At 39.5% G+C, this 57,671-nt stretch carries 50 protein-coding genes (1 of these 50 running past the window's edge); 29 read left to right on the forward strand and 21 right to left on the reverse strand.

Features of this window, described 5'->3' with window-relative positions:
- Positions 1-419 precede the first annotated feature (419 nt).
- The gene (gene gppA / locus H5115_RS08055) at positions 420-1,913 is read right to left on the reverse strand and encodes a guanosine-5'-triphosphate,3'-diphosphate diphosphatase (RefSeq protein WP_182754665.1); all 1,494 of its coding nucleotides are present in this window, start codon (positions 1,911-1,913) and stop codon (positions 420-422) included.
- Positions 1,914-1,956: 43 nt separating this feature from the next.
- Complete coding sequence (rhlB, locus tag H5115_RS08060; protein ID WP_002960940.1) at positions 1,957-3,234, reverse strand: ATP-dependent RNA helicase RhlB; 1,278 nt, start codon at positions 3,232-3,234, stop codon at positions 1,957-1,959.
- A 91-nt stretch (positions 3,235-3,325) separates the two neighbouring features.
- Here rhlB and trxA point away from each other — a divergent pair, with 91 nt between their 5' ends.
- Entirely contained in the window at positions 3,326-3,652 is a 327-nt protein-coding gene (trxA, locus tag H5115_RS08065) for a thioredoxin TrxA (protein WP_002960942.1), read from the forward strand.
- Between the two features lie 186 nt (positions 3,653-3,838).
- Positions 3,839-5,098, forward strand: coding sequence for a transcription termination factor Rho (gene rho / locus H5115_RS08070; protein WP_002960945.1), 1,260 nt, complete (start codon positions 3,839-3,841; stop codon positions 5,096-5,098).
- A gap of 63 nt (positions 5,099-5,161) precedes the next feature.
- Here the strand turns inward: rho and H5115_RS08075 are convergent, their stop codons facing one another.
- Positions 5,162-7,981 carry an ATP-binding protein gene (locus H5115_RS08075; protein ID WP_182754667.1) on the reverse strand — a complete coding sequence of 940 codons (2,820 nt, stop codon included), beginning with the start codon at positions 7,979-7,981 and terminating at the stop codon, positions 5,162-5,164.
- Between the two features lie 76 nt (positions 7,982-8,057).
- On the opposite strand from H5115_RS08075, the gene H5115_RS08080 reads away from it, so the two are divergent.
- Positions 8,058-8,630: a DNA-J related domain-containing protein gene (locus H5115_RS08080; RefSeq protein WP_002960947.1), complete on the forward strand. Its 573-nt coding sequence runs from the start codon at positions 8,058-8,060 to the stop codon at positions 8,628-8,630.
- 22 nt (positions 8,631-8,652) lie between these two features.
- Here the strand turns inward: H5115_RS08080 and dbpA are convergent, their stop codons facing one another.
- Positions 8,653-10,041: an ATP-dependent RNA helicase DbpA gene (gene dbpA / locus H5115_RS08085; RefSeq protein ID WP_002960948.1), complete on the reverse strand. Its 1,389-nt coding sequence runs from the start codon at positions 10,039-10,041 to the stop codon at positions 8,653-8,655.
- A 188-nt stretch (positions 10,042-10,229) separates the two neighbouring features.
- On the opposite strand from dbpA, the gene H5115_RS08090 reads away from it, so the two are divergent.
- The 3 genes from H5115_RS08090 (at position 10,230) to H5115_RS08100 (ending at position 14,916) form a co-directional block, all read left to right on the forward strand.
- A complete protein-coding gene (locus H5115_RS08090; protein WP_024594867.1) occupies positions 10,230-12,308 on the forward strand; it encodes a TonB-dependent siderophore receptor in 2,079 nt (692 codons plus the stop codon).
- Positions 12,309-12,487: 179 nt separating this feature from the next.
- A complete protein-coding gene (locus tag H5115_RS08095) occupies positions 12,488-13,888 on the forward strand; it encodes a M20/M25/M40 family metallo-hydrolase (protein WP_182754669.1) in 1,401 nt (466 codons plus the stop codon).
- Between the two features lie 86 nt (positions 13,889-13,974).
- Positions 13,975-14,916 (forward strand): tetratricopeptide repeat protein, encoded by a 942-nt coding sequence (locus H5115_RS08100; RefSeq protein WP_182754671.1) that lies wholly within the window; start codon positions 13,975-13,977, stop codon positions 14,914-14,916.
- Positions 14,917-14,949: 33 nt separating this feature from the next.
- Here H5115_RS08100 and H5115_RS08105 read toward each other — a convergent pair whose 3' ends face one another.
- Both H5115_RS08105 and H5115_RS08110 read right to left on the reverse strand, forming a co-directional pair.
- Entirely contained in the window at positions 14,950-16,914 is a 1,965-nt protein-coding gene (locus H5115_RS08105) for a S9 family peptidase (protein ID WP_240915884.1), read from the reverse strand.
- A gap of 80 nt (positions 16,915-16,994) precedes the next feature.
- Complete coding sequence (locus H5115_RS08110; protein ID WP_182672069.1) at positions 16,995-17,900, reverse strand: DUF808 domain-containing protein; 906 nt, start codon at positions 17,898-17,900, stop codon at positions 16,995-16,997.
- Between the two features lie 145 nt (positions 17,901-18,045).
- Here H5115_RS08110 and H5115_RS08115 point away from each other — a divergent pair, with 145 nt between their 5' ends.
- The 5 genes from H5115_RS08115 (at position 18,046) to H5115_RS08135 (ending at position 23,363) form a co-directional block, all read left to right on the forward strand.
- Positions 18,046-18,327 (forward strand): MliC family protein, encoded by a 282-nt coding sequence (locus H5115_RS08115; RefSeq protein WP_024595167.1) that lies wholly within the window; start codon positions 18,046-18,048, stop codon positions 18,325-18,327.
- A 66-nt stretch (positions 18,328-18,393) separates the two neighbouring features.
- Complete coding sequence (locus H5115_RS08120; RefSeq protein ID WP_182754673.1) at positions 18,394-20,424, forward strand: methyl-accepting chemotaxis protein; 2,031 nt, start codon at positions 18,394-18,396, stop codon at positions 20,422-20,424.
- Positions 20,425-20,495: 71 nt separating this feature from the next.
- Complete coding sequence (ubiD, locus tag H5115_RS08125) at positions 20,496-21,962, forward strand: 4-hydroxy-3-polyprenylbenzoate decarboxylase (protein ID WP_002960958.1); 1,467 nt, start codon at positions 20,496-20,498, stop codon at positions 21,960-21,962.
- A 109-nt stretch (positions 21,963-22,071) separates the two neighbouring features.
- Positions 22,072-22,785 carry an NAD(P)H-flavin reductase gene (fre, locus tag H5115_RS08130; RefSeq protein WP_149594663.1) on the forward strand — a complete coding sequence of 238 codons (714 nt, stop codon included), beginning with the start codon at positions 22,072-22,074 and terminating at the stop codon, positions 22,783-22,785.
- Positions 22,786-22,952: 167 nt separating this feature from the next.
- Positions 22,953-23,363: a CBS domain-containing protein gene (locus tag H5115_RS08135; RefSeq protein ID WP_024594621.1), complete on the forward strand. Its 411-nt coding sequence runs from the start codon at positions 22,953-22,955 to the stop codon at positions 23,361-23,363.
- Positions 23,364-23,417: 54 nt separating this feature from the next.
- On the opposite strand, the gene add is transcribed toward H5115_RS08135, so the two are convergent.
- The 8 genes from add to cyaY all read right to left on the reverse strand — a co-directional run bounded on the left by add (position 23,418) and on the right by cyaY (position 33,184).
- Entirely contained in the window at positions 23,418-24,419 is a 1,002-nt protein-coding gene (gene add / locus H5115_RS08140) for an adenosine deaminase (RefSeq protein ID WP_002960964.1), read from the reverse strand.
- A gap of 127 nt (positions 24,420-24,546) precedes the next feature.
- Positions 24,547-27,234, reverse strand: a complete 2,688-nt coding sequence (locus tag H5115_RS08145; protein WP_182754675.1) for a CHASE domain-containing protein — start codon at positions 27,232-27,234, stop codon at positions 24,547-24,549.
- 51 nt (positions 27,235-27,285) lie between these two features.
- A complete protein-coding gene (locus H5115_RS08150; RefSeq protein ID WP_182754677.1) occupies positions 27,286-28,395 on the reverse strand; it encodes a heme biosynthesis HemY N-terminal domain-containing protein in 1,110 nt (369 codons plus the stop codon).
- On the reverse strand, positions 28,392-30,233 hold the full coding sequence (locus H5115_RS08155) for a uroporphyrinogen-III synthase (protein ID WP_182754679.1): 1,842 nt from the start codon (positions 30,231-30,233) through the stop codon (positions 28,392-28,394). The genes H5115_RS08150 and H5115_RS08155 overlap by 4 nt, the downstream gene beginning before the upstream one ends.
- Positions 30,234-31,172 carry a hydroxymethylbilane synthase gene (hemC, locus tag H5115_RS08160; RefSeq protein WP_182754681.1) on the reverse strand — a complete coding sequence of 313 codons (939 nt, stop codon included), beginning with the start codon at positions 31,170-31,172 and terminating at the stop codon, positions 30,234-30,236. It lies immediately after the preceding gene.
- 35 nt (positions 31,173-31,207) lie between these two features.
- Positions 31,208-32,185: a DUF2914 domain-containing protein gene (locus H5115_RS08165; protein ID WP_182754683.1), complete on the reverse strand. Its 978-nt coding sequence runs from the start codon at positions 32,183-32,185 to the stop codon at positions 31,208-31,210.
- Between the two features lie 22 nt (positions 32,186-32,207).
- Positions 32,208-32,864, reverse strand: coding sequence for an alpha/beta hydrolase (locus tag H5115_RS08170; protein WP_002960978.1), 657 nt, complete (start codon positions 32,862-32,864; stop codon positions 32,208-32,210).
- The gene (gene cyaY / locus H5115_RS08175; RefSeq protein ID WP_002960979.1) at positions 32,861-33,184 is read right to left on the reverse strand and encodes an iron donor protein CyaY; all 324 of its coding nucleotides are present in this window, start codon (positions 33,182-33,184) and stop codon (positions 32,861-32,863) included. The genes H5115_RS08170 and cyaY overlap by 4 nt, the downstream gene beginning before the upstream one ends.
- A gap of 168 nt (positions 33,185-33,352) precedes the next feature.
- Here cyaY and H5115_RS08180 point away from each other — a divergent pair, with 168 nt between their 5' ends.
- The 8 genes from H5115_RS08180 to H5115_RS08215 all read left to right on the forward strand — a co-directional run bounded on the left by H5115_RS08180 (position 33,353) and on the right by H5115_RS08215 (position 39,468).
- Entirely contained in the window at positions 33,353-33,547 is a 195-nt protein-coding gene (locus H5115_RS08180) for an LPS translocon maturation chaperone LptM (RefSeq protein ID WP_182754685.1), read from the forward strand.
- The gene (gene lysA / locus H5115_RS08185) at positions 33,548-34,801 is read left to right on the forward strand and encodes a diaminopimelate decarboxylase (RefSeq protein ID WP_002960983.1); all 1,254 of its coding nucleotides are present in this window, start codon (positions 33,548-33,550) and stop codon (positions 34,799-34,801) included. It begins immediately after the preceding gene.
- A gap of 64 nt (positions 34,802-34,865) precedes the next feature.
- Positions 34,866-35,696, forward strand: coding sequence for a diaminopimelate epimerase (gene dapF, locus H5115_RS08190; RefSeq protein ID WP_002960987.1), 831 nt, complete (start codon positions 34,866-34,868; stop codon positions 35,694-35,696).
- Entirely contained in the window at positions 35,693-36,304 is a 612-nt protein-coding gene (locus H5115_RS08195; protein ID WP_182754687.1) for a DUF484 family protein, read from the forward strand. Before dapF ends, H5115_RS08195 begins: the two co-directional genes overlap by 4 nt.
- Positions 36,301-37,245 carry a tyrosine recombinase XerC gene (locus H5115_RS08200; RefSeq protein WP_182754689.1) on the forward strand — a complete coding sequence of 315 codons (945 nt, stop codon included), beginning with the start codon at positions 36,301-36,303 and terminating at the stop codon, positions 37,243-37,245. The genes H5115_RS08195 and H5115_RS08200 overlap by 4 nt, the downstream gene beginning before the upstream one ends.
- A 10-nt stretch (positions 37,246-37,255) precedes the next feature.
- A complete protein-coding gene (locus H5115_RS08205; protein WP_182672081.1) occupies positions 37,256-37,963 on the forward strand; it encodes an HAD-IA family hydrolase in 708 nt (235 codons plus the stop codon).
- A gap of 23 nt (positions 37,964-37,986) precedes the next feature.
- On the forward strand, positions 37,987-39,090 hold the full coding sequence (locus tag H5115_RS08210) for a retroviral-like aspartic protease family protein (RefSeq protein ID WP_182754691.1): 1,104 nt from the start codon (positions 37,987-37,989) through the stop codon (positions 39,088-39,090).
- A gap of 21 nt (positions 39,091-39,111) precedes the next feature.
- Positions 39,112-39,468, forward strand: coding sequence for a HopJ type III effector protein (locus H5115_RS08215; RefSeq protein WP_002960998.1), 357 nt, complete (start codon positions 39,112-39,114; stop codon positions 39,466-39,468).
- Between the two features lie 10 nt (positions 39,469-39,478).
- Here the strand turns inward: H5115_RS08215 and H5115_RS08220 are convergent, their stop codons facing one another.
- Entirely contained in the window at positions 39,479-39,886 is a 408-nt protein-coding gene (locus tag H5115_RS08220; RefSeq protein WP_182672083.1) for a GNAT family N-acetyltransferase, read from the reverse strand.
- 40 nt (positions 39,887-39,926) lie between these two features.
- Positions 39,927-40,232, reverse strand: coding sequence for a DUF6482 family protein (locus H5115_RS08225; RefSeq protein ID WP_002961002.1), 306 nt, complete (start codon positions 40,230-40,232; stop codon positions 39,927-39,929).
- 109 nt (positions 40,233-40,341) lie between these two features.
- Between H5115_RS08225 and H5115_RS08230 the strand changes: the two genes are divergently transcribed.
- From H5115_RS08230 to H5115_RS08240, 3 genes are all read left to right on the forward strand, one after another.
- Positions 40,342-41,034, forward strand: a complete 693-nt coding sequence (locus H5115_RS08230) for a pseudouridine synthase (RefSeq protein ID WP_182754693.1) — start codon at positions 40,342-40,344, stop codon at positions 41,032-41,034.
- A 102-nt stretch (positions 41,035-41,136) separates the two neighbouring features.
- On the forward strand, positions 41,137-41,511 hold the full coding sequence (locus tag H5115_RS08235; RefSeq protein WP_007377323.1) for a BlaI/MecI/CopY family transcriptional regulator: 375 nt from the start codon (positions 41,137-41,139) through the stop codon (positions 41,509-41,511).
- A 9-nt stretch (positions 41,512-41,520) separates the two neighbouring features.
- Complete coding sequence (locus H5115_RS08240; protein WP_182754695.1) at positions 41,521-42,729, forward strand: TonB family protein; 1,209 nt, start codon at positions 41,521-41,523, stop codon at positions 42,727-42,729.
- A gap of 73 nt (positions 42,730-42,802) precedes the next feature.
- Here the strand turns inward: H5115_RS08240 and H5115_RS08245 are convergent, their stop codons facing one another.
- Positions 42,803-43,186 (reverse strand): MAPEG family protein, encoded by a 384-nt coding sequence (locus H5115_RS08245; protein ID WP_002961011.1) that lies wholly within the window; start codon positions 43,184-43,186, stop codon positions 42,803-42,805.
- A 239-nt stretch (positions 43,187-43,425) separates the two neighbouring features.
- Between H5115_RS08245 and H5115_RS08250 the strand changes: the two genes are divergently transcribed.
- On the forward strand, positions 43,426-44,304 hold the full coding sequence (locus H5115_RS08250) for a DMT family transporter (RefSeq protein WP_182696179.1): 879 nt from the start codon (positions 43,426-43,428) through the stop codon (positions 44,302-44,304).
- A gap of 66 nt (positions 44,305-44,370) precedes the next feature.
- Here the strand turns inward: H5115_RS08250 and H5115_RS08255 are convergent, their stop codons facing one another.
- The 4 genes from H5115_RS08255 to H5115_RS08270 form a co-directional block, all read right to left on the reverse strand.
- Positions 44,371-44,688, reverse strand: a complete 318-nt coding sequence (locus H5115_RS08255; protein WP_002962354.1) for a multidrug efflux SMR transporter — start codon at positions 44,686-44,688, stop codon at positions 44,371-44,373.
- Positions 44,688-46,220: a bifunctional GNAT family N-acetyltransferase/carbon-nitrogen hydrolase family protein gene (locus H5115_RS08260; RefSeq protein ID WP_024595458.1), complete on the reverse strand. Its 1,533-nt coding sequence runs from the start codon at positions 46,218-46,220 to the stop codon at positions 44,688-44,690. The genes H5115_RS08255 and H5115_RS08260 overlap by 1 nt, the downstream gene beginning before the upstream one ends.
- Before the next feature lie 88 nt (positions 46,221-46,308).
- On the reverse strand, positions 46,309-47,157 hold the full coding sequence (locus H5115_RS08265; protein WP_182754697.1) for an MBL fold metallo-hydrolase: 849 nt from the start codon (positions 47,155-47,157) through the stop codon (positions 46,309-46,311).
- 58 nt (positions 47,158-47,215) lie between these two features.
- Entirely contained in the window at positions 47,216-49,501 is a 2,286-nt protein-coding gene (locus tag H5115_RS08270) for a penicillin acylase family protein (RefSeq protein WP_182754699.1), read from the reverse strand.
- 156 nt (positions 49,502-49,657) lie between these two features.
- Between H5115_RS08270 and ycaO the strand changes: the two genes are divergently transcribed.
- From ycaO to folE, 6 genes are all read left to right on the forward strand, one after another.
- A complete protein-coding gene (ycaO, locus tag H5115_RS08275; RefSeq protein ID WP_182754701.1) occupies positions 49,658-51,418 on the forward strand; it encodes a 30S ribosomal protein S12 methylthiotransferase accessory factor YcaO in 1,761 nt (586 codons plus the stop codon).
- A gap of 115 nt (positions 51,419-51,533) precedes the next feature.
- Positions 51,534-54,896 carry an ATP-binding protein gene (locus tag H5115_RS08280; RefSeq protein WP_182754703.1) on the forward strand — a complete coding sequence of 1,121 codons (3,363 nt, stop codon included), beginning with the start codon at positions 51,534-51,536 and terminating at the stop codon, positions 54,894-54,896.
- A gap of 43 nt (positions 54,897-54,939) precedes the next feature.
- On the forward strand, positions 54,940-55,569 hold the full coding sequence (locus tag H5115_RS08285) for a YceH family protein (protein ID WP_182672092.1): 630 nt from the start codon (positions 54,940-54,942) through the stop codon (positions 55,567-55,569).
- Positions 55,570-55,637: 68 nt separating this feature from the next.
- On the forward strand, positions 55,638-56,468 hold the full coding sequence (gene nadE / locus H5115_RS08290; protein WP_182754705.1) for an ammonia-dependent NAD(+) synthetase: 831 nt from the start codon (positions 55,638-55,640) through the stop codon (positions 56,466-56,468).
- Positions 56,469-56,692: 224 nt separating this feature from the next.
- Positions 56,693-57,412 (forward strand): dihydromonapterin reductase, encoded by a 720-nt coding sequence (folM, locus tag H5115_RS08295; RefSeq protein ID WP_182754707.1) that lies wholly within the window; start codon positions 56,693-56,695, stop codon positions 57,410-57,412.
- 22 nt (positions 57,413-57,434) lie between these two features.
- Positions 57,435-57,671 carry the 5' portion of a GTP cyclohydrolase I FolE gene (gene folE / locus H5115_RS08300; RefSeq protein WP_002962341.1) on the forward strand. Its footprint extends 318 nt past the window's final position, so only the first 237 of its 555 coding nucleotides appear in the window; its start codon is at positions 57,435-57,437; its stop codon lies beyond the right edge, outside the window.

Here is a 57,671-nt window from a genome sequence, read left to right on the forward strand (position 1 = left end):
ATGGTCACTCAGTTTCAATTGAGACTCTAATTTGTTTGCCTCGCTACCTAAGTAGTTTGGCTGTTAGAACTCAATCTGTACGAGTGCCCACACAGATGATTGCTTTATATTGTTAAAGAACGTTTTGAGCCGCTTTAGCGCCTCAAGGGATGCGAATAATACACCCTTTATTTTTCGAGTCAACACTTTGTTTTAAACTTTCTTTCGACAATTTAAAACCGAAGTTTTATTTAACTCTGTGAGTAGTTCGTGCCTCGCTACGCGTTGGCGTTTCCCGTCTCAGTGGGGTCGCATTATAGGGAGATCCGAAAACAGATCAACCCTTTTTTGAAGAAAACTTGAAATAATGTGCTGTTCGCACATATTTGCATCGAAATGGTTACTTTAAACACTAAAAAGGCCCTGATGGGCCTTTTTAATTAGTTTACTATGAGCTTCCACCCAAGTTTACCTTGCTGTTTAGACTCTTGTTGTAGCTCGCTGGCCATTAATGGATGATCTTTTAACCAGTTACTTTCAAACTTAAGGTCTAACACTTCATTTTTAGCAGTTAACTCAAACTTAGGCAGTACATCATCTTGTCTGCGCATTGATAAGATGACTGCTATCCGTAGTAATCTCACTATATATTGCGCTAATAGACTATTTACGCCGAGTGAATTAAAACAGGCTTTTGGAAAATCAGAACGATGCGCATCTGCTACCGCTACTATTAATTTATGCTCTGATTGTGAAAAACCAGGCATATCGGTATTTTCCAAAATATAAGCGGTGTGTTTATGGTACTGCTTATATTCTATTAGTAATCCAATCTCATGAAGCTGCGCTACCGCTTTTAATAGTGGTAACCCATTTAAACTTTCAATTGGCCAATCTTTATCAATACTTACCGCTAACTGCATAGCTAAGCTTGAAACCCGACACGCTTGTTTTTGATCAACGTGATAACGACTCATAAACCCATCAACTGTGCGCTTACGAATGTCGTTATTATGAAACTCCGGAACCATGCTATATAAAACGCCTTCACGCAGTGCTCCACCCGCCAATCCCATTTTTTCTATTTCAAGAGATTCAAATAGTGCGATTAAGATTGCGAGCCCTGATACAAATACCAGTCGACGGTCTTCACTTAATCCAGGAAGGTCTAGCGCTGCAATAGTGCTAAATGCAATTGCTTGCTCTTTTATAGTGTTGAGCTTTTCAAGCGTAAGTAAATCGTCAAGATTTTGCGCGACCATAATTTCTTGAATTGCTTGCACTGTGCCAGAAGCACCAGATGCAATTTGCCATCCCGCTGTTTTATATTCTGGAGAAATTTCATCAATGACTGTTCGAGCTGCTTTTATGGCTGCGTTAAAGTTACTCTTACTTAATTGGCAATCTTTAAAATAGCGTTCAAGATAGGTAACACACCCCATATTGAGGCTTTTGTAATGTAAGGCATCAAATGCTTTACCAATTACAACTTCGGTACTTGCACCACCAATATCAATAACAAGCTGTTTGCCAGTACAAGATGAAGTATGAGCAACACCTTTATAAATTGTACGCGCTTCTAATTCTCCGCTAATAACATTAATGTTATGACCTAGAATTTTTTCGGCATGATTTTTAAATACTTCGGCGTTAGTTGCTAAGCGTAAGGTAGCTGTTGCTACTATGGTGATGTTTTTGTCTGGGATATCTTGTAGACGCTCAGCAAAAAGGGCAAGGCATTCCCAGCCTCGCTGCATTGCTTCAGTGCTTAATACGTTTCCTTTATCAAGCCCTGCGGCTAATCGGACTTTGCGTTTAACACGTCCAATTGTTTGTAGACCGCCAGCAATTGATTTGGCAATAAGCATATGAAAGCTATTTGAGCCCAAATCAATAACTGCGTACACATTTTTTTGCGGTTTAAGTTGCCCCACCGTTCAAAAACCTCTAGTTACTACTACTTATACAAACGGTCGCTTACGACCGTCCTTTTTGGTAACTATTATTTGGGCGACGTCCGCTGTTATTACTACGGTTACGTGGACCTGTTGAATAGTTGCGCTTTCTTTGAATAATAGGCTGAGTTAAATCATCTAGCAATGCTGTTTTATCATAATGTGATAAAGGAATGCTGTGCTCTATATATTCTTCAATTTCATGCAGGTTGTATGCATATTGCTCACATGCAAAACTAATTGCGTGGCCTGATGCACCAGCGCGGCCAGTACGGCCAATACGGTGAACATAATCTTCACAATCGTCAGGTAAATCAAAGTTAAACACATGACTTACTTCTGGAATATGAAGACCACGCGCTGCAACATCGGTCGCAACTAAAAAGTCTAAATCACCTTTGCTGAATTGCGCTAATATAGTTTGGCGTTTTTTCTGGTTTACATCACCAGTAAGCATACCTACACGATGGCCGTCTGATTTAAGCCAAGCATATACTGTTTCACAACTGTGCTTGGTATTTGCAAACACGATTGCTTTCTCTGGCCATTCTTCTTCAATTAAGGTTAACAACAGCTTAATTTTATCTTCTTGCGAAGGATGAAATAGCTCTTCTTGAATACGTTTACCCGTTTTAACGTCAGGTTCAATTTGAACATGCTCTGGGTTTGTCATGTGCTCAAAAGCTAATTCTTGTACGCGGTACGATAATGTGGCAGAAAATAATAAGTTTAAACGCTTTGATGTATCTGGCATACGGTCGAACATATAGCGAATATCTTTGATAAAACCTAAATCGAACATACGATCAGCTTCATCAAGCACGACTACCTCAATTTCATTAAGGGTGTAACAGCCTTGCTTATACAGATCAATTAGGCGACCTGTAGTACCAATTAAAATATCAACGCCTTTTTCTAGTTGTGCACGTTGTTTTTCGTAATCTTCGCCACCATATACTAAACCTAAGTTAAGATTACAGTGCGGCGCTAAAATTTTAGCATCTTTGTGTATCTGAATCGCAAGCTCCCGAGTAGGGGCCATGATCAGGGCTCTTGGATGTTTACTAGGTGCTTTGCTAGATTGTAATAACCGATGGCACGTGGCAGTTAAAAACGCCAACGTTTTGCCTGTACCCGTTTGAGCTTGGCCCGCGATATCGCGTCCATCACAAATAAAAGGTAGGCATTTTGCTTGAATAGGTGTGCAATATTCAAACCCATTCTCGGTTAAACCGGCAACCACTTCCGGTGCGATAGCAAAGTCTGAAAACTTTTTATCGGTTAAATGTGTCTTAGTCATAGCGTTTAAGCATAACGTTTAAACTTGCAATAAGAAACAAGAGTGTTTAAATACGCACTAAATATTTCGCCTAACTAAATCGGAGAGCGCAATGAGCGAGAAAATAATCCAAATTACTGACGATAGCTTTGAAGCTGACGTATTACAATCAGACAAACCAGTACTAGTAGATTTCTGGGCTGAATGGTGTGGACCTTGTAAAATGATCGCCCCTATTCTTCACGAAGTTGCTGATGAATACGACAGCCGTGTGACTGTTGCTAAATTAAATATTGACCAAAATGCTGGCACACCGCCAAAGTTTGGTATTCGTGGTATCCCTACTTTACTTCTTTTTAAAGATGGCCAAGTAGCTGCAACGAAAGTAGGTGCTCTTTCAAAAACTCAACTTATCGAGTTTTTAGAAAACAACATCTAACGGTAAGCTAGAACAATAAAAAGGGCTTTTTTGCCCTTTTTTAAATTTATTTTGTATAAAGACTGGACGCTTTGCCAGTGAACTGCTAGTTTATAAAGCCAACTAATCCTTAGTTATATTCAACAAACCTCACTCAACGATCAAAGCGATTTTGAGTATGACAACTGTAATAAAGAACCCACCAATATGCATTTACGCGAATTAAAAGACAAGTCGATTAAAGAGCTTGTAGACTTAGCTGAGTCCATGGGGCTCGAAAACGTAGCCCGCTTAAGAAAGCAAGATATCATTTTTGCCATTCTTAAATCCCATGCCAAAGGCGGAGAGAATATCTTCGGCGGCGGTGTATTAGAGATTTTACAAGATGGTTTCGGCTTCTTAAGATCATCAGAAGCCTCTTACTTAGCTGGGCCAGATGACATTTATGTTTCACCTAGCCAAATTCGCCGTTTCAGCATGCGTACTGGCGATTCAATTTCAGGCCTTATTCGTCCACCTAAAGACGGTGAACGTTACTTTGCTTTACTCAAAGTAAATGAAGTTAACTTTGATAAACCTGAAAACTCTCGAACTAAAATTCTTTTTGAAAACCTTACTCCACTACATGCAAACGAACGTTTTCGCATGGAACGTGGTAACGGCAGTAAAGAAGATATTACAGCCCGTGTACTTGATTTAGCATCTCCTATTGGCCGCGGCCAACGTGGCTTGTTAGTAGCTCCGCCAAAAGCGGGTAAAACAATGCTACTTCAAAACATTGCACAATCAATTACGCATAATCACCCTGATGTAACATTAATGGTTTTACTTATTGATGAACGTCCGGAAGAAGTAACAGAGATGCAACGCCTAGTTAAAGGTGAAGTTATTGCATCAACGTTCGATGAGCCAGCTTCTCGTCACGTACAAGTTGCCGAAATGGTTATCGAAAAAGCAAAACGCCTAGTTGAACATAAAAAAGATGTTGTTATCTTATTGGATTCAATCACTCGTTTAGCACGTGCTTATAACACCGTTATTCCTTCATCAGGTAAAGTACTTACTGGTGGTGTTGACGCTAACGCATTACACAAGCCTAAGCGCTTCTTTGGTGCTGCACGTAACGTTGAGGAAGGTGGTAGCTTAACAATCATAGCTACAGCTCTTATCGATACCGGCTCTAAAATGGATGAAGTTATCTACGAAGAGTTTAAAGGTACTGGTAACATGGAACTTCACCTTAACCGTAAAATTGCGGAAAGACGTGTATTCCCTGCTATCGACTTTAATCGTTCAGGCACTCGTCGTGAAGAATTACTAACAAAACCAGATGAGCTTCAAAAGCTTTGGATTTTACGTAAAATTGTTCATGACATGTCAGAAATTGATGCGATGGAATTCTTAATCGATAAACTATCGATGAGCAAAACCAATGATGAATTTTTTGATTCGATGAGACGCCAATAAAGCGTTTTAGCTGAATAAAAAAAGCGCCTAAGGCGCTTTTTTTATGTCGGGATTAAACACAGTTTAACTTTCGTTATACTTTTTAAGTACACTCTGCAACGTATCAACGAGCGCTTTAAAGTCATTCGCACTACTTTTTTGGGTCCTGCGTAAAAGTGCTCTATCTAAACTTTGAGCCGATTGCGCAATTTCATCTAAACCAAACATTTGCGCCGCTCCTAAAATGCGATGACTATCTTTTTGTAGCGCGGCTAAATCTTCACTTATAAAATGCTGAGTAATCGTTTCACTCTCCAAAGCAAAGCTTTGCTTAAAACTTATCACAAGATCGCTCATATCAACTTCATTTTGCTTTGTAATTGGCTGATCTTCTGCATTATGTAGGTGGCTGGAAAGCGCTTTATAAAATGACTCTTTATCTATCGGTTTACCTAAGTAACCACTAAACCCTAACTCTAAATAGCCATCCACTTCATGACTCATAGCATTTGCAGTTAAAGCAAAAATAGGCCGCTCAAAACCACACTGTTTTAATAGCTGAAAAGCAGAACGCCCATCCATCACAGGCATTTGAATATCGAGTAGCACTAAATCAGGATACTCTTTTAAGCACTGCTCTACCGCTTGCTCACCGTTTTCAACGGCAATAACCTCGAGCCCCATTGAACGTAAATAGCGGCTTATTAACCTTCGATTATCAGGGTGATCTTCTGCAAGTACAACACGCCCTGCCAATTGCTTATTTACCTTTGGAGCACTTTGAGTTTCAATCAGGCTTTGCGATTTATTTACTTCTGCGCACGGTAAAAAGAACGAAAACTGACTGCCCTTTTTATATTCGCTTTGTACACTGATATAACCGCCCATCATCGCGGCTAATTGTTGCGATAAGCTAAGGCCTAACCCTGTCCCCCCAAAGCGACGGCTAATACTGTTATCAGCTTGGCTAAAGCATTCAAAAATAAGCTTTAACTGTTTAGAGCTCATACCAATACCGGTATCTTTTACAATAATCACTAGCCCTTGTTCACTCTTATTTAAAGCAATAATGATTTGGCCAGCGTGAGTAAACTTAATAGCATTAGCACATAAATTTATAAGAATTTGTTTTACGCGTATTAAATCCAGCTTAGTGTAAAACTCATTACCCACTTGATTGTCTAAAATGAGGCGTAAATTTTTTGCTTTTGCTTGAGTGATAAACATTGCATGTACGTCATTTACAAGCTCTACAATATCAAAGCACGAAATATTTAACTCTAACCTATTAGCTTCAATTTTACTTAAATCGAGTACATCATTTATTAAGCTTTTTAAATGGTCACTGTGACGCTGAATTACTCTTAATTCATCTTTAAGTGACTCAGGCTCATATAATTCATTAATTAAAGCATCTGTTTGCCCTAAAATAGCCGTTAGTGGAGTGCGGATTTCGTGGCTAATATTGGCCAAAAACTGGCTTTTAACATCGTTAGCTTCTCTTAGCTCCTGTGCTATTGCTTGTAACTCGGCAGTGCGCTGCGTAACTTGCTCTGTTAACTGCTGCTTAGCGCGTTTTTCTGCGCCACGGCGGTAAAGCGCAATACCAGTTACAACAACCAAAAGTAATAGTAAAAAAGAGAATAAAGTAAGCTGAGAACGCTGCGACATTTTTAGCTCTTGCACACGTCGATCTTGTTTAAGTTTTTCTATCTCTTGGTTTAATTGGGTTGCTTTAAATTGATGCTGAAGTACCGCTAATGCATTTATAATTGCTGTACTTCTGAGTTTTCGCAGCTCACTAATATATTCTTGTTGCAAGGCCATTGCGCTTGAATAATCGCCTTTACTGGCTTCAAGTAGTGCTTTAGTCCCTAAACCCTCCCTAATTATTCGCTCACTGCCATATTCATGGGCAAGTGAAATAGCTCTATCTAAACTTATTTTCGCCTCTTCTAAGTTGCCTTTAACAAACTGAATTTTACCAAGCGCATGTAGCGCATTAAGCTCTAAATTATGGTTACCTATTTTAAGCGCATAATACTCACCTAATTTAGCTTGCTCGTATGCTTCATCTACTTTTTTTAACACTAAATTAGTATTTGCCAAGTTAGTATATTGCGTAGATAACTTATTGTAATCATTGGCTGAAATATAATAACGCAGCGCTAGCTGGTAATAATGAAGTGCTAAGTCAAATTGATTACTCTCCATATGAGCAACACCCATATTGTTGTATACCTGCGCAATACCGCTTTTATCATCTAACCGCTGATAAACTTTAAGTACATCTTGATAAAGACTAAATGCACTTTCGTAGCGTGATAAGCGTATATAAACGCCTGCTATATTAAGTAATATGTCGGTTTGATCTTGCTCACTACCGTGCGCTTCGTAAATAGCTTTTGCCTTTAAGTAAAACTCTAGGGTATCGCCTAGCTTATTCATATTAAAATAAGCCAAACCAATATTATTTAGTAAATTTGCTTGTTCAAGTAGTTGTTCATTTTTTTCAGCTAATACTAGGGTCCGGGTATATTCACTTATGGCCTTTTGAAATAGGCCTTGATAAAAAAGTGCTACACCTTGCATTTTTATTGCACGAAAGTGCTCGTCAGGAAAGAAAGTATCTGAAGTGTTTTTTTCTAATAATTTAAAATAGTGTAAAGATTCTTTAAAATTATCAGCCGATAACGCACTATTACCTAATGCCGAATAAACAGCGACACGCTCTTTTTTAGAAACGTTTTTATTAGCAAGTAACGTATTTGCTAATTGTAATTTAGGCTCCCACTGCACTTCGTTTTTGAATTGCTCAAATAACGAATCACTATTTTGGGCATAGCTAGGAGCTATTAGTACACAGCATATAGTAAATAAGAGGCATTTAAACTTGCCCAGCATAATTTTAATCCTTCAAACCGTTACTTATATCAGTGTAATCTTTATTGAAGATACACTAACTACTAGGGCCTAAACAATGCTTAACCCACTGATTGATGAGATTTTTGAGCTGATATTAACAAGGCAGGTTTGGCAAGTTCATACTTTAGCAGCAGAACTGACAAACCGCAGCGCAATAACAACACTCGATAAAAGCCCTGAACGTGATTTATTTAAACGTAACTTTTTAATTATGAATGCATTGTACCAACTGCAGGCACAATTACGCCCTCAAAGTTTACTCATTTCAACTCTGCATATCGAGCTTTTAGAAAAAGAAGATAATAGTTTAGTAACAACGAACGAAAATTTGCGAGATTATTATTTAGATTGGCGTAATTACGATACCGGTGAAGAGAAAATTGATGAGCTTTTGAATAGTTTTTGGCGTCAGTTTAAAACGACATCACCACAACAAGTATTAAATGACAATGAATTTAAAGCGTTGGCTTTAGAATGGAAGTTACCTGAAAATTTCACTCTTAAAAACGTTCAAAAGCGCTGGAGACAACTTGCATTACAGATGCACCCAGATAAACCAAATGGTTGTGAAGTTAAGTTTAAAAAAATAAAATTACAATACGAGCAGCTAAAGGTAGCTGCTCGCTAATTTGTTAATTTAGCTATTTAAATTAACGAGTAAGGCGACGAGCGCGTATTTTACGCCCTTTAATGTTGCCTTCGGTTAGTTTGCGAAGTGCTGGTTTTGATGAGTTACGTTCAACAGCAACAAATGCTACGTTATCAAGTACGTTAATTTTACCTACTTGACGACCTGCAACCCCATCCTTACCTGTCAGAGCACCAAGAATATCGCCTGCACGTACTTTTTGCTTTTTACCTGAATCAATCATCAAAGTAACCATTTCAGGGCGGTACGGCGGTTTATCTAATAAATTAAACGGCGGCATTTGCTCTGGAGTAATATCACGCTCGTAATGATCGCCAATTTGTGCAATTTTAAACGCTTCAGCTTCACCGTAAATAGAACAAGCAATGCCCTTTTTACCAGCACGTCCAGTTCGGCCAACACGGTGAACATGTGTTTGCGTGTCATGTGCTAAATGGTAGTTAATAACCATATCCATGTCATCAATATCTAAACCTCGTGCAGCAACATCGGTTGCAACAAGTATTGAAGCACTTTTATTTGAAAAGTGAATTAGCGTACGTTCACGATCGCGTTGCTCTAAATCACCGTGCAATGCAACAGCGCTGAAGCCTTCGTCAGCTAAATCATCACACACTTGTTGAGTTTCTACTTTGGTATTACAAAATACAACACAGCTTTGTGGTGTAAATTTAAGAAGTAATAACTTAAGCGTTGGATAGCGCTGCTTATTGTTATCCATTTTGTAGAAGTACTGCTTAATTGTGCTTTTGGCTTGCTCTTCTTCTACTTTAACCATTTCTGGATTTTTAAGTACACGCTTAGCAATTGCTTCAATAGCTCTTGGGAAAGTAGCACTAAATAACAATGTTTGACGATTTTGTGGAATACGCTCAATAATTGCATCAAGTGTGTCTTGAAAACCCATATCAAGCATTTGATCAGCTTCATCAAGCACCAATGTTTCCACATCATCTAAACGTAGAGTACCTTTACGAATATGGTCATCAACACGCCCTGGCGTGCCAACAATAATATGCGCGCCATGTTCAAGTGAACCTATTTGCGGGCCAATTGAAACACCACCACATAACGTCAATATTTTAATGTTATGAATGCCGCGCGCTAATTTACGCATTTCAACTGCAACCTGCTCGGCAAGTTCGCGAGTCGGACACAAGACTAAAGATTGAATACGAAAGCGTTTTACGTTTAATTTAGCTAACACACCCAAGCTAAACGCAGCAGTTTTACCTGAACCGGTTTTTGCCTGAGCAATGATGTCTTTACCAGCAAGTACAGGCGGCAAACTTTGCGCTTGTACAGGTGTCATGTGGGCATAGCCAAGTGTTGATAAGTTATCAACGAGTCCAGCCGGTAAAGCCAAAGATGAAAAAGCAGTTGAAGTCACAGTAAGTTCCATAGCAATAAAATAACATGGGAGAAAGCCCCACTAATATGCAGCTTATAATAGCAGAATTCGTAATTGGCAACCATTAACAAACACATTATAAAACATGTTAATGAAAGGTGTTGAAAATGATAGTAGTTTGCATTAAGATCGCGATTGTTTTTACATACCTGCGCTGGAAGCAATTAATGAAACTGAATTCTATTTACATAGCACTATTAGCAAGCATTACAACAAGCACATATGCAAACACTACCGACCTTGAACGCATAGAAGTAAAGGGAAGCTACTTTAACGATTACAAAGTAGATAACGCTAATGGCGCAATGAGAACATCAGCTTCATTACTTGAAACTGCACAATCTGTCACTGTAATAACCGACACTATTATTAGCGAGCAGCTTGCCACTACACTTGGCGAAGTACTCACAAATGACGCAAGCTTAACTGCAGGCTCACAACAACGAAATCGTGAAGTATTTAACTTACGCGGCTTTGAGCTGAGCTCATCGACAGGTTATTTACGCGACGGTCATCAGCATTGGTCGCACTATCAGCAACCAATCGAAATTTTGCAACAAGTTGAAGTAATTAAAGGCCCATCAAGCATTTTATATGGTCAGTCAGGCCCAGGTGGCTTGGTTAACATGGTAACTAAAAAGCCTACAGCACAAACATTATTTAATGCCAGTGCCGATGTAGATCAGCATGGGTCAACGCGCTTTATGGTTGATGCTGCAGGTGCCTTGACTGAATCGGAAGATTTACGTGCTCGCGGGATTTTAGTAAAGCAAGACGTTGACTACTGGCGTGAATACCAAAATGGTGAAAACCGTGAGCGTGACCGCTTTTTAGGTGCTTTAGTTGTAGATTACGATATTAGCGATAACGCATTAGTACGTGTGCATTACGACCGCACAGATGACGAAGCAGGTTTAGATACTGGCGCATGGATAGACGATAACGCCAATGTAATTGGTAGCGATAAAACAATCCGTGATATGTCTTGGGCATTTACCGACATAACCGTAGAAAACCTAGGTGTAGACCTAGAAGTATTTTTAACCGATAACTGGCAAGTAAAACTTGGCTATAACGAACAAACGTTTGAACGTCAACGCTTTGAGTCAGCACCTCGCATGCCTAGTAGCTTTGCTGAAGGTGACAGCTATGAATCTCGTCCTTACGACCGTTTTGACGATTGGCAATTTAAAACTGCATTTATTGATTTTATTGGTGAATTTAAAACAGGTAGCTTACAGCATCAGTTTTTAATTGGCGCAAACTCGCTAGATTACTACTACGGGCAACGCCGTACTTCTGCTGACTACTTTGATTTTTCTGCAGGACAAGCAGAACCATCACGCCCATCTGTAAGTTATAAAACAGATGATACAGTAAGCGAAACTGAATACGACTATTACGGTATTTACGTTCAGGACTTAATTTCGTTCTCACCACAATGGCAATTATCGCTAGGTGGCCGTTACGATAAACAAACACGAGAAGGTGCAGATAACGAGTCATTTGTACCAAAGGTAGGTGTGCTTTATCATCCAAATACTTCGGCAACTATATATGCTAGTTACTCAGAAGGTTTTGAGCCTCAAGGTAGTGAAACTCTGATTGATGAAACCGATGTAAATAATGGCATGAAGCTAGATGCCATTACCTCAGAGCAAAGAGAGATTGGTATTAAATGGCAATTATTTGATGACCGTTTACTGCTTACAGGTGCAATTTTTGATATTAGTAAAGAAGGCACACTTGTTAGCGAACAGCTTGAGACGCCTATTGGCTCATTCACAAGTGAAACAAACCAAGTGGGTGAACAACGCCATAAAGGTGTTGAAGTAAGCGCACAAGGTGCTGCTACTGACCGCTTATTTGTTATGGCATCAACTATGTATCTAGATGCTAACTTTGAACGCGATGAAGTATTGGAAGGTAAACGCCCGACCGATGCACCAAAATGGTCGGCATCACTTTGGACTCGTTATGAATTAAACGACGCCATTGCCATTAACGCTGGTGCTTTTTATGAAGGCGAGCGCTTTGCAGATAGCGATAATACAATTACTAAAGATGCATATACACGTGTTGATGTAGGCGCCACTTATAAGTTTAACTTAAGCAATACCGATATTAACTTACGCCTTAACATCGAAAACTTATTTGATAAAAGCTATTTAGGTGGTGGCGGCACGAGTAATGTAACTGTTGGCGAGGGCACAAATCTTCGTTTAGCAGCGCAATTTAGCTTTTAATTAAATGCTTAAATAACAGCTTTAAAATATAGCCCGCGTACATTTACGCGGGCTTTTTTATATCTAAACGTTTATACCTAACAGCATTAAACCTATTACAAAGCCTATTCATCTCATCTATTTTTTATCATGTTTGTTACATGTTCTAATAGCGCTAATTATTAAAAAGGCTTACCCAAATGAAAAAATTAATTACCGCACTGCTGCTTACTAGTAGTATGGCTGCAAACGCTAACAACGCCGAATTTACCCAAAAGCAATTACAACAAGTCAATGAAGTGCGCACCTCTGCTCTAAATAGTGGTTTAAGCTATAAATTACTAGAGTCATTAACAACTGAAGTAGGACCTCGCTTACCTGGTACTGAAAATGATAAAAAAGCAGTGGCATGGGCTAAAGCTAAATTTAATGAGCTTGGTTTTGATAAAGTATGGCTTGAAGAAGCGACTTTTCCTGAATGGCGCCGTTATAGCGAAAGCGGAAAAATACTAACACCAAGCGAGCAACCTCTACATTTAACTGCATTAGGTAACAGTATAAGCACGCCTAAAGATGGGATCACAGCACCAGTAGTCTTGTTCGAAACACTTGATGAGTTAATTGCAGCACCAGAAAATAGCCTAAAAGGTAAAATTGCGTATATTAATTACCGCATGAACCGCGATATAGACGGGAATGGTTACGGACCTGCTGTAAAAGCACGTGGCACAGGCGCTATAGAGGCGTCTAAAAAAGGCGCTGTTGCCTACATGATGCGCTCGGTAAGTACTGGTCATCATCGTTTTGCACACACTGGCGGTAGTTACTACAAAGAAGGTGTTACAAAAATACCTAATGTAACCATTGCTAACCCAGATGCCGATCAAATAGCACGACTCATTGCTTTAGATAAAGACGTTTCGGTAAATATTAATGTGCAAACCGAAAGCCTTGGTGAAGGCACTGGTTATAACGTTATTGGCCAATTTAATGGTACCGAAAACCCTGAGCAATATGTATTAATCGGCGGGCATTTAGATTCTTGGGACTTAGGGACTGGCGCATTAGATGACGGCGCAGGCGTTGCACTAACAATGGCAGCCGCTAAACATATTAGCGATGTAAAACGTCCTAAGCGCAGTATTCGTGTGGTACTTTTTGCAGCTGAAGAGCTAGGTCTTTGGGGTGCAAAAGCTTATTTTGCAGAGCATAAAAACGAGCTAAGCAATATTGTTGCAGCAGCTGAGTCTGATTTTGGCGCTGATGTTGTATATGCTTTTGAATCGAACGTAAGCGCAGAGTCACTTCCTGTAGTGCGTGCTATTGCAAAAGAACTTGCGCCGTTAAATATTGAGCATATTGGTAAAAACCAAGCGAATGGTGGCCCTGATCTAATTCCACTTAAAGCAGCAACCTCAGCACCTATTTTTGAACTTGCTCAAGATGGAACAGATTACTTTGATTACCACCATACAGCTGACGATACACTTGATAAAGTAACACCTGCTAAGCTTCGTCAAAATACCGCTGCATACGCTGTATTTGCTCTAATGGCTGCGGATGCAAAAACAACAATTAAGCCTAAAGCTCAAAATAAGTAATAACAGACATACTTACTTACAGTTTGTGGCTTTAACTAACACGCTTCTTGTTTTACCTTTAGGTAATTAAACAAGGAGCGTGCTTTATGTTACTTTTCAACACGAGTGAATCATTTCCACATTTTGCACAAACAACACGCTGCCCTCATTGTCAAAGCGACGCCTACCATTTAGTAAATAAAAGCCGCTATTTACGGTTTAGTATTTTACCTATGCTTGCCTTAAAATTAAGTTATAAACGCGAGTGCTATCAATGCGGAAAAAGCGAACCTGTAAAAATAACGCAACTACCGTTAATAGAAAAACTAAGCCTACCTAAATACTTTATTGGTGTATTTTTATTACTTTGGATTGTTTTATTTTTTTATCAACAGCACCTTAATAGCGAGTCTCGAAAGGAAGGTTATTTAAATACGCCTAAAATATATGATACTTACTTAGTACACGCCGACAAATTTACACACGAGCCCTGGACCCTAACCAATTTAAAAATTGCTCAAGTTTTAAATTTTGACGAACAATTTATTACCTTTCAGATAAGCAACTACAGCTATAAACGTAATAATAGTATTACTTTGGCAATGCGTACTAGCCAGCTAATTCAAGACAATTACTTTTCCACTAAAACAATCACCCTCCCTCGTTATGAAGTAGCACGCCTTTACAACGACGAAGCTATTTACGACGTTCTGCGCCCCTATGCCAACATCCTTTATGGTGGGTTTGTGATGCATCCTCCCAAACCTAAGCCACTATATAAAGGCTTAAAGCTCGATAAAAACAATCAACAAGGCATTATTTATTTTAAAGATGGTTTGTTTGTTGAAGCATTTAATAGCTTTAAACAAGCTGCTGAAGCGGGCTCTCAATGGGGGCAATTAAATTTAGCGCAAATGTATCGTGATGGTCAGGGAATAGATCAGGATCAACAGCAGGCTATTTATTGGTACAAAAAGGCTATTGAGCAAAAAAATACTAAAGCACAGTTTGAATTGGAATCTCTTTGTAAAATAGCTAGCTGTGAATAAAGCAGCAAGTATGTTACTTGCTGCTTTAATATTTTATAACTCTAAATGTTTATCTAAAAAATTAATTACTTGTTTGTAGTAAGCAGTTCTATGTTCTTCTTTGTAAAAACCATGGCCCTCATCCTCCAATAATACGTACTTATAAGGATGGTTAGCTTTTTTCAATGCAGCAATTAATGATTCGGCTTGTTCAATAGGGGCTCGTGCATCTTCACCTGCGTGAACTATGAACACAGCTGCTTTAAGCTTATCTATATTATAGCTAGGTGAAAATGCCTTCAAAAGCGTTTCATCAGTGCCTAAAACGTTTTCAAGATAGTTTTGTCCTGTACTACGCCCTGAAATATCACCTTCTTCAAACATTAGCGGTAGGTCATAAATACCAACTGTTCCAATTGCACACTTAAACATGTCTGGCTCTAAAATGGCGCTCTGCAAAGCTGAATAAGCACCAAAGCTTGATCCCATTATACAAATGTTGTTTTTGTTTACCGTTCCATTAGAAATTAAAAACTTAACACCATCAATAATATCAAACTGAATATCAGAACCCCACTTTTGGTAACCTGCTTCTTCGAAGTTTCGACCAAACCCACCTGAACCTCTAAAATTAACTCTTAGTACAGCCATTCCCCTACTTGCTAATAACTGTACCTCAGAATCATAACCCCAATAATCACGAGGGCCATGTGGACCGCCATGAGGCATTACAACTAGAGGTAAGTTTTTATCTTCAAGACCATTAGGAACAGTTAAATACCCATAAATAGTTAAACCATCCCGCGTTTTATATTGAATAGGTTTTGTCTTTGAAAGCTCATTTTCGTTAAGCCAGCCACGCGCTGAAAATAATATTCTTAGCTTATTTTGTACCCCATCGTATAAGTAATATTTACCAGGGTTGGTATCACTTGATGCGTAAATAACATTAATATCGCCATTAGAGGTGCTACTGACTAACTGCACTTGGTCGCCCTGTAATGCTTCTATCAAAGACTTTAAACGAACACTTTTATGAGAGTCTTTATCTATAAAAGCATAGTTTGGATAACCTAACTCACTTTCTATTGCAAATAATTCTTTTGAAACTTCATCAACCCACACTCTTTTTGGAGATACATATTGTTCTTGATGAACTAATTCAATTTCCTTAGTATTTAAATTTAGTTTATATAACCCTTCAGCCTCTCCACCAACAGAAGCAGTCATATAAATGTTGTCACCAGACTTATCAAAAGCTTTTAGTCTAATATCGCCATAACTAACCTCTCCTAAATTTAATTTCTCCCAGTCACCGCCATCTTTTGCCTTAGTATGTATTTTTGCATCTATATAATTATCTGTAGATACTGAAACTCGAACATTACCATCATGATCAGTTAAAAATTCAGCCATACGTGATGGAGACAAAGTAACTTGCTTCCTTTTGCCCGTATATACATCTACTTCATAGACAATAGTATGCGGTTCATTACTCGAGGTCCAAGGATAGGTAACTACTAACATTTTTCTTTTGTTAGTAACTAAGGGATCTAATACAAATGAAGTTCCGTATAAAGGAGTCTGCCTTTTAAGGCGTGTACCTGTTTGCATTTCACCATGGTAACCAATTAGATATTTACCTCTAGCTCCATTAGCATTTACGCCAAATATCTCACCATGATATTCAGGGTGGTCTTGCCACCCTTTTAAATACTCTTTAGTAACAACAACTCGTTCATTATTAACCCAATGATAATCACCAACTTGAGCATTTCCTTCAAAGGCAACTGCATGAAGCATTTTAAAGTTTTCAGTATCAAAAATAACAAGCGCATTTTTACCTGCAACTTTATTTATAACCGCTAAATACTCGCCGCCTGGAGAAATAGTAGCGTGATTAAACTCTTTATTTTTACTGAAGTACTCCACGGGGATTTGGGGCTGCTTTGAGAAGCTAAAAAAGCTTACAAATAACAGAAGTACTAACAAGTTACATCTTAAAAGAAAATTCATCATAATTCCCTGTATTAACAACAAGAAGTCATAATATATAAAGTCTTATAAAATGTAACGAAAATGATAACTAAATGTGTCTGCTATTTTTTAATTAACTTTGTATAACCTACATGTATAAGCACAACAACTAAGCCAGCAATCACGCCTAGCAAACCATCAAACAATAGAGGAGCCAATACCTCTCCTGTACCGCCAGCAACAGATTGAGCATAGTTTGTTACATCGACTTGAGTATGATGCAGTAACTCAACACCATGTACTAAAATCCCGCCACCTACTAAAAACATCGCGATGGTGCCCGCAAATGCTAAAAACTGCATCAACCTAGGCGCTGCTGCGAGTAAGCCTTTCCCAAGTAATTCTTTAAATTGATTAGCTGACACTTTAGATTGGTTGAGTAAATAAAGTCCGGCATCATCCAGTTTTACAATACCTGCCACTAAGCCATAAACACCAATAGTCATTATAATTGCGATAACACAAAGCACTAAAGCTTGATTAAGCAATGTAGCACCTGCCACAGTACCTAAAGTAATCACAATAATTTCGGCAGAAAGAATAAAGTCGGTTCTTATTGCCCCTTTTATTTTTTGTTTTTCGTACTCAACTAAATCTAACTTTTCATCTTCGTCTACCGCTTCACTGTTATGAGGCAAAAACTTAGCAAATACTTTTTCAGCTCCCTCAAAACATAAAAACAAACCACCCATCATTAAAAGCGGTGTTATTAACCAAGGCAGCCATACGCTTATTAATAAAGCAGCGGGTACGAGTATCGCTTTATTTAAAAATGAGCCCTTTGCCACAGCCCAAACAACCGGTAATTCACGCTCTGCTGCTACACCTGTAACCTGCTGTGCATTGAGCGCTAAGTCATCGCCTAATACACCTGCTGTTTTTTTTGTTGCTACCTTACTCATTGTCGCAATGTCATCAAGTAAAGTGGTTATATCATCTAATAACGTTAAAAGGTTAGTGCCTGCCATAAAGCTTCCGAGCTCAAAAAATATTGCTATAAACATAACTTAAAGCGCTACTTTCACCAACGGTTAATTTTGCTTTGTTATTCTTACATTAGATTAAAATTTTGCCCTGTGTTTTAACTAACGTTTAAAGAAGATGGGAGGAAAAATGAAAGTATATTTAGCATTAATCGCTATTTTACTAAGCTTAACCGCATGTAGTGATTTAAAAACCAGTACTGCTTACCAATGCGATGATGAGAGCGTAAAACTCAATATTATTAATAATTCTGAAGCCGAACTTATCTTTAACAATAAAGTGCATGTACTTAATCACGAAAAAAGTGCATCTGGGAATAAATATATAAGTGAAGAGGTACTGTTTTGGGGTAAGGGTAATGAAGCCATGTTAATCATTGCAGGTAAAAAAAGACAGTGCACCAAGGTTTAACATAAAAACAACCAATAAATTACAACAATGCTACAATAATTAAAGACCCATTATTGTGATGAAGTTATGCGTTCAATTGCGATCAAACATAAAATAATTTTAGCCTTTACAGCCATTGGCATATTGGTGCTAACAAGTAGTGTATTTTTTTATTGGTCATTAAACAAAATTAGCGTTAACAATACCCGAACCGAAAAATTAGCGGTTCCGGTACAACAGTTCAGCAAAGATTTAAGGCTATCATTACTGTCTATTACCAAATTTAACGCCTTAGCTTACAGCCAAGCAAACCTTGATTTACTTCAACAAAATAAAAAACATGCGCAAGTTGAGCAACTACAATTTAGCGATATGCTCAATTCGTTAAGCGCTCAACTAAATCAACAAATAACCATGCAAAATTTACTCACCAGTACCAACGCAGGCTTCGAGCAACTGACTGAAGTAAGTGTCGCAATGTTTAGCGCTAAAGAGCGTAAGTTTGTAGCGCAAAATTCCACCATAGAATTATCAGCAACGTTTAACGAGCAACTTTACAATTTAAGTTCTAACTTACTTGATATAGAACTTTTAGAAGTGCCTGTAAAACAGCAGGCGTTACTTAATGCTATGTTTGGAACAGCGACCCGTATAGACGATTTATTGTTTAACTTAAGCAATAATATAAAAAGCATTACTCAAACTGCAAGTATCAATGATTTAAATAGTCATCAGCAAGATACTCTATTTCTACTAGATAACATCCAACCTAATTTCACCTATTTAGAGCAACAAGCGCTACCTTTTAATAATGCGTTTAATGCTAAAAATTTAACGGCTAAGTTTAATCAATTAAGAGAATTGCTTAACAACGATACAGGAATTTATGCCCAACAAAATAAAGTACTCAAAAGTGCTATTGCTGCGGCTCAAAATTTTGAACACTTTCAACAGCAATTTATAACAACAGAAGGTCAGCTTATTGAACTTAATAAATTGGCTGATGAGCGCTTTAATGCCTTACAAACTAATGCAAAGGCCGCCATAAATACAGGGATTAGTTCTGTAGTAATTATTACGATTGTTTTAATTATATTGATTATCGCTATCTCTATTTTTACAACTCGCGCAATGCTAAAACCGCTTAAAAAAGTAAACCGCGACTTAGCCCGAATCGCCTCAGGTGATTTATCAAAGCGAAGCCACCCACGTAGTAAGGATGAATTTGGTACTTTGCTAAATAACATAAATAAACTCAGTGAAGACCTGACTAACCTAATTGGTGCAATTAGTAGTGACGCCCACGAGCTAGACCGCAGCGCTATTAAAACCAGTGAAAAAGGTCAGCAAATGACGGTTGTTGCACAACAGCAGTTAGAGCGAAGCGCGCAGGCAACATCGCTTGCACAAAATATGCTAATCAACTCACAAGCGGTTTATGAACAAGCAGATAAAACATCAAGTGAAATAACAAACGCATCGCAATTTGCAAATGATGTAAACGAGATTGCTAATCAAAATAGTCTAAGTATAGAAACTTTATTGCAGCGTCTTGATAAAGCAGTAGGCAGCACAGAAGAACTCGCACAGTACACCCAGCTTATTGAAGCCATTGTTGAAACAATTAGTAGCATTGCCGAGCAGACTAACTTACTTGCACTTAATGCTGCAATTGAAGCAGCGCGAGCGGGTGAAAACGGACGCGGGTTTGCTGTAGTTGCTGATGAGGTTCGATCATTAGCTGCACGCACACAAACCTCGACTAGCGAAATAAACACCATGATCCAAACATTGCAACAACACACTAAAACAACTCAAGAACACATTACTGATGGCCAACACCAAGCCAAGCAATGTGTTAAAAACAGCACTGAACTAAATAAAGCCGTAGAGCGTATTAAAAGCACATTGTTGTCTGTTAATCAGATGAGTGAGCAAATTGCTCATGCATCACATGAGCAATTGACTAACAGTGGCGACATTCAACAAATAATGGCAAAGGTGACAGAGCAAGCAACCTTGAATGCCCAAAACGCGACAACCCTAGCAAGCGAAAGTGAAGACGTAAACCAACTTGCACACTCTTTAACGAGTGCCGTAGAGCGCTTTAAGTTTTAAGTGCAAGTAATGACTTGCCTTGCATGAAATGGGTATAATACTTTAACTCTTTTGCTTAATAGCGGCCCACAATGAAATATAAAGATCTACGTGATTTTATCGATTTGCTTGAAAAAAAAGGCGAACTTAAACGTATCACCCAAGAAATCGACCCGTATCTTGAAATGACCGAAATATCTGATCGCACCTTACGTGCAAAAGGCCCTGCGTTATTATTTGAAAACCCAAAAGGCTACGATATGCCGGTGCTTACCAACTTATTTGGTACACCAAAACGCGTAGCAATGGGCATGGGCCAAACAGATGTTAGCGAGCTTCGCGAAGTGGGCAAGCTACTCGCTTTTTTAAAAGAACCTGATCCACCAAAGGGTATTAAAGAAGCTCTAGGCGCTATACCTATTTTTAAGCAAGTGCTTAATATGCCTGCAAAAGAAGTTAAAAAAGCGCCTTGCCAACAAGTAGTTTTAGAAGGTGATGATGTAGATTTAACTAAATTACCTATTCAACATTGCTGGCCAGGTGATGCAGCACCATTAATTACTTGGGGCCTTACAGTTACCAAAGGGCCTTATAAAAAGCGCCAAAATTTAGGTATTTATCGCCAACAATTATTAGGCAAAAATAAAATAATTATGCGCTGGTTGTCACATCGTGGTGGCGCGCTTGATTTTCAAGAATGGTGTAAAGAAAACCCAGGGCAACCCTACCCTGTATCGGTAGCATTAGGTGCCGATCCTGCCACTATATTAGGTGCCGTAACGCCTGTACCTGACACTCTAAGCGAATATGCATTCGCTGGCTTATTACGTGGCAGCAGAACCGAAGTTGTAAAATCTATTTCAAATGATCTACAAGTCCCTGCCAGTGCAGAAATAGTACTTGAAGGTTACATAATGCCTGGTGAAATGGCGCCAGAAGGCCCTTATGGTGACCATACCGGTTACTATAATGAAGTCGATGACTTTCCAGTAATGACGGTTACTCACTTAACGCATCGTAAAGATCCTATTTATCACAGCACATTTACTGGCCGTCCGCCTGATGAGCCTGCTATTTTAGGTGTGGCACTTAATGAAGTGTTTGTGCCGATACTACAAAAGCAATTCCCTGAAATTGTCGACTTTTACCTTCCGCCTGAAGGGTGCTCATATCGTATGGCGATTGTAACAATGAAAAAACAATATCCAGGCCATGCTAAGCGCGTGATGATGGGTGTTTGGTCGTTCTTACGTCAGTTTATGTACACCAAATTTGTAATCGTCTGCGATGACGATGTTAACGCCCGCGATTGGGAAGATGTTATTTGGGCTATAACAACCCGAATGGATCCAGCGCGTGATACAACATTAATAGAGAACACACCTATTGATTATCTCGATTTTGCATCGCCAGTCTCAGGTCTTGGTTCAAAAATGGGAATGGATGCTACCAATAAATGGCCTGGCGAAACCACCCGCGAATGGGGCGAGCCTATTGTTATGGATAAAGACACCAAAGACCGCGTAGATGATATTTGGGAAAGCCTTAATATTGTTTAAGTGTTTATATGTAAGTACATATCAGGCTATAAAATAACCCTGCAGATATGCTAGAATCTAGCTATTCGATTGCGTATCTGCTGTTACAAGCGCTGCTAAAAGGTAAAAAATGCAAACATTAAAAGCTGAAGTTGTAGCTATCAGCCCACTTACAGAATTTGTTCATAAAGTAATTTTAAAGCCACAACAACCTGTGACCTTTGAAGCTGGCCAATACATGCAACTCGTATTAGGCGAAAAAGACAAACGTGCTTTTTCTATAGCTAGTCGCCCTTCACAGTGCGATGCAATAGAACTGCATATTGGCGCCTCAGGTGCCGATTCGTATGCAATGCAATCGTTAGAGCATTTACGAAACGCCCATACCACAGGGCAGTTAGTAGACATTGAAGCTGGCTTGGGTATTTCACAGTTGCGCCTGCAATGTGAGCGCCCTATTATTTTACTCGCCGGTGGTACTGGTTTTTCATACGCAAAATCAATGGCTGATCATTTAGCTGAAATAAAATGCGACCGTCCTGTGTTGTTTTACTGGGGCGTAAAAGAAGAATCTGCTTTATACGCACACACAGAAATGCAAGCATGGGCAGATAGCCATGAGAACTTTAAGTTTATTCCTGTAGTAGAAAATCCATCTGCTAATTGGCAAGGACACACTGGCTATGTACACAAAGCAGTAATGCAAGATATTGTGTCACTAGAACCATACGATATTTATATGGCAGGTCGTTTTGACATGATAGGTATTGTCCGTGATGACTTTATTACTCATGGTGCAATTCGTGAAAACATGTACGCAGATGCATTCGCATTTATCAAATAATTGAAATTTACTTTCAGTTATGAATAAAGGCACCTAATCGGTGCCTTTATTTTTATAACAACAAATATTTAATAGTTAAAACCTATCAACTCCATCAATATAAACAATTTCCTAAATCCCTATCTATAAACCATACTTTGTATAGAACATCAGCGGGAGAGACCCAAATGCTAAATACAAAAGTAAAAGATTTTATGCAACGCAAGTTGCCAAATATCACACCAGATACAGAAATGACGACAGCCATAGCAGAACTACAAAAATTTAAACTACTTGGCGCACCAGTATTTGATAAAGATAAATGCTTAGTTGGATTTATATCAGAGCAAGAGCTGTTAAAACCACTTACGCAAAGCAGTTATTTTTGTGATGGGATGGTTAAAGTCTCGCAGCTTATGCAAACAGAGGTAGTGACCGTTAGCGGCGATACCAACATTATTGAGCTTGCACAGCAGATGCAGCCTGGTAAACCAAAAAACTACCCTGTTGTAGAGGGTGTTAAAGTAATCGGTATGATCAGCCGAGCAGACGTACTTAAAGCACTTTACGATAATTACATAAGCTGCCAAACACACTAAATTGCAGATACAGAAATGCCGCTTATATAAAGCGGCATTTTTAATGCTCTTACATTAACGTGCGCTAACGAGTGCTAAAAGTTCTTTTTTATCGCCATCGCTTAAAAATGCTATTTCTAACGCATTTTTTTGGGCTTTTTCCATATCAGCTTGAGATAAGCCTGCTTTAGGTGCAGCAACGGTATATTCATACTCAATTTCAATACCTTCAACCGCAGGATCATCAGTATTAATACACGCTAAAATACCATGATCTAAAAACTGTTTAAGTGGGTGCTTAGTTAAATCGTTTACTGTACTGGTTTGAATATTACTTGTTAAGCATGACTCAATACCAATACGGTTATCGCGTAAATAATCCATTAGTTTTGGATCTTCAATTGCTTTAACGCCATGCCCTATTCTGCTCGCACCCAACTCATTAATTGCTTGCCAAATACTTGGAGCGCCAAGTGCTTCTCCAGCATGAATAGTCGAAGCTAAATACGCATTTCGTACTTGTTTAAAGTGCTCTACAAACAACTCACCCGGGAAGCCAATTTCGTCACCGGCTAAATCAACAGCGACTAAATCATTTTTAAATGCGAGTAATGCATCAAGCTCTTTTTGACACGTTTTTACGCCATAAGTACGCGATAAAATACCAATCAAGTTAGCTTTTATATTTGCGCCCTTTGTTGCTGATTTAATACCATCAACAACTGCCTCTACAACGCCTTCTGGGTGTAAACCTTGGCTTTGTGCCATGTAGTAAGGGCTAAATCGAAGCTCCACATAATCAAGACCTTGTGCTTGTGCATCTTCAATGTTTTCAATTGCGATACGTCTACACGCATCGTAGTCGCCAAGCACAGTAACTCCCCAATCTAACTTTTGTAAAAAAGCCATGAGGTTTGGTTCAGGATCAATAACTTGAACATGAGGGATTAATGCTTCAACGTTATCTGCAGGTAGCTCTATATTAAACTGTCGACCAAGTTCTAATATGGTTTGCGCACGTACATTACCGTCTAAATGGCGGTGAATATCTAGCAAAGGTAATTTTCTATTGATCATAATAGCAACCCAGTTTAGTTAAATTTGCGCGCATGATACGCAGATACAGTTATTTTTCAAGTCTATATGATTTGCGGTAAGTTTTAGCGGTCATATGTCTGCTTTTTGTGCAAAAAAATGATACAGCTTATTTTCCTGATAAGTGATGCCAAAGAGTTTTAAAAAGCGTATTTGCATCAATAGGTTTGGTAATATAGCCATTCATTCCACAGGCTAGTGCCTTTTTAACGTCCTCGTCATGGGCGTTCGCCGATAGCCCTATTATGGGTAAATCAATTAACTCTAAATCACGACGAATTACTTTTGTTGCTTTGAGTCCATCCATTTTTGGCATTTGAATATCCATAAGAACAATGTCGTAGCTATTTTCGGCTAGCTTTTCTATGGCCTCAAAACCATCGTTAGCAATGTCGGCAATACAGCCTTTCGTTTTTAAAATAGCATTAGCAACATGCTGATTAAGTGGATTATCTTCTACTAAAAGTAATTTATAGCCTGTAAATGATAATGTACTTACGTCTATTTCGTTGTATTGCTGCTGAATTTGCTCTGCCTTTGGTAAAGGCGATATTAGCGGCAAACTAAATGTAAATGTAGAGCCTTTACCTTCATAACTAACTAAATCAATTGCACCACCCATTAACTCAACCAGTTTTTTGCAAATACTTAATCCTAAGCCTGTACCACCATATTGGCGTGAGGTTGAGCTATCAGCTTGTGCAAACGGTTTAAACAATTGTTTCTGTGCTTCGCTACTAATACCAATACCCGTATCGTTAATACTAAAATAAGTCATTTTTTTCGACTGCCAAATTTTCAGAGTGATTTCACCTTCCCCTGTAAATTTAACCGCATTATTAAGCAGGTTCAGCAGCACTTGTTTTAAGCGGATTGGATCGGTATTGATGACCAAATTTGATGTTTTATCAAAATCGAGACTTAACTTTATTGATTTAATATCAGCCTCAAATTGAAGTAAATTAAGCATTTCATCCGCTAAACTCGCTACATTAATATGCTCTTGCATTAAGTCTAGCTTGCCTGCTTCCATTTTTGAAAAGTCGAGCACATCGTTTAATACCCTCAGTAAAACACCAAGTGCCCCATCTGCTTGCTCTATGTAACTTCTAGCTTGCTGCCAATCGTTTTGCTGGAGCGCTAAATAATGCAGCCCTTTTATACCGTTAATAGGGGTGCGGACTTCGTGACTCATGTTTGCTAAAAACTGCCCCTTTATATGACTCGCTTCATCTGCTTTTTGTTTTTCTTTGCGTAATGTATGCGTTTGCTTAGCCACTTGTTCGCGAATTTGTATGTTTGTACCTGTAACTGAAATCAAAAATGTAATCAGTAACCACACAAACAACATACCTACTATTTGTGCAAGCCAATACATTAACCAAGACGTTCTAACTATTGGCTCATATAACTCAACCTGCCACATACGTTTGCCAATCAACAATTGATATTCTTTAAATAGCGCTTGCGAATTAGCGGTATCTGCAATATAAATTGCCTGCTTTTTCCCTGGTATCGTTGTATCAAAAAAACTAGCTGAAATTGAGTTGTTGTGATCAAATAATAGTGTTTGCGATAAGCGTTTCAGACTGACTATCGCTGCCACAAAGCCTTGAAAATCATCTTCGGTAGAAGACTCTCCAAAAACAGGATATAAAAAAAGCACACCGTGTTCGGCTGTATTTTGGACCAAGTTAATTGGCTCACTTAGTGCAAGTTCATTAAGCTCTTTCGCTTTGCTAAGCGCTGCACCTCTTACTTTACTAGAAGCTAAATCAAACCCTAAAACATCTTCATTACCTTTTAAGGGATATACGTACTTTACTGGAAAGTAATTACTACGCGTACCTGCTGGTTGCCAAGCTCCATCTAGTGACTTTTCTTTTATGTATAGAGGTTTGCCTGTGGCTGGATTTTCATGTGTTTCAAAATCTGCGAGTTTATTTGCTGGTACATAAGGTATCCATTCAAATGCTAAAATTTCTTGGCTGTAGCCCAACTGCTTTGAAGTAAATTGTTTAAACTCTTTAAAATTAACGTCACTACTACTAGCAAAAAATGTAGCTAACAATCCTAAGTGAGCAGTAATACCATCGAGCTTCTGGCTTATAGCATTTTGCACAGTAAGTATTTTGGCTTCTTGCTTTTGAATGTCTTTTTCTTTTTTAACACTGGCAGCGCCATAAAAACTAACGCTGATTAGTATATAAATTAATAGTGAAGGTAAAATTACCAACATACGCTGGCGTACTTGCGTGTAATTAAAGGCTGCGAGCATGAGTGGAGTAAATATAAGTACACCGATACTGTCGCCAATCCACCATGCTATAAAGCTATCAAAAATAGCATTGGTCGGAATCACATTATTCAATGCTAATAAACTAGTTCCCACACCTGCAGCAATAACACAGCATATTGGTCCTGCTACTATTAAGCTTTGAACACTGTGTTTTAAAGAAGATAAATCCAACGGCGCTTTTATAACATTCACTATAATTTGTCGGCCAATCCAAGCCTGTAAAACAGAGGCTAAAGTAATGCCTATAGCTTGTAAAAGCACAATAAAATGAAAAATATCTACGGTGCGTTCAAGGTGAATTAAGTTAGTACAAAAAGCCCCAATAATAAGGCCAATAAATGACTTACGTCCCCAAATTAAAAAGCTCGCTAAAGCAATTCCTGAGGGCGGCCAGGAGGCGACCGCATAGCCATCTACAGAAAGAAGTGAGTTGCTAAAGTATCCTGTAAAGAAGTAAGCACAAGCCAAGCTAAGGGTTAATATTAAAAACTTTCTCAAAGCTTGTGCTCCTGAACTACAAAAAATGCTAAGTAGTTATAGTGTAGTCATTTATTGATATAAAACGAGCGCCTTTTCTGCCTGTGCACTATTTTTATAACTCAACACAGCTTGTTCAGAGAACTGTTTTTTATTTTCACTATTCAGTGCTTTATCAAATATTCTAGCTGCTAAGTCATAATCACCCTTAGCATTAGCAAGGCAAGCTAGCGCAAGTAATAGTGAATTATTTGAATCATCCTTCTTAAGCCGTTCTTGAATGCTTATTTGCAACTTAGCTGCATCGGCTGCTGTTGCTTTACTTAATATATTTGCAAGCTCTAAGTGTTGCTCACTATGCTTAACCATCTTAATTAAGTCACTTTCAATAACAGCCAATTGACCTGCTTGCGCCATTTGCATTAAATATGCGGTGTGGGCATGAGCTTGCAGCTTTTTAGGCAGCTGTTTATATTTTTCACTCAGCTTGTCTGCATCTAACGCATTAAAATAAGCACTAAATAACTGCGTCCACTGTGCATCAGTAAGTGCTTTTTTGCGCAGTAAACGCGGCAAAAGGTCTTCCAGCGCACCAAAGTGTTGTTGCTGTACTAATACTTCTGCATAAAGTTTTAACTCAAGTGCGGTGGCTTTTTTAGCTTCTGCGCTAATACGCATTTGTGATTCAATCGCGCCACTGTCACCACTTGCCAACCATAGCTTTGCTACTTTTAATTGATGCTCTGGGCTGATTTCAAATAAACGCTCAAGTGCTTTATCTGTTTGATTATTAGCAAGCGCTGCTTTTGCAAGTAATGCTAAGCGAATATCCTCAAACTTATTTGGTACGCTATTACCCGATAAAGCCTGTTCTACGTGCTCGTAATCATCATTAATGGCACTCCACAGAGCCTGCTCAATAGCTGCTTGTTTGCGCTCTTGGCTACGTGCAAAAAAGCCATGCTTAGTATTATGATAAATCGATAATAAATAACGAATTAACTTATATGTTAAATATAAAACAACAGCGGTAATGACTGCCATTATACAAAACGATACTATCGTGCCTTCTATCGTCGTATTGTTAAATGAAATAAGTACATAACCTTTTTCATCTAGAACGAATGGAGTAACCGCTAGTACAACAACAATAGCTACAATTAAAATAATTAGCCCTATCATTGCGCCCACTCCTTAACCTTTTGTGTACTGTTTAAGGTTACTTTTGGATTAAAGTTAAGCTGCTCTTTTTCAAGTTTAGACAACGCTTTAAGTACCGTTTTAGTTGTATCATCGTCTTGCTTAAAGTACTCACCAACTAAACGTTTTGCTTCACTTAAGGCGCTAAAGAAAATACTCGCCTGCTTACTCATAAGTGCATCTTGTGCCTGAGTTATATTAAGCTTGATTCGTTGATTTATTAAATGACGCTCTTGATCCGTAAGTAATGGCTCAATGGAAACACCCTCGTGCTGACGAATAGTAATAAAGCTATCCACAATTTTATTCCAGCTATTACTCAAGTTTTGCTGCCAATCACTCACGTCACCACTTAAAGCATTTTCATCTATTGCAGCTGCTTCTTCTGGTAAATTAACTGCATTAAAAACTAAGTCGTCAATACTGCTTAGTACACTGTTTAGCTGTAAATAAATAGCCTCTGTTGCAACAGGTTTAAGGCTATCAAGTGTTTGTATATCTTGCATAATCGCTTGGCGAACTTCAACTGTTCCTGGGTGCTCACTAAGCAATCCATCTAAGCGCTTTAAAACAGCACTAGTGCCTTGATAATCTTTTTCAGCCCATAGTTTAAACTCAGCCATACGTTGTAAGCTGGTTACTTCTTGTGGGTTTAACGATGAACCTTGTTGCTGCGCCTTTTGCAAAGCGGCTTTCAATTCTTGCTGATTTTGAACTGCACTTTCATTTAGGGCTGCGGCAATTTTTTCCTCACTATTAAACAGCGCTTGTTGCAAATTAGATTGCGCCGATTTAAGTGCTTGCAGCTCCTGGGTGAGTAACTTATTTTGCTCGCTTAACTCATTAACGGCTAGGTTTTGCGCCTTACCAGCATTTAATTTTTGATAAAACTCGTATCCAACACCAGAGGCCACAATTAACGAAATAAGAAGCGCAAGTACTGCAACCTTACTTATTTTTTGTTTACTTTTGTCTGCCGTATTTTTTGTAGCTGTAGGCTCTTGCTTAGTTGATTTAGCAGAGGTCGTGTTAGCTATTGTTGGTGTGGCTTTTTCTGCCGTTACTGGCTTTGACTGTTCGCTCATGTTGCTACCTTGCTGATTTATGCAGGTAAACATAGCATTATCGCTAGCCCCTGCTGCAATGTGTATATTAGCCGAACTTACCTGTTGCAGCTTTAAATAAGCGGCTATACGCTCGCTAGCAACATAAAATCGGCACTGTTGTAACCATTGTAGTTGGTGTGCAGTAAGGCTTTTAAATATAGCATCAACTGCTGCATTACTTGTTATGACTATACCGTGTACATTCTGGCTTTTCCAGTGGTCTGTCCAGTTAGAGGTGATACTCTCTGTCGGTTCACGTTTGTACACAACACAATTATTTAAAAAAGCACCGCGCTCTTTGAGCGTTTTAGCTAACTCAGGGCGGCCACCTTGGCCCTTAACTAATACTATATTACAGCCACCCACCTCGGCGAGTGATTTAAGCGCAAGTAACCCTTCTGAATCATACTGCTTTGGTACTGCTGCGCGCACACCAAATTGCTCATATATAACATCGGCTGTTTGTTGTCCAACCGCATAAAACTGCGCTTTGGTATTTATATCTGGTTTTAATTGCGAAAGTGCACTGACTGCATCTTGCGAGATAAATATTATTTTATCTGCATTTAATAGCGGACTAAGCTCAGTGCTGGAGGGTGTTAAATGCGTTATTTTTAATACCGGAAATAAAGACGCCTGATAACCCGCTTGCTCAAGTTGCTGTGCAAGGGCTGCGCCTTTTCCTTCGGGCCGAGTTATCAGAATATGTGTCATTTATGCGTCTCTATAAACTTCAGCTAATATTTTGTCTGCACCTTGAGCTAGTAATTTTTTAGCAAGCTCAATACCTAGTTTTTCTGCGTCATTTACATGGCCTGTTACTTCGTCACGTAAAATTTCGCTGCCATCAACAGCACCAACTAAACCACGTAAATGCACTTGTTCGCCATCAACCAATGCATAAGCACCAATAGGAACTTGGCAACCACCTTCTAAATAGCGATTCATCGAACGCTCTGCGTTTACGCGAATACGTGTTTGTGTATGCTCAAGTGGTGCAAGTAATGCTTTGGTTACTTCATCATCAATACGACATTCAATACCTACAGCGCCTTGACCATTTGCTGGTAATGACACTTCTGGCTCAATGTAGTCAGCAATACGCGACTCCATTTCTAAACGAATAAGCCCTGCAGCCGCTAAAATAATAGCATCATATTGGCCGTCATCTAATTTACCTAAACGCGTATTTACATTGCCGCGTAAATCACGAATATCTAAATCAGGGCGAAGTGCCTTAATTTGGCACTGGCGGCGTAGGCTCGAAGTACCAACAATAGCGCCTTGTGGTAGCTCACTTAAATTAGCAAAATTGTTTGATACAAACGCATCGCGTGGATCCTCACGCTCACAAATAGTATGCAGTGCTAGCCCTTGAGGAAACTCTACTGGCACATCTTTCATAGAATGTACGGCAATGTCAGCTCGGCCATCTAGCATGGCTTGCTCTAGTTCTTTAACAAATAAGCCTTTACCGCCAATTTTAGCCAATGGCGTATCTAAAATTATATCCCCTTGCGTCGACATTGGGACTAATTCTACGCGCACATCTGCATGAAAACGCTTAAGCTCTGCTTTTACAAATTCGGCCTGCCAAAGTGCTAGAGCGCTTTTGCGCGTTGCGATGCGTACTAATTTTGTTTTTTCTGTCATAGGGGTATCCAATTAATTACTGCGTTTAGCCAGTTTTAGTCAGCTAAAATTCTAAATTCTTTTTGGGCAATTAAATTACCTTGCTCATCAACTACATCAACACGCCAATGACCTGTTTGTGTGTTCATTATATTTTTTGTTGAGTACGTTCTGTAACGAGGCGAAGTAACATTAAGTGTAATTTCAGCCATCGTTTCACCTTCAAACGACCAAACATGCTTAACTTGCTGGCCTTGAAGGTTTTTAATCTCGCTAAAAAACGATAACCCTTCCTCAAACTGGCTTAACCTAATATCAGCAGCAAACACATTAGTAGGCTCACGCTTACTTACTTTACGAGTAAGTACCGCGCGACTAATTTTACCCGTGTCTATTTGCGCCCCCAATGCCACACTTGCCACATGTGCTGTAGAGGAAAAACCTTCAGTGCCACTCAATGCGCCATCATCACTTTCTAACTCTAAAAGTAAGTCACTTTGACTTGCAGGCTCAGTTACGTTTTGGGCTTCTGCGGTTTCTTCTTGCACATCATTATCAAGGTTTGAGTTTAACTCTGTATTAATACTTTCGCTTTGATCAGTAACAATATCGTTGTAAGCCAACAAAGCCGGGGGATTATTTACAAGGTCTACTTCGGCAGGTGTATTACTTGAAATGCTTAGTTGAGTCTCATTTTGCTCAGCTAACAAAGGTTCAATACTCGCTTGAGTTACCTCTACAGACTCAGCAGGGGTATTGTTTACTGATGATTGAGGCTCAACATCCATTACCTCATCGCTTGTTTGGTTTTCAGCGTTACTGCTGAAATTTAAGAATTGTTCCTGCTCATTTGGGTGCTCACCTTGCTCTGCATTAACAGAGGTGGTTAAGCCATAAACAACTGCTGCAGAGGTCATTAATACCAACATAGCAATACTCACAATACGACGCCAATTCCACTCGTAGCTTACCGTTGGTACGCTCTGTTGTAATTCGCGTTTAACATTTGCTTTTATAACTATTTTTTGACTCATATTGACCTCAGCGGTTCCAAAATTAGCTTAAACGAGCAATTAACCATTGGCGAATAGCTTGCAATTCTTCTGCGCAAACTTGATGAGCCATTGGATATTCTTGCCAGCTTACATCCATGTTATGTGCTGTTAATACTTCAAACGCATTTCTACCCGCACTGTGCGGTACAACGTTATCTTGGCTACCATGAGCCATAAATACGTTTAAATCAGTATGTTTTGCTTCATCAGCAAATTTGTGTGGCACACACATATAAGTAGAAAGCGCCATAACACCCCCAAGCTTTTGCTCAAAGCGCGGCGCTAAATGCAAAGACACAACACCACCTTGAGAAAAACCAGCTAAAATTATTTTATTAGCAGGAATGCCATTAGCAATTTCTTTATTAATTAACTCTTCTACCTTTGCAGCAGAATCTCTTACGCCTTGTTCATCGGCACGCTTATCTAATTCTATAGACTTAATATCGTACCAAGAGCGCATTTCCATGCCACCATTTATGGTGACCGGTTGCACTGGCGCATGCGGAAAAATAAACCGTATACCAAGCTCGCTTGGTAAATTTAGCTGCGGGGCTACTGGCGCAAAACCATCCCCAGAGTCACCTAAACCATGTAACCAAATAACCGTTGCTTTATGTTCACTTTGGGCTGCATATTCTACAAATTCTAAACTCATAGTGATGATTGCCACTTAACTTCTTGGCCTGCTTGGCGAGTTGAGGCTTCATTTATAAACGCCCAAAATTCAGCGCCAGAGCGGTTATCAATCCATAACCCATCACGCATTTCAAAATGATGTCCGTTAAACTTAGTCGCAACCCATACTTGATGGAGAGGTGCTTGCTTATTGATCACTATTTTACTTTTATCAGGAAAAATAATTTCTAAAATACCTTGTGCCGATTCATAATCTAAATCAGCTTCGCAATCATCAACCTGCTCTTCAATAGTGAACATAAGAGCTTCGGCTAATTGGTGATATTCGTGTTCAGTCATTGTTATTTCCTTTGCAGGCGAGCCGCCTAATATTGGGTACGTTTTAGCTTTAAATTAGCTTTAAAAATGTGCAGCTAGTGTAACAGGAATAAAATCATCCGCGAATAGCTGCATTTTTTAGATATTCTGTTACTCTGCGATTATAAAGCCAGCAACCGTATTAATCTAATGAAAGCGACACATACCTTACAATTAAAAAGACTATTAATAAGCACTGTACTGTTAAGCGCCTTAGCTGGCTGCGGACAAAGCGGTCCGTTATATTTACCAGAGCAACAAACAGAGCAAAACCAACCTCAAAATGCAGCTAAACCAGCCACTACCGCTGAGCAAGCTAAAGCATCGCAAAGTCAGGAGCAATAAATGGATTATTTTAACTACAAAAACAACCAATTATTTGCCGAAGACGTCAGCGTAGCAAGCATAGCGCAGCAATACGGCACGCCGTGTTATGTATACTCGCGTGCTACATTTGAGCGCCATTACTTAGCATTTGCTAACGCCACTAAAAATCATAAAAGCTTGGTATGTTACGCTGTAAAAGCAAACTCAAATATTGCCGTACTTAATATATTAGCGCGCTTAGGATCGGGTTTCGATATTGTATCTAAAGGTGAACTAGCGCGTGTAATTAAAGCGGGAGGCGATGCTTCTAAAGTGGTTTTTTCAGGCGTGGCTAAAACGTCTGACGAAATAGCTTACGCATTAAAACTGGGCATTAAATGTTTTAATGTAGAGTCGGCGTCTGAGCTTGAACGTATTTCTGAAGTGGCTTGCGAGCTTAACCTAGAAGCGCCTATTTCTATTCGCGTAAACCCAGACATAGATGCAAAAACACATCCGTATATTTCTACCGGTTTAAAAGAAAATAAATTTGGTATTGATATTCAAACAGCAGTGAGTGTTTATCAACAAGCAGCGGCTTTACCTGGTTTAAAAGTAATTGGTGTCGATTGCCATATTGGCTCTCAATTAACGCAAGTTAGACCTTTTTTAGAAGCCCTTGATAAATTAATGGCGCTTATTGATGAGCTAAAAACTAACGGTATTGAGCTAACTCATTTAGATATTGGCGGCGGTTTAGGTGTGCCATACGACAACGAGCAACCACCACACCCAAGTGAATATGCAGCGCAAGTTACCGAACGCTTAGCTAACTACAAACATCTTGAACTTATTTTTGAACCAGGGCGCGCTATTGCAGCTAACGCAGGTATTTTGGTTACTCAAGTTGAATTTATCAAACAAAACCAAGACAAGTTTTTTGCAATTGTAGATGCAGGTATGAACGATATGCTTCGCCCTGCGCTTTATCAAGCGTGGCAAAAAATTATTCCGGTATCCGTTCGCGACGACGAAACACCGACACACAACTTTGATATTGTGGGTCCGGTGTGCGAAACCGGCGACTTTTTAGGAAAAGACCGCGAACTTGCACTCAAACAAGGCGATTTACTTGCACAACGAAGTGCGGGTGCATATGGCTTTACAATGAGCTCAAACTACAACTCGCGCCCGCGTGTTGCAGAAATAATGGTAGATGGTCAGCAGCATCACCTTATTCGCGAACGCGAAACTATTGAAAGCCTTTATCAAGGTGAGAAAGTTTTACCATAAACGTTTTTGTCTACTAGCTGCTCTGTGGCATGATTAGCACAGAGCAAAACCGAATTAGAGCGCTATGTTAGTTAATTTTTCCAAAATGCACGGCTTAGGTAACGACTTTGTTGTGATTGATAACATTACACAAAATGTTTTTTTGTCGCGAGACCAAATCAAAAAACTGGCAGATCGCCACTTTGGCATTGGCTTTGACCAATTGCTGATGGTTGAAGCACCATATTCACCTGATCTCGACTTTCATTATCGAATTTTTAATGCCGATGGTACCGAAGTAGAACAATGCGGTAACGGCGCACGCTGTTTTGCCCGCTTTGTACGCATGAAAGGCCTTACTAACAAGCACAAAATTAGTGTATCGACTAAGTCGGGCAACTTAACGCTCTACATAGAAAAAGACGGTCAAGTAACTGTTAACATGGGCCACCCTAATTTTGAGCCAAGTAAAATTCCGTTAAAAGCCAGCAAACGCGAGCTTACTTATATTATTAGAACGCAAGAACACACTGTATTTAGTGGCGCGGTATCTATGGGTAACCCACATTGCGTGCTAGAAGTTGACGACGTAACCACCGCACAAGTTGATATATTGGGGCCATTACTTGAAAACCATGAACGCTTTCCACAAAAAGCGAACATTGGCTTTATGCAGGTTGTATCGCAAGAACACATTAAGCTAAGAGTGTGGGAGCGCGGCGTTAACGAAACCCTAGCCTGTGGCACGGGTGCATGTGCAGCGATGGTGATTGGTCATATGCAAAATAAATTATCAACAACCGTTCAAGTAGATTTGCCGGGCGGTACTTTGCAAGTGCGCTGGAGTGGTGAAGGTCATCCGGTACGCATGACTGGTCCCGCAGAGCATGTTTTCGACGGACAAGTAGCGCTATGAGCGAGCTAAGTACAGAGCAGATTATTGATTACTTACAGCAACATCCTGACTTTTTAGTTCATCACCCTGAACTACTCGCACAACTTGAGCTGCAACAGCAAGCTCAAGGTGCAACGTCACTAGTACATATTCAGCAACGTCAATTACGCGAGCACAACACGCTTTTAAAAAGCCAAATAGATGCTATGAGCAAGCATGCAACGCAAAACGAGCTCGTATATCGTTTGTTTAGCCAGTGTCATCGCCAGCTTTGGAATCATGACGATTTTGACACTCTTGCAAATAATCTACGCAATATAATCTGCTCAAGTGAAGATGTTAACGACTGCAAATTAGTAAAATACAATCCCGAGTACGACGAGCTTATTGCGCATCGCCTTACCCATTCTGGGCATTATTTAGGGCGAATTAATAAACAAGAGCGCGAACAATTATTTAGTGAAGATACACAATCCGTCGCTATTTATTTAATTGGCGACACTACACATCCTATCGCTATTTTGGCGTTTGGTAGCAATAACGTAAACCATTTTGAGCCCGCGCAAGATAACCTGTTTGTGCTCGACTTTATAAACGCATTACACCTGCGGTTACAAAAACTAGCATGAGTGACGATGCGCCTAATATTACCGCGCTAAGCGACCACTGGCGTACACCCATAACGCTATTTAGCGATTATTTAAAGTTTGAAAAACAATATTCAGCGCACACAGTTAATCAATACGTAAGCCAACTTGGCTTTGCTGCCCTATATTTTAGCAAACTATGTGATGACTGGTTTGGCGTACAAGGCGAACATATTCGCCGCTACAGCATGGCACTGCGATCAAAGCAATTAAGTGGCCGTACAATTAGCTTAAAGCTCAGTTGTATTCGCAGCTTATATAAGTTTTTAAAAGCAAAAAATATTGCCGAGCAATCGCATTACCATAATCCGGCTATAGGTATAAAAGGCCCTAAGTTTGCAAAGCCCCTACCTAAGAATCTCGATGTAGATCAAATGACACGCTTGCTCGAAATACCCGACGACGAACCTCTCGCAATTAGAGATAAAGCAATGATGGAGTTAATGTATTCATCAGGGCTGCGTATAAGCGAGTTAGTTGGCGCTAACATGCAAGATATTAGCGCTGCCAATGGTGAAATTTTAGTGCGTGGTAAAGGTAATAAAGAGCGATTAATTCCGGTGGGCAAAAAAGCGTTAGACGCATTAAAAAAATGGCTCACAATACGCCCTCAGTTTGCAAAGCCCGATGAAATAGCAGTATTCTTAAGTAGCCAAAAAAACCGTATTTCGATTCGCCAAGTGCGCCTACGCATGCAAGAGTGGGGAATAAAACAAGGCATTAGCTCGCAAGTTCACCCGCATAAGCTGCGCCACTCGTTTGCGTCACATATTTTAGAATCATCTGGTGATTTACGCGCCGTGCAAGAGTTACTAGGGCACAGCAGTTTGTCGGCTACACAAGTGTATACGCATTTAGATTTTCAACATTTAGCCAAGGTGTACGACAACACTCACCCTCGTGCAAAAAAACGAACTGATTAGGTAAATAAATATGATCCGATTTAATCGTGCTATTAAGCCATTTTCTGTCATGAGCTTTGATTTAGACGACACTCTTTACAACAATCACCCCATTATAAAAGCAGCGGTTAAAGCGCAGCAAGATTATTTAAACGCGCTCCCGAGCTACTTAGCCCAAGGCCCAAAATACTGGCAACAATGCCGCAATGAGGCCGTATTACAGTTACCTGAACTTGCTGATAACGTCACTAAATGGCGCCAACATACATTGCGCTTAGCCCTTTCTAAACTAGATTTGAACGAGCAAGAGGTAGAGCATCATGCCGATGCTGCCTATAACGCCTTTGCCGATGCGCGCAGTAAAATAGTGGTAACCGACGACGTACTAAAGCTGCTAGATAACTTAGCCCAGCACTTTACGCTGGTTGCAATTACTAACGGTAACGTTGAAATTGAACGCTTTAACTTACACGATAAATTTTCGCTCGTGTTACAAGCCGGTATGCACGGTAAAGCAAAACCTCACAGCACCTTATTTGATAAAGCCGCCGAGCACTTAAACGTTGCTAAAAGTGAAATTTTACACATTGGCGATAGCCTAGATACCGACGTACAAGGCGCAAATAATGCCGGTTGCCAATCGGTATGGTTAAACGATCAAGGCGCCAATTATGCTTATAAAGGGCTGGCCGATATTGAAATAGCCAATATTCATGCCTTAACGCACTTTATTAAATAACCGATTAAAAATAAGAGGTCACAATGAGCCACTATACCAAGCTAATTACCTTGCTATTAATTGGCTCACTTAGCCTTAACGCTTATTTATTGTGGCCGCAGCCCGCGCCAACCAAAGTACAAAAAACGCAAGGTGCTGAAAAAAGCATATTGCCTAAACAACAAAATACGCTATTAAATACGGCAAAGCAGCAGTTTAAAAAACACCAATTTGAAGCCGCACTTAGTAGCTATCAACAACTCAAAAACAGCAATCCAGAAATCGCAAAAAACCTTTATTCATCGTGGCTAGTGCAGCTTAAAACATGGCTAAATAGCAACTTATTACTTAGCGAATCATTTCTCAATGCGCTATTAAATAACAGCCCTTATAACGTAGAATTACTTAATTTACAGGTTGAGTATTTAATAAATAGCGAGCAAACACAAAACGCCATTATTGCTTTATTTGAGCTTAATTCATTACTGCCTGCTGATCAGCAAAGTAATGTAAATACACGTTTAAATACGCTCACTCAAAACGAATTACACACATTAACTGAGCAACAAAATTGGCAAGCTCTTATTGAGCAAACACAAATTTGGCTTGATTATAAAAGCGATAACGCGCAGTTTTTATATCCGCTTGCGTACGCCTACTTTCAGCAAGGCGATTTAATTAGTGCACAAGCAACCCTTGATCGAATGCCAAACCAGCACAATCTAAAAAGCCAAGTGCAAACACTGCAAGCGATGATCAATAAAGCACAATCGCAAGACGACTTCGTTGCTTTAACGCCGTATGGCGCGCATTACTTAATAAACACCGAAATAAATAATAACCTATCAACCGAACTAATGATTGATACAGGCGCAAGCGTAACCTCACTCCCTACAAGTATAATTGAGCAAATTTCGCCACAACCTTTGTATTTAGGCGATGTAACGGTCAACACAGCTAATGGTCAAATTGTTGTAAAGCGTTATCAAATTGAATCGTTTAAAGTGGGCTCGCAAATTATTTATGGTTTTGAAGTGTTGGGCATTGAAAACACCCGTGGGCAAGGTTTGCTAGGAATGAACTTTTTATCGCGATTTAAATTCAATATAAATCAGCAAACAGATGAGCTAGAGTTGAGCGCTAAATAATTAAAAACCCAAAGGTAACACATGACACTAAATAACTATTTAAAAGCACTTGCTGAAAACCCAAAAAGCATTCAATTTACCGATACAATGGCCGTGATAGAAGCAAATTACGACTTTACTGCATGTGGCTTTAATAACCATGGATTACTTAGCGCTGCGAGTGAGAACAACGGCTCGTGTAAAATTTTTGCGTTTGCTAAATTAAACGATTTAAGTAAACAAAATACGTTGGATTGTTTTGGTAAGTTTTACCGAGAAGACGTGCTGCAAAACCCTAAAGGGGATGATCATATGAACATTCGCACGTTTATGTTAGCACCAGAGGCAACACCTTTTTTAGGTATTACCTTTGAAGGCGAGCCACTAAAAGCAAAATAGCCAGCAAAAATTAAAGTGGTTTTTCCATAAAGTAACGCGTACCTGAGCGTGGGTAATTATTAAGTTGATACTTAACACTATAACCGCGCTTTTCATAAAAGGGTTTTGCTTGAAAATCAAGTGTATCAAGCTGAGAAGTTGTAGCACCTAGCTCAATAGCAGCTTGCTCAAGTGCCGTTAGCAATTTATCTGCAAGCCCTTTACCTCGTGCAATATCGCTACACCAAAGCCAACTAATCATCAGCCAGTTTCCAAACACACACCCACTAATACCGGCAACAAGCTCGCCCTGTTCATCAGTAAATTTATAGCCTAATGGCACTCTTTGCACATCAAAATGCTGGGCGTTAAATTCAACCATTTGTGCGCGAAGCGCTGAGTTTAACGCATCGGTATTATCTACTTTTAATTGATACATTTATCGCCCTTAAAAAGCAGATACTAGCAAATTAGCTCAATCAATAAAGATTATTTTTACCATAAGGTACTTCAAGCATATTGCTGCTGGTTTTATCCGGCTGGCCGCACATTTCGTCGTAAGCGCTTGTTTGCCTTAACATCATCTGTGCGTACGCTATTTTTTCAAAACGCTTTTGAACATGCAGTGGGCTGAGCGCTCTTAAAAACTCACCGCTGTCTTCTGTTACATAGTATTCAACGTTATTAATCATTACCGATACTTGATAAAGCGCCATATCTAACGAGTGAACAATAACTTTTTGTAGCGGCTCGTGCTTTTTTAACTGTGAAAATTTAATACCCATCTTGGCTACCTTTTTATATTTAACCTGAGTTCTGGTTATTTAACATTATCGATACGCAGCTTTGCTATAATCACGATCAAATTTTTATTAGCCGCTGGCGTCACACGTTATGAGCACAAAAATCCGACTCGCTAAATATATTGCCCATGCAGGTATTTGCTCTCGTAAACAGGCATCGCGCTTAATTGATGAAGGTGTGGTGACTGTAAATAATCGCCCAGCAAATCATATAGATCACGTTGATGAGCAAGACACAATAATAGTGAACGAAAAAGAAATTAAAGGTGCTGCCGATTTAGTTTATTTTGCGTACCACAAACCAGTCGGTATTGACTGTAAATTAAATATTGATGACCCTGCCAGCCTTATTCACCATTTGCCCACACTCACCCGTGTTTACCCTATTGGTCGATTAGATAAAGACTCTCGTGGTTTGCTTATTTTGACCAACGATGGGGATTTTTGTAATCAACTAATACATCCTGACTTCCACCAGCCTAAACATTATTTAGTCACCGTAAATAAGCCTTTAGACGATGCTTTTTGTAAAAAAATGGCAGCAGGCGTACCCGTTGATAAACACATAACCCTGCCTTGTGAGGTAAATAAAATAGCCAGTAATCAGTTTAGTATTGTTTTAAAACAAGGGCTAAACAGACAAATACGTAAAATGGCGCATTACTGCGGATACAAAGTAATTGATTTATTTAGAGTGCAATTTAGTGACCTCACCCTTTCAAAGCTAAACCTACCTGAAAACCTATATATACAAATTAATAAAACCGATATTTCAAAAATCTAATACCAAATCACTTAACTACATCTCAAAAAGTTAAAAAATAAACTTGCAAAAATAGATTACAGGTGTAGTCTTAAATTAAAGATTACACTTGTAGGCGATAAAATGATTGAATTATCAAAAGCAGAGTTTGACGTGCTCGACGCACTTTGGATTAACTACCCCGCCACCGCGAGCCAAATAATTGAGCGCTTAAGTGACGATAAGCAATGGCACGAAAAAACCATTAAAACCCTGCTAGGTCGACTAGTAAAAAAAGGCGCACTTACATTTGAAAAAGAAGGTCGCCAATATATTTATACTCCCTGTATGGAGCGCGCCGACTACACCCTAAAAGAAAGCCAAAACTTTATTGAGCGATTTTTTAGTGGGCGTATTGCGCCACTTGTAAGTGGTTTTGCTAAATCGGAGCAGCTTTCTCAGCAAGATATAAACGAGCTTAAAAAAGTTATAGATGACTGGGAAAAAAACCAAAAATAAGGGATTAACATGGTTATTCAAACTGGTCTTAATTGGTTAATTGAGCAGCAATTACTATTAAGTATTTTGTTTTGTGGATTTATTTTACTTGAGCGATTTGCTTTAAAAGCCCTTGGCTCGCGGTTTGTATATAAATTAGCATGGCTATTACCTGCGGCATTAGTGATTGCTAATTTACCAAATGCGATTAAACCACTGCAAAATAGCAATATTAACCATTACTTAATCACCCCTAACCAGCCTTTTACAAACGAGGTAGGTATTAGCTGGGCGCTCATGTATGTACTTATTACCGCAGGGTTATTAATAGCTAGCTTTATTACGCATACCCGCTTTGTTAAAAGCCTGCAGTTAACTGAGTTAACCCAATTTGAAAGCACTCTTACCGCTGATGTTAAAACTTATACCAGCCAACATGTAGCCACGCCAATGGTGGTCGGTATTTTAAACAGCAAGCTGGTGTTACCGAGTAACTACAATACCCAGTTTGATAAAGCCACATTAGCGCTTATTTTAGAGCACGAAAACGTACACATAAAACGCAAAGACAACCTAACAAACGCACTTATGTTACTACCTACTATTTTACTTTGGTTTAACCCACTAGCTTGGTTTTGTTACGCAAGCATGCGCCGACTACAAGAGCTAACTTGTGATGAACGGGTACTTGCCAATAAAACCACACAACAACATATTTTATATAGCAAAGCCTTAATAAACTGCGCGGCAAATGCGCCCACAGGACTTATGGCTTATTCACACTACGGAGATAAAAAAACCATGTTACAACGACTTACTAATATAAAACACAGCGGGGAGCGTTCAAAGTTTGCTAAAGGTGGCTTATTACTTGTAGCCGCAAGCATGCTAAGCGGCTTAGCGATTGCAAAGCAACCAGAGGCAATGACTAAAGAGGATCACATTTCACCAACAATACGCATTGAACCTGCTTACCCAATACAAGCAGCCCAACAAGAGATCAGCGGCTCTGTTGTATTAAAATACGATATTGCAGCAAACGGTAAAACAAAAAACATTAGTGTTATTCAATCTAAACCTAAAGATGTTTTTGATAAATCAGCGAAAGAGGCACTAGCAAAATGGAAATATAAAGCATCAGATTCAGGTTTTGAAGATATACTTGTGCAACTAGATTTTGCGATTAATAGTGAAGTGGCGCCTACCGATTTAATTGAGCGAATTAAAGTATCGCATTAACGCCGCGAGTTGTTCAAGACTACAAAGCAAGCGCCCTTTTAGGCTGCTTGCTTTATGGTTTTACGCTATAAAGTTACAAACTCACCACAATCATGGCAATGGCTGTACCCAAACCAATAAACCACACTAATGAGCGAATTATATCTAGGTTCATATAGTAAAATACGCAATACAAAATACGCGACACAATATGCGTAACAGCTAGCATTTCGGTCACTGCACCTACAGAGTTAGTGCCCAGCACAACTGCAATAGCGACAGCAAAAACAGCAAGCGATTCAAAACAGTTTTGATGAGCAGCGAGCGCCCGTGCACCAAAGCCGGTTAATTTTGTTTGTTGCGCCCTTGGGTGTTTATTGTCGTATCGACCTAATTTGGCCATTGCTATAGCAACCGGCACTTTTGCAAAGTAAGGCATTAATACCGCAAGTAATGCACATACAACTAATGTTGTCATAATTTATCCTTTTGATGTTTCGGATAATTTAGCATAAGCGTAATAAAAAAGCCGCCAGATACGTTTTATGACAAACGCTGGCGGCTAACAATAACATCAGACCTACTATAGCTAAATTTATCCTCAAACCCATGCGACATAATGTCGCAGATGATGAATATTCAACATTATAGTTAATGCATCGCTTTACTTCACAAAGCTTGTTAACTTTACTGCCTTACATTTTAACGATGACGACCATGACCTGGATATTTTTCACTTTTTTAGCCGCCTTCATGCAAGCATGGCGTAATGCCCTGCAAAGTAAATTAAGTAACGATGTGAGTGTGGCTGGCGTAACCCTCTCCCGCTTTATTATCGCAGGCCCTATTGCTGGCGTGTATTTATATGGTTTGTATCAATATCAAGATACAGCCATGCCTACGTTTAATAATGCCTTTTGGGGATTTATTGTAGGCGCAAGTGTGATGCAAATACTTGCCACTGGTTTAATGGTTAAGCTATTTAAAATGAATAATTACGCCGTAGGTGCTGGTCTTGCCAAAAGCGAGGCGTTAGTAGCTGCCATTTTAGGTGTATTATTTTTTGGCTCGGCACTTTCTTTGCTCGGTTGGCTTGGTGTGTTTTTTGGCGCTATCGCCGTATTGCTACTCAGTGGCATAACAAGCGTTAAACACTTTAATGCTAAAACAGCATTACTAGGACTGGCTTGTGGTACTTGCTTTGCACTTACATCGCTGTGGGTACGTGAAGCGAGCTTAAACTCAGGATTATTATTTCCTCACTCAGCAGCTTGGGTTTTGCTGTTTGTAATTAGCTTACAAACACTAATACTACTGGGCTATTTATTATTAAAAGAGCCGCAAACACTTAGTAAACTGTGGCAATACAAAGGTACTACAGCCGCAATTAGTGTTTTTAGTTGTGTCGGCTCTATTGGCTGGTTTAGTGCAATGAGCTTACAGCACGTTGCTTACGTTAAAACACTTGGACAGGTTGAAGTTTTTTTTACCATGCTAATTGCCGTTCTTTGGTTAAAGCAGCCACTTAAAAAACAAGATACTGCAGGCTTAATACTCATAGCCATTGCTGCTGTTTTGGTTATGTTGCCGAATTAAGGGCATAAAAAAGCGCAGGCTTTTATACCTGCGCTGTTATAATTTTTATAGCTTTAAGAACTGGTTCTAAGAGCTGATTTTTAGTGTTATCACGCCACTAATAATCATTAATACTCCTGCAATACGACCAAATGTAGCTGCATCGTTATAAAACAATATACCCACTAAAAACGTACCGGCGGCGCCAATACCTGTCCATACGGCGTATGAGGTACCCATTGATATTTGCCTTTGTGCAAGCCACAACATAAAACCACTAGCGACTAAAAATACCACCGCTATTGCTATGCCTTGCCAGCGTGTATCAGCGTTTTGCGAAATTTTTAAGCCAATCGGCCAGCCAATTTCAAGTAACCCAGCAATAATTAAGTACACCCACGCCATTAAACGTCTCTCTTTTTAACAATCACTTCGTATAAATCTTCGCGGCGATCTTTTAAATTACGCACTGTGCCTTCGCTGTGAAGTATTTTAAGCTTATCCATATCAAGGTCACTAAATAGCAGCATTTCAGTGTTTGGTGTGGCTTCATTAAGTGTTGCATCGTGCGGGAACGAAAAGTCCGATGGCGTTAATACCGCCGATTGTGAGTACTGCACATCAAGGCTTTCTACCTCTGGTAAATTACCTACTGAACCTGCAATAACCACATAACATTCGTTTTCTATTGCACGCGCTTGTGCACAGTGGCGCACACGTAAATAACTGTTTTTAGTATCAGTCCAAAATGGCACAAACAGAATATCTAACCCTTGTTTGGCCAATATGCGTGAAAGCTCTGGAAACTCTACATCGTAACAAATTTGAATACCTACACGACCGGCATCGGTATCAAACACGGCAATTTTATCGCCGCCTTGAATAACCCAATCGTTTTGTTCATGCGGGGTTATGTGTATTTTACGTTGCTCGTCTATTTTACCGCTACGATGGCACAGGTAACTTACGTTATAAATTTTATCATCTTCGGCAAGTGGCATAGAGCCGGTAATAATATTAGCGTTGTATTCTATTGCCATACGCGACATCGCGTTTTTAAAAGTTTCGGTATATTCCGCTAAATAGCGAATCGCTTCTGTTTGATTACTTTGATTTCCTAGCCCCATTAGTGGCGCATTAAAAAACTCAGGGAATAGTATAAAGTCACTTTTGTAGTCAGATACGGTATCTACAAAGTATTCAACCTGCTTTAGCATTTCTTCAACCGATTCAACACAACGCATTTGCCATTGCACAGCACCTACTCGCACGATTGATTTAGTTGACTCAAGTACCGTGTCGGTTGGCTCATACATAATGTTATTCCACTCAAGTAAAGTGGCGTAACCAACGGATTCTTGATCCTCCGGTAAATACTTTTTAAGCAAACGCTTTACCTGAAAATCGTTAGATAACTGAAAGCTCAAAATAGGATCGTATAATTCTTTTTGATCTACTTTTGCAATGTATTCCATTGGCGTCATTTCACTGCTGTGATTGTAATAACGCGGAATACGCCCACCAGCTAAAATAGCGCGTAAGTTATATTGGCGGCACAATTCTTTACGGGCATCATAAAGGCGACGACCTAAACGCATGCCTCTGTGACTTTCGCTAATAGCAACATCTAAGCCGTATAGCGCATCGCCGTCGGTATCGCTAAATACACGGTCGTGACCGTCTGCAATATCTTCGTATGTATGCGGGTTTGAAAAACGCGTGTAATCAACCTGCACGCTTAATGCTAAGCCCACCAGTACGCCGTCATCTACAATACCTATTTGCCCTTCAGGAAATTGGTCTATTAATCTAAAAATGGTATGACTTGGCCACGCACCGCCTAAGTCGGGATACGCTTGATCCATCAAGGTTTTAATTTGCGGATATTGCTCTCTGGTTAAGTTACAAATTTCAAGATGGGTTTTTTCTGCCGACATACACAACTCCTTTGGGCATAAGAAAATAAAAGCCGAATGTACGTTAAAGTACACTCAGCTTTGTATCATGTTTTTTACGTTACGCGTACTACTTTAAGCTACGATAAAAAAGTGTGGTTACTTTCTCTTTTGGTAACCAGCCTGCGTATTCAAGATTCAGCTCAGCCAATGGATCGGCTTTAAGTACTTGCTCTAAGCTTGCATTATTTTGCATTGCTTTTAGCATTACGTCTTTCGCGTTTTGAACTAGCTTACCATACGCTATCAGTCCTGAACGGTCACTTACCTTGCCGTGACCTGGTATTACTTTAGTGTTGCCGTCAATTTGATTAACTACATCGTTTACTGCCGCTAAAATACCATCAACGCTGCCGCCGCTATCTACATCAACAAACGGTAAGCTGCCAAAATTAAAGTAAATGTCGCCCATGTGCACTATGTTGTCGTTACTAAAAAAGATAACGGAGTCGCCATCGGTGTGTGCATATTCGTAATGCACTACATGGGCGTGTTCGTTATTAAAATGTAGTTTTAAGTCGTGACCAAAACTAATGCGCGGTAAAAAGTCTGACCCTTCCCCGTGCTGCTCTTCTAGACGTTTGTGTACATTGTCGTGCGCTATAACGTGCGCGCCCGCTTTAGCAAAGTTCTCGTTGCCACCGGTATGATCGCCATGATGGTGAGTATTAATAACAAACTCTGCACTGCCTGGTTTTAAATCGCTAATGGTTTTTTTAATATCATCTGAGAGTTTGGCAAACTGATCATCAATAATATAAATGCCATCATCACCTACACTTGCTGCAATATTACCGCCTTGCCCAAATAGTACGTATACATGCTCACTTAGCTTTTGTGCTGTTACTGGGCCATCATCTGCTTGCGCTGTAGTGCTTAGTAATAAACCTGTTATTAATGCGGGTAGTATTTTTTTCATTTTAGTTCTCTGTTGTTTTATTGGTAATTATATAGAACGTGTTTAGCTATACTTTAGTTCATCGTGTCGGCTTTATTACTATTTGATGTATTAACTCTTGAGGCAATAAAGGCGTATGCTTACCTTCTACGTAATCACTAAACCCCGCTCTGTAAAATTCAGAAAGAGGGTGCCCCGATTGCCCACCGGGAATAGCTAAAATTGCATGCTCTAAATGCCCAGGTTGAGCAATAAAACGCTGCGATGCGCCAAAACTACGCCCTTGTACGGCGGGCATATAACTATCTCCAAAACCCGCTGCTGTGGGCATATTTAATAACTTAGCAAGTAACGGCATTTGCTTTGCAAACGGATGCTCTATCACTAACTCATTTACCTTGCCCCACTGCCAGTTTTGTACGTTATTACCAAATTGTTCTGTAAGCTTAGTAATAGTTTGGCTAAATGCTCCTTGTAACTGCTCATCCCAGCTTTTAAATTGTGGGTTTATCCATGCGTCGGGCTTGTTGTTTATAAGCTGCCAAACAGCGGGCTCTAAATCTCGTTTTACGTATTTAAGTGTGCCTTGTTGTTTATTTAATTCATCTTCCATATTGCTAAATAAAATATTAATCACTTCATCGCGGTAGCGCTTAACTAAGGTATACCCTGTGGAGGTTGAACACGCACATTGCTGCCAGTTTTCAAGCGCTGTTATATATTGCTGATTTTTAGTTGTATCGGCTTTTAATTGCTTTAATAGCAGAGCATGCCAAGGCATTAAAAAGCGAGCTTGGTTATCAAGTTGTAATGCGTAAAAGTCGCTCTCAGCAAATGTTTGTTTTTCAAATAATCTATCGCGAATTTGACTTGAACGTGCACCGAGTGCATAGCCACCATTACCAAAGCGGGCGTTATCTTCAGCCGATACCACGCGAGAATTACCAGTCCATAATCGACCGCTTTGCGGGTTTTTAATAAAAGGGCGTTGTAATTCATTTTGCTGCCAAAGCGCTGAGTAGTCATCGGCATTTACGCCAAGCACACTTGGCGCTTTACGAGCCGGTATACCGCCCATGTTTTTCCACGCTGCGCTACCTTGGCTGTCTACCACCATTAGGTTTTGCACCGGAATGCCCACATCGCTTGCTACAGCAAGTGCATCATCTACCGTTTTGGCTTGCTCTAATTTTAATAACTGCATATTAACGGCATAAGGCTGATGGGCAGCCCAGCTCAACGCATAAGGTTTTTCGTTAATATATTTTACAGGTCCGTATTCACTGAGTATTAATGAATAGTTTTCAACTTCCCCATCGGGTAATGCAATCGATTCATCAACTTGCCATGTTTTACTATCATCGTTTAATGCAATCCAATCGGCTGTATCTAAATAACCGTTAGTAAATCCCCATGCAACATTGTTGTTAGTGCCAACAACAATGGCTGGTGCTCCGGGCAGCGATACTCCGGTTACCTGAGTCTGCTCACCACTGTGCATGTAATTTAATTGTGCCCTGTACCAAATTACAGGTACTGCCATCGATAAATGCATATCATCCGACACCATACCAGCCCCTGTTTTAGTAAGCGCTCCTGTAACAGCCCAGTTGTTACTGCCGCGCTCTTGGTTAGCTTCAATACTTTTAACTATATGCTTTGTTTGAGTTGGAAAGGTAGGTATGCCGCCGTTATAAGGCGCTAATTTGCTGCCATCAAGCGCGGCTTGGTACTTACTCGGTTGCGTTAAAAAATCAACCATTTGCTTTGTGTACGCTTGCTCAATTTGAATAAGTGCTTGGTCGCGCTCAAATGTGGCGCTTTGTAAATCAAGGTACATGCTAAATATCACAAGTAGGCTGTCTTCACTTTGCCATGGCTTTTGCGCTGCACCGGTTAGTAAATATTCAAAGCTTGAATACCCTACTTGCGCTAAGCCTTCGTTTACACCTTGAGCGTAACTTTTAAGTAATTGCTTATCTGCCTCTGGCAGGGTTTGTAAAATAATTTGGCTGCGTTGACGCAATTGATGAAAACGCATTTTTTTATCGAGCCCCAACGCTGCTTTGCCAAATAATTCACTTAACTCACCTGCGGCATTACGCCTGAGTAAATCCATTTGAAAAAATCGGTCTTGGCCATGCGCATAACCTAAACCATAGGCAGCGTCGTTTCGGCTATTGGCGTTTATTACTGCTTGCCCTAGTGCATCGCGAGAAATTTTTACAGGCTCTACTACCGCGTTACTACGTCCGTTTCCATCAAGGGCGGGTAAACTTAAACTAAGTACACCATAAACAACGGCGGTACTTGCCAACCCTAATATCACAATTAATAACAACAAGCGTTTGATTACTTTAAACATCACCGTTTCCTTTGCACGTTTTGACCAAGCGTTAAGCACATATAATAACCACAGTTTTATTAAATAATAATGTTCTTGCTCGCAAAGGGTGAAATAAACATCAAAATCCACGATAATGTCAGCTCCACACATCGTGCAGAACTAGTTGAGATCAATATGACTGAAAAAACATTTATCAAAGGTAAAGACCGCGACCTAGAATCGTCAATCTCTACCATGCAAAACAAGCTTAAAGCCCTAAACATTAATGTTGAAGAAGCGCTTTGGCTTAACCCTGTAGCTAACTGTTATTCGGTTCATATAAAAGACAGCGACTGCGGTGTTATGTTTACCAATGGTAAAGGCGCAACCGACAAAGCATCTATTGCTTCAGCACTTGGTGAATACTTTGAACGTTTAAGCTGTAACTACTTTTTTGCAGACTTTTATCTAGGTGAAGAATTTGCCAATGGCGAGTTTACTCATTACCCAAGCGAAAAATGGTTTAAAGTTGAAGGCGATGAAGTGCCAGAGGGCATTATGGATGAAAGCTTATGGGATTACTTTGACCCAGAGCGCGAACTTACCGCATCACACCTTTTTGATTTTAACTCAGGCAATATTGATCGTGGCATTTGTACTCTGCCATACACACGCCAACGCGATAACCAAGACGTATACATTCCGGTAAACGTTATCGGTAATATTTTTGTATCTAACGGTATGAGCGCAGGTAACACCAAATTTGAAGCTCGCGTACAAGGTTTATCAGAAGTATTTGAGCGCGCTATTAAAAACCGCATCATCGCCGAAGGTATTTGTTTACCAATCGTGCCTGAAGATGTTGTTAAGCAATACCCTAAAATTCACGAAGCGTGTGAAGAACTTCGCAGCCATGGCTTTCATTTACGTATTGCCGATGCATCACTTGGGGGCAAATACCCTGTAATGAGCGTAACGCTTATTAACCCAACAGATGGCTCTGTATTTGCTTCTTTTGGTGCTCACCCATCATTTGAAGTTGCGCTTGAACGTACCGTGACTGAGTTACTACAAGGTCGTCGTTTAGATCAGCTAGATGTATTCCAACCTGCAACATTTGATAACGATGAAGTAGCAACACCAGAGAACATTGAACTGCACTTTATTGATTCAAGCGGTTTGATTTCGCATGATTTTTTCCGTGCAAAACCTGATTTTGAATTTGCACACTGGGACTTTAGCGGAACAACTGAAGAAGAATATAACTTCTGTACTGACCTAATTCACAGCATGGATCATGATATCTACATCATGGATTACACGCACCTAAACGTATACGCGTGTCGTATTTTAGTACCAGGCATGTCAGATATTTACCCTGTTGATGAGCTTATTTGGCGTAACAACAACGAAGGCGCTAAATTCCGCGAAACATTCCTATCGCTTGATCAGTACGATGCTGAGCAATGGATGGACATTTACGACAGCCTTGAAGAAGCAGGCCACAGCGATATTATCCGCGCCGCAGAATTTATTGGCCTTGCAACCGATGCCGACACACCATGGCACACACTGCGTATAGGTGAGCTTAAAGCGCACCTATGTTTAGCTGCAGGCAGCGAAGAAGCCATTGATTGGGTTGACTGGATACTTCATACAGGCCAAGTAAATGAAGAGGCAATGCGCCACTTCCGCTGTTTAAAAGCAGTTCTTGAAATTAAATACGATGACGAGCGCGAATACGCAGATTACCAAGATGCACTAGGCTTAATGTTTGGTGCTAATAATGTAGCGCTGGCTATAGAAATTGCCGAAGGTAAAAAGCAGTTTAACGGTTTAACTTTCCCTGGTTTATCGCTTGAAGGCTTTAAAAAGCATGCGGCGCTACTTGATGGTTACCGCAAGCTACATGTAGCAAAGCAAAATCACTGGGCGCGTGAAGTTAGCGACTCGTAACTCGCTAAACTACTAATTATAAAAAATAAACGGCGCATTTGTTAATGCGCCGTTTTCATTTGTGTAATAAATTAGCTATAGTTAATTTGCCTAAATTAACGCCACGATGTAGCAAATGCCACCATCTACTAACAATAAAAAAACGAACGTTCATAACTTTAAGTTGACCTTTTGGTTATCGCTTACGCTAACTGTACTAGTTGGTATCGTTCTTGATCGTATTAACTACAATCGTGTTAAAGATGCTCATCGCCTACAAATTCTTTCTGAAGTAAGTACATATCGAGCTCAATTAGAATCTATTTTAGTTTCTAATATCCAACTAGTTCGAGGTTTAGGTGTTGCCGTAGCGGCGCAGCCTGATTTACAGCAAACACAGTTTGAACAAATTGCCCAACCACTATTTAAAACCTCAAATGAGCTTCGCAATATTGGTGGCGCTCCCGATATGGTAATTCGCATGACTTACCCCTTAAAAGGTAATGAAAAAGCACTCGGTTTAAACTTTTTAGAAGAAAAAAACCAACGCGCTGATGCTATTAGAGCTCGCGATACAAATACCATTGTAATGGCTGGCCCATTAAAATTAATCCAAGGTGACATAGCACTTATAGCCCGCGTTCCTGTTTACATACCGCCAGAAAATCGCTTTTGGGGATTACTTTCAGTTGTTCTCAACATTGAAAAAGTCTATGAAAATTCAGGTATTTATGAGCTAGAAAAAGAATACAACGTCGCTTTACAAGGCAGGCATGGACTTGGCAGCAAAGGGGAGTTTTTTTACGGTAATCAAAACATAATAGAGCAAGACCCACTTGAGTTTACGTTAAGCTTTCAAGGTGGCAATTGGCAACTTTACGTAGCACCTAAAATAGGTTGGAGCCCACCAAATTCAGCCGTGTGGCCACTTAGGCTATCAATTATAATTATTTGCGGGTTATTAATTTGGGCCTTTTTATTCTTTTTGAAAATGCTTAATCGTCAGCAACAAAATGAAAAAATGCTTGAGGCAATGAGTGATCTAGCCCAAATAGGCGCATGGTCATTTAATTTAGAAACGAAACAAGTGTATTGGTCTGATATGACCAAAAAACTATTTAAATACCCATTAAATAGCCAACCAGAATGGCCTAAAGATTTAAATTACTTTAAAAAAGGCACTAGCAGAGAAACAATTAAACCTTTAATTGAACGAGCTATAAAATATGGTGAAAGCTACGAAGTTGAATTAGAAGTAATGGATGAAGAAGGTGAATCTGTTTGGGTACTCGTACATGGTGAAGCAGAACGAAAAAATGGACGATGCACACGTATTTTTGGCTCATTACAGAATATTGATACCCGTAAAAAGATTGAATTAGAAAATAATAAAACAGCATTACACAACGAAATTTTAGCCTCCCTTACCGTTAATAAATTAATATTAACTGGGCAACTGAGCCAATCAAAAGATATTATTACTAAAGCAATCTGCCAAGCATTTGATATTAAACGTGCCAGTATTTGGTTTTTTAATGAAGACAAATCCCAACTAAGCCCTTTTGCCATACATAGTAAACATTCGTCTAGTGATAAAATTGACTCTATTTGGCTAAGAAAAAATCTTCCCGGCTTTTTTAATGCAATAGATCACCAGCCTGTATTTAATGTGCCTGACGCCCAAGAACACCCAATACTTGAGCCAATTAAAGAACAGTATTTAATGACTCTCGAGATTAAATCAATGCTGTGCGTAATAATCCCTGCAGGAAGTGGCGCTATAGGAGTCGTCTGCGCAGAGCAATGCCAATCAAAACGCTACTGGTCTAAAAACGAAGAAAGCTTTTTAATTGCCGTTGCAGCGTTAATAGGCAGCTTGCACTCAAGCCAACAGCGAATTGAAACCGAACAAAAACTAGTTTCAGCCAAAGAAACCGCCGAACAAGCTGTTGAAGCTAAAAGTGAATTTTTAGCGAGTATGAGCCACGAAATTCGCACCCCAATGAACGGTGTTTTAGGTATGCTTAACATAATTAAGCAAACTCAATTGGACCTGCAGCAAAAACATCATATTGAACTTGCTCAATCATCAGCTCAATCTTTGCTTAATATAATTAATGACATATTAGACTTTTCTAAAATTGAAGCCGGTAAGCTCGATATTGAAAACGTGCAATTTAATTTACCTCGGTTATTAGGCGAAGTGGTGGAATCCTTTGCTTTAAAGGTAGAACAAAACAATACAAAACTTATTCTAGATGCTACTCAAATAACGGTTAGCGAGATAATTAGTGACCCTAACCGCTTGCGCCAAATTTTAAATAACTTAATTGGCAACGCGGTTAAATTTACTATTGATGGCGAAGTAGTCATTACTGCCAGAATAGATGAAACAACGGATGGCTCGTTCCTACAGTGTTCGATTATTGATACTGGTATTGGTATTGACCCTAAAAAACAAGCGTCGTTATTTGACTCATTCACACAAGCCGATGCTTCAACAACACGCCAATTTGGGGGCACAGGGCTTGGCCTTGCCATAGTAAAACAATTGTGCGAACTGATGAACGGTGAAGTGAGTGTAAACAGTATGCAAGGTGAAGGAAGTACATTTTCTTTTACAGTACAAATACAACCGCGCTTAAGTAAAGAACAAGATTTACCGAGTCATTTAATTAAAAACAAACATATTTTAATTATTGATGAGTGCTCGTTAAATGCTAACACCGCTAATAAGCAGCTCACTGTTTGGGGTGCAAAAGTTAATTGTATACATAACTATCTTGAGGTTGATGATTACTTAAGTAATATAACCACCCACCCTGGTGCTATTTTAGTTGATTACTACTTTTTTGAAAAGGCCCCACAAACGCATATCAACGCGCTCAAAAACTTTATAAATATGCATAGTTGCAAGTTAGTTATTATGGCGCCAATGAGTTATTCGTCTGAGGAGTCTAAAGTAGGTATGGAAGTCGACTGTATGATTTTCAAACCTCTCACACCGTCTGATTTGTTTGACTCACTTACAAACGATAAATACATTGAACAACAGCAGCAACAAGCACAGCTTCAAAACAAGCTAACTAAAGCGCCAGTACTCGATTCATCAGAACCACAACTATTGCTTGTTGAAGACAATAAAATAAACCAAGTGGTTGCCTCTGCGCTATTAAAGCAGGCGGGTGTTACTTTTGATATTGCCGAAAATGGACTTGAGGCAATTGTAAAGCTCAATGCAAAACAAGGTAAACCATATAAGCTAGTTTTAATGGATTGCCAAATGCCCGAAATGGATGGCTACCAAGCCACTAAAGCCATTAGAGAAGGTGATGCAGGTAAAGATAATGAAAATATTACTATTATTGCGCTAACAGCCAATGCCATGCAGGGCGATAAAGAAAAATGCCTAGCCGCAGGCATGAACGACTATTTAAGTAAGCCTCTCGATTTAGCTGCATTACAACCAAAGCTTCAACAATGGCTTGGCATTCAATAAAGGTGTAAGCTAATAAAATACGCTTACTAATTTGAGATTATTTATGCAGTTATCAACAAATCAACAACGTATTCTTGGTTGCCTATTAGAAAAACAAAGCACGACGCCAGAGCATTATCCGCTATCGTTAAACGCTCTCGTGAACGCATGTAACCAAAAGTCTAATCGCGATCCTGTGTTAAGTCTTACAGATGAAGACGTGCAAAACGCACTTGATGAACTAATAGACATGCGTTTGGTAACTATAGATGAAGGTCTTTCGGGTCGTGTAAATAAATACGATCACCGCTTTTGCAACACTGAATTTAGTAATCTGCAGTTTTCTGCTCAGCAGCGTGCCATTGTTTGTTTATTACTTTTGCGTGGTGCTCAAACCCCTGGTGAATTAAGAACCCGCAGTGCTAGGCTTGCTGATTTTAATAACGTAGATGAAGTAGAGGCAGCGCTCAATAAACTGATTGAAAGCGAGTACGTCACAAAGCTAGAACGAGAAGCAGGTAAACGTGACAGCCGATATATTCATTTATTTGGCGAACAACAAAATAATCCCGCCGATGCCTTTGTTGCTCTACCAAGCGAAGTAATTAAAGACAAAGAATTAAGCGATTTACTTGAAGAAGTAGAAAAATTAAAAGCAGAGCTTCGCCAAATAAAAGCTCATTTAAAACTTTAATTAACTAAAACTAAATCACATAATAAGTTTATTGCGTATCACATATTAAATTTTATAAGGAGCTGCCAATGCGCGCCGAAATTATGGCTGAAATGAAGGTTCAGCCAACGATTGATGTAAATGCTGAGATAACTCGCCGAGTTAATTTTATTAAAACACGTTTGGTAGCAGCTCATTCACGCTCGTTAGTACTGGGTATTAGCGGTGGTGTTGACTCATCAACCTGCGGCCGCTTATGTCAACTTGCTGTAAACGAGCTAAATAAAGAACACGATACTGACAAGTATCAGTTTATTGCAGTGCGCCTACCTTATGGTGTACAAGCTGACGAAGATGAAGCACAAATGGCGGTTGATTTTATTCAGCCAAGTAAACGTATGACCGTAAACATACAACCTGCGGCTGATGCATTGCATGAGCAAGCGATAGCTGCTGTAGTTGGCTGTGGTGAAGCACTGCCTGAGCAAGCTCAAATAGATTTTATTAAAGGTAATGTTAAAGCGCGTCAACGTATGGTTGCTCAGTACGAAATTGCAGGTTTTTGCCAAGGCTTAGTAGTGGGTACCGATCATAGTGCTGAAAACATTACTGGTTTTTATACTAAATTTGGTGACGGCGCGTGCGATTTAGCCCCTCTGTTTGGTTTATCAAAACGCCAAGTTCGTGCACTTGCTACTGCGCTAGGTGCGCCAGCTTTATTGGTAGATAAAGCACCTACAGCTGATTTAGAAAGTGACCGCCCAGGTTTAACAGACGAAGAAGCACTTGGTTTGAGCTATGAGCAAATTGATGACTTTTTAGAAAGTAAACCTGTGTCTAATGATGTTGAACAAAAGCTTGTAAGTATTTACATGCGTACACAACATAAGCGCCAACCAATTCCGACAATTTACGATTAATGTTTTAGTAAATAAAATAAAGCAATTAATGCCTTTGAGGATTAATTGCTTTTTTGATCGACAGATTAAGAAGCTGCGTATATTTTAATAAATTAACGCTTTGAATTTTATAATACCAATTGCATTAAATTAGTGAGCTATTATAGCCCTATGAAATAGCGATAGAACGATGATATTTTTAATGATATTGGTATAACTACCCGCCAAAGAGAACACTGCCTTATATGACATCGCCCATTTTAATTACCGGCGCAGGCCAACGTATTGGTTTAGCACTCGCTCAGCATTATATAGCCCAAGGGCAGAGTATTATTATCACGTATCGTACTCGTCACGCCGCTGTTGATAAATTAGAGCAACAAGGCGCTGTATGTATTTATGCCGATTTTAGTACCGATGAAGGTATTAGTGCATTTATAAATACGCTTAAAGAGCATACAACATCGCTGCGCGCTATTGTTCATAACGCATCAAGCTGGGACTGCGAAGCTAACAACCCTGACTTTGCAGCACTGTTTGATAATATGATGCGAATACATGCCAAAACACCGTATTTAATTAATTTAATGTGCGCAGAGCTGCTTTTAAACTATCAGCAAATTGAAAAAGTACCTGCCGATATAATACATCTTACTGATTATGTAGTTGAAACAGGCAGCCCTAAACACTTAGCTTATGCAGCAAGTAAAGCAGCACTCGACAACCTAACCAAATCGTTTAGCGCTAAATATGCGCCAAACATAAAAGTGAACTCGATTGCTCCATCGCTCATTATTTTTAATGAACATGACGATGAGCAATATCGAGCTAAGACCCTTAAAAAATCATTAATGGGCATTGAACCCGGATGCCAAGAAATTATCAATAGCATTGATTTACTATTACAAAGCCACTACATCACAGGGCGCTCTTTGCCTATTGATGGCGGTCGTCATTTAAAGTAAATATAAATAAACTGAGATATTTATGCACAATGAATTAAAAGAAAGTTATGAAAAAATCATCACCGCTGTAGGTGAAGATGCTAACCGCGAAGGCTTACTTGATACGCCAAAACGTGCTGCAAAAGCAATGGAATATTTAACGCAAGGGTATCGTCAAACGCTTGATGAAATAACTAATAAAGCAGTATTTACATCTGACGCTGACGACATGGTGTTAGTACAAGACATAGAGCTCTACTCTATGTGTGAGCATCATTTA

This window comes from Pseudoalteromonas sp. SR44-2, from assembly GCF_014163745.1.
Lineage (GTDB): Bacteria > Pseudomonadota > Gammaproteobacteria > Enterobacterales > Alteromonadaceae > Pseudoalteromonas > Pseudoalteromonas distincta.

Bases quoted from the DNA above. Each gene is read 5' to 3' on its own strand.
- rhlB (WP_002960940.1), bottom strand. From the start codon at position 3,234: ATGACTAAGACACATTTAACCGATAAAAAGTTTTCAGACTTTGCTATC.
- trxA (WP_002960942.1), top strand. From the start codon at position 3,326: ATGAGCGAGAAAATAATCCAAATTACTGACGATAGCTTTGAAGCTGAC.
- rho (WP_002960945.1), top strand. From the start codon at position 3,839: ATGCATTTACGCGAATTAAAAGACAAGTCGATTAAAGAGCTTGTAGAC.
- H5115_RS08075 (WP_182754667.1), bottom strand. From the start codon at position 7,981: ATGCTGGGCAAGTTTAAATGCCTCTTATTTACTATATGCTGTGTACTA.
- H5115_RS08080 (WP_002960947.1), top strand. From the start codon at position 8,058: ATGCTTAACCCACTGATTGATGAGATTTTTGAGCTGATATTAACAAGG.
- H5115_RS08090 (WP_024594867.1), top strand. From the start codon at position 10,230: ATGAAACTGAATTCTATTTACATAGCACTATTAGCAAGCATTACAACA.
- H5115_RS08095 (WP_182754669.1), top strand. From the start codon at position 12,488: ATGAAAAAATTAATTACCGCACTGCTGCTTACTAGTAGTATGGCTGCA.
- H5115_RS08100 (WP_182754671.1), top strand. From the start codon at position 13,975: ATGTTACTTTTCAACACGAGTGAATCATTTCCACATTTTGCACAAACA.
- H5115_RS08105 (WP_240915884.1), bottom strand. From the start codon at position 16,914: ATGATGAATTTTCTTTTAAGATGTAACTTGTTAGTACTTCTGTTATTT.
- H5115_RS08110 (WP_182672069.1), bottom strand. From the start codon at position 17,900: ATGGCAGGCACTAACCTTTTAACGTTATTAGATGATATAACCACTTTA.
- H5115_RS08115 (WP_024595167.1), top strand. From the start codon at position 18,046: ATGAAAGTATATTTAGCATTAATCGCTATTTTACTAAGCTTAACCGCA.
- H5115_RS08120 (WP_182754673.1), top strand. From the start codon at position 18,394: ATGCGTTCAATTGCGATCAAACATAAAATAATTTTAGCCTTTACAGCC.
- ubiD (WP_002960958.1), top strand. From the start codon at position 20,496: ATGAAATATAAAGATCTACGTGATTTTATCGATTTGCTTGAAAAAAAA.
- fre (WP_149594663.1), top strand. From the start codon at position 22,072: ATGCAAACATTAAAAGCTGAAGTTGTAGCTATCAGCCCACTTACAGAA.
- H5115_RS08135 (WP_024594621.1), top strand. From the start codon at position 22,953: ATGCTAAATACAAAAGTAAAAGATTTTATGCAACGCAAGTTGCCAAAT.
- add (WP_002960964.1), bottom strand. From the start codon at position 24,419: ATGATCAATAGAAAATTACCTTTGCTAGATATTCACCGCCATTTAGAC.
- H5115_RS08150 (WP_182754677.1), bottom strand. From the start codon at position 28,395: ATGATAGGGCTAATTATTTTAATTGTAGCTATTGTTGTTGTACTAGCG.
- H5115_RS08155 (WP_182754679.1), bottom strand. From the start codon at position 30,233: ATGACACATATTCTGATAACTCGGCCCGAAGGAAAAGGCGCAGCCCTT.
- hemC (WP_182754681.1), bottom strand. From the start codon at position 31,172: ATGACAGAAAAAACAAAATTAGTACGCATCGCAACGCGCAAAAGCGCT.
- H5115_RS08165 (WP_182754683.1), bottom strand. From the start codon at position 32,185: ATGAGTCAAAAAATAGTTATAAAAGCAAATGTTAAACGCGAATTACAA.
- H5115_RS08170 (WP_002960978.1), bottom strand. From the start codon at position 32,864: ATGAGTTTAGAATTTGTAGAATATGCAGCCCAAAGTGAACATAAAGCA.
- cyaY (WP_002960979.1), bottom strand. From the start codon at position 33,184: ATGACTGAACACGAATATCACCAATTAGCCGAAGCTCTTATGTTCACT.
- H5115_RS08180 (WP_182754685.1), top strand. From the start codon at position 33,353: ATGAAAGCGACACATACCTTACAATTAAAAAGACTATTAATAAGCACT.
- lysA (WP_002960983.1), top strand. From the start codon at position 33,548: ATGGATTATTTTAACTACAAAAACAACCAATTATTTGCCGAAGACGTC.
- dapF (WP_002960987.1), top strand. From the start codon at position 34,866: ATGTTAGTTAATTTTTCCAAAATGCACGGCTTAGGTAACGACTTTGTT.
- H5115_RS08195 (WP_182754687.1), top strand. From the start codon at position 35,693: ATGAGCGAGCTAAGTACAGAGCAGATTATTGATTACTTACAGCAACAT.
- H5115_RS08200 (WP_182754689.1), top strand. From the start codon at position 36,301: ATGAGTGACGATGCGCCTAATATTACCGCGCTAAGCGACCACTGGCGT.
- H5115_RS08205 (WP_182672081.1), top strand. From the start codon at position 37,256: ATGATCCGATTTAATCGTGCTATTAAGCCATTTTCTGTCATGAGCTTT.
- H5115_RS08210 (WP_182754691.1), top strand. From the start codon at position 37,987: ATGAGCCACTATACCAAGCTAATTACCTTGCTATTAATTGGCTCACTT.
- H5115_RS08215 (WP_002960998.1), top strand. From the start codon at position 39,112: ATGACACTAAATAACTATTTAAAAGCACTTGCTGAAAACCCAAAAAGC.
- H5115_RS08220 (WP_182672083.1), bottom strand. From the start codon at position 39,886: ATGTATCAATTAAAAGTAGATAATACCGATGCGTTAAACTCAGCGCTT.
- H5115_RS08225 (WP_002961002.1), bottom strand. From the start codon at position 40,232: ATGGGTATTAAATTTTCACAGTTAAAAAAGCACGAGCCGCTACAAAAA.
- H5115_RS08230 (WP_182754693.1), top strand. From the start codon at position 40,342: ATGAGCACAAAAATCCGACTCGCTAAATATATTGCCCATGCAGGTATT.
- H5115_RS08235 (WP_007377323.1), top strand. From the start codon at position 41,137: ATGATTGAATTATCAAAAGCAGAGTTTGACGTGCTCGACGCACTTTGG.
- H5115_RS08240 (WP_182754695.1), top strand. From the start codon at position 41,521: ATGGTTATTCAAACTGGTCTTAATTGGTTAATTGAGCAGCAATTACTA.
- H5115_RS08245 (WP_002961011.1), bottom strand. From the start codon at position 43,186: ATGACAACATTAGTTGTATGTGCATTACTTGCGGTATTAATGCCTTAC.
- H5115_RS08250 (WP_182696179.1), top strand. From the start codon at position 43,426: ATGACCTGGATATTTTTCACTTTTTTAGCCGCCTTCATGCAAGCATGG.
- H5115_RS08255 (WP_002962354.1), bottom strand. From the start codon at position 44,688: ATGGCGTGGGTGTACTTAATTATTGCTGGGTTACTTGAAATTGGCTGG.
- H5115_RS08260 (WP_024595458.1), bottom strand. From the start codon at position 46,220: ATGTCGGCAGAAAAAACCCATCTTGAAATTTGTAACTTAACCAGAGAG.
- H5115_RS08265 (WP_182754697.1), bottom strand. From the start codon at position 47,157: ATGAAAAAAATACTACCCGCATTAATAACAGGTTTATTACTAAGCACT.
- H5115_RS08270 (WP_182754699.1), bottom strand. From the start codon at position 49,501: ATGTTTAAAGTAATCAAACGCTTGTTGTTATTAATTGTGATATTAGGG.
- ycaO (WP_182754701.1), top strand. From the start codon at position 49,658: ATGACTGAAAAAACATTTATCAAAGGTAAAGACCGCGACCTAGAATCG.
- H5115_RS08280 (WP_182754703.1), top strand. From the start codon at position 51,534: ATGCCACCATCTACTAACAATAAAAAAACGAACGTTCATAACTTTAAG.
- H5115_RS08285 (WP_182672092.1), top strand. From the start codon at position 54,940: ATGCAGTTATCAACAAATCAACAACGTATTCTTGGTTGCCTATTAGAA.
- nadE (WP_182754705.1), top strand. From the start codon at position 55,638: ATGCGCGCCGAAATTATGGCTGAAATGAAGGTTCAGCCAACGATTGAT.
- folM (WP_182754707.1), top strand. From the start codon at position 56,693: ATGACATCGCCCATTTTAATTACCGGCGCAGGCCAACGTATTGGTTTA.